Raw genomic sequence first — 55,721 nt, forward strand, 5'->3', positions numbered from 1 at the left:
CGCTCTGCGCCCAGCCGCGGCGGCGGACCTCGGCCAGCGCGCGCTCGCCGAACACCGCCTCGGGCAGGATGGTCCGCTGCGATTCGGGGTCGGCCCAGGCCAGCAGCACTTTCGCGGCCGAGCCGGCGGTGAGCGGCAGCCGCGCGCCGATGGGCACGGTGTCGCGCAGGCCGGCGGCCGGTTCCATGGCGGCCACGCAGACGCGCGCGTTCCCGTCGCGGCGGTAGAGCTGGACGCTCTCGCCGGTGATCTCGCGCAGGCGCGGGAGGATGGAGGAGGCGGCGTCGAGCAGGGGATCGCTGGCGGTGGTCGCCAGTTCCGACAGGGCCGGGCCCGGTCGCCACAGACCCTGGCTGTCGCGGGCCAGCATGCGATGCGTTTCCAGGCCCACGGCCAGGCGATGCGCGGTGGCGCGGGGCAGGCCGGTGCGGGCGCAGAGCTCGTTGAGGCCGCAGGGTTGCTCGGCTACGGCGTGCAGGACGGCCATGGCTTTGTCCAGAACCCCGATACCGCTATGCTGTCTCATAGAACGATATTAGCGTCTCGCATGTTGGGAAATGCAAATTGCCTGCGCGGCAAACCCGCCGCTCCCCGACCGCGGACGCGAGCCACCGTGTCACCAGCCCGGGCACGGGAATGTCTATCGAGAGGTGATGGAGCTATGGCCGACCGGCCACGCACTCTGGCGGAGAAGGTCTGGGACGAGCATGTCGTCGTGCGCGGCGAAGGCGAGGGCGAGCACCGCCAGCCCGATCTCATCTACATCGATCTGCACCTGGTGCACGAGGTCACCAGCCCGCAGGCCTTCGACGGCCTGCGCGCCGCGGGCCGCCCGGTCCGCCGCCCGGATCTGACCATCGCCACCGAGGACCACAACGTCCCCACCGCCGACATCGACAAGCCGATCGCGGACCCGGTCTCGCGCCTGCAGGTCGAGACGCTGCGCAAGAACTGCGAGGAATTCGGTGTCCGCCTGCACCCCATGGGCGATGTCGAGCAGGGCATCGTGCACGTGGTGGGCCCGCAGCTGGGCCTGACCCAGCCGGGAACCACGGTGGTGTGCGGTGATTCGCACACCTCCACCCACGGCGCGTTCGGCGCGCTGGCGATGGGTATCGGCACCTCGGAAGTGGAACACGTGCTGGCGACGCAGACGCTGTCGCTGCGCCCGTTCAAGACCATGGCCATCAATATCGACGGTCAGCTGCCCCACGGCGTCACCTCCAAGGACGTGATCCTGGCGGTCATCGCGCAGATCGGCACCGGCGGCGGTCAGGGCTATGTGCTGGAGTACCGCGGCGAGGCCGTGCGCTCCATGTCCATGGAGGCCCGGATGACCATGTGCAACATGTCGATCGAGGCCGGCGCCCGGGCGGGCATGGTGGCCCCCGACGAGGTCACCTACGAGTACCTGAAGGGCCGTCCGCACGCCCCGCAGGGCGCGGACTGGGATGCCGCCGTGGCGGCCTGGGACGCCCTGAAGACCGACGAGGGCGCGGTTTTCGACGCCGAGGTGCACCTGGACGGGTCCACGCTGACCCCGTTCGTCACCTGGGGCACCAACCCGGGACAGGGTGCGCCGCTGGGCGACTCGGTGCCGGATCCGGAGCGGATCGTCGACGAGAACGAGCGCGCCGCCGCCGAGAAGGCGCTGGAATACATGGACCTGACGCCGGGTACCCCGCTGCGGGACGTCGCCGTGGACACGGTTTTCGTGGGTTCCTGCACCAACGGCCGGATCGAGGATCTGCGCGCGGTGGCCGACATCCTGAAGGGCCGCAAGGTCGCGGGCGGGGTGCGGATGCTGATCGTGCCCGGCTCGATGCGGGTGCGGTTGCAGGCGGAAAAGGAGGGGCTGGGCGAGATTTTCACCGCCGCGGGCGCGGAATGGCGTCAGCCGGGCTGCTCGATGTGCCTGGGCATGAACCCGGATCAGCTTTCCCCCGGTCAGCGCTGTGCCGCCACCTCGAACCGCAACTTCGAAGGGCGCCAGGGCAAGGGCGGCCGGACGCACCTGGTCTCGCCGCTGGTCGCGGCGGCCACCGCGGTGCGCGGAACCCTGTCCTCACCTGCGGATCTGAACTGATCGCCCGCCGGTAGCGGCCCAGATGCCGCTGCCCCCACTGACTCAGGAGAAACAACGATGGAAGCCTTCAAGGTCCACAAGGGGATCGGTGTTCCGTTGCGCCGATCCAATGTCGACACCGACCAGATCATCCCGGCCGTCTATCTGAAGCGCGTAACCCGAACGGGTTTCGAGGACGGTCTGTTCGCGGCATGGCGGACGGATCCGAACTTCATTCTGAACACCGAGCCGTACAACCGGGGTAGTGTCCTGGTCGCCGGTCCGGATTTCGGGACCGGATCCTCACGTGAGCACGCGGTTTGGGCCCTCAAGGACTACGGCTTCCGGGTGGTGATCTCGTCTCGCTTCGCCGACATCTTCCGTGGGAACGCGGGCAAGGACGGGCTTCTGACGGCCCGGATGGCCCAGAGCGATGTGGAATTGCTCTGGAAGTTGCTCGAGGAACAGCCGGGTTTGGAATTGGCGGTGGACCTCGAGGCGCGCACCGTGTCGGCCGGAACCGTCGTGTTGCCGTTCGATATTGACGACTACACGCGGTGGCGTCTGCTGGAAGGCCTGGACGACATCGGTCTCACGCTCCGCCACGGCGACGAGATCAGCCAGTTCGAAAACGCAAGGCCGACTTGGAAACCCGCAACCATTCCGGCCCGTATTTCGCAGACGTAATCATTGATGGGCGTTAGCTGGACGCCCTCAAACCAGGTAGCTGAGCGTGTGCCATGCGTCATGTATTTCCGCGTGGCACATAGACTCTTGCCCCGAAAGGGTTTACCGTGGTACCTAGTCGGTCCGACGACGGGCCAATTAGTCTGCGGAGGATTCAATGAACAAGGCGGAACTGATCGATGTTCTGACCGAGAAGTTGGGTACTGACAGGCGCACCGCTACTGCAGCTGTCGAGCAGATGGTCGACACGATCGTGCGTGCTGTGAACAAAGGTCAGAGCGTCACCATCACGGGATTCGGCGTCTTCGAGCAGCGGAAGCGCGCGGCGCGTGTCGCTCGCAACCCGCGCACCGGCGAAACCGTCAAGGTGAAGCCGACTTCGGTCCCGGCCTTCCGTCCCGGTGCTCAGTTCAAGGCGATCATCGCGGGCAAGCAGAAGATCGCCTCGAGCGGCCCGGCCGTGAAGCGTGGTGTGGCCGCCCCGGTTTCGGGCAAGGCCGGTGCGAAGAAGACCACCGCCAAGAAGACGGTGAAGAAGGCCGCCACCAAGGCTCCGGCCAAGACCACCGCCAAGAAGGCGGCGTCGAAGGCTCCCGCCAAGAAGGCCGCCGTCAAGAAGGCGGTCGCCAAGAAGGCCGCCGTGAAGAAGACGGTCGCCAAGAAGGCTCCGGCCAAGGCCGCGGCTGCCAAGAAGACCACGGCTGCCAAGAAGGTCACCGCCTCGAAGGCCACCACGGCCAAGAAGGCGGCCAAGAAGGCTCCCGCCAAGAAGACCGCCGCCAAGCGCACCGCGCGCCGTTAATCCGGCGACAACCCGTCGCTGACGGGGGTTTTCGAGCAGGACGACACGTGAGACGGCCCGGCATCGCCGGGCCGTTTCGCATGTCCGGGCCATGTTTTCGCGCAGTGGGGGACCGATGGGGGCCGGTAGGGGGCCGGAATCGGCCGTCCGCCGGGTGGATTCGGCCGGACAATGGCCGGTACGGCGGCGTTCCAAGGGTTCTGGGCGGCCGCCGGACGACAGATGACCCGGTCAGCCCTGGGGTCGGTCGACAGGGACGAGAATGCGGTCGAGATGGTCGGCGGCGACCAGGCGGCCGCCGTGGAAGGACAGCACCCACACGCTGCCCTTGCGGTTGCGGGCCGGTGGCAGGCTCACCCCGTCCTCGGCGGCCCACCACTCGAGCAGATCCGGAATCACCTTGCCCTGACTGGAGATCACCCGCACCGCGTCGGCGGAGACCAGGTCGCGGGCGCGTTTGCGGGCGGCATCGGGTGCTGCCGCGTAACCGGATTCGGAGAACAATGGCTCCAGTTCGATATCGGCGCCCAGTTTCTCGGCCAGCGGGGTCACGGTTTGGACACAGCGCAGCGGTGGGGCCGAGATGATTTCGGCGGCGCCGAAGGCGAGCAGGTTGGGCGCCAGGGCGCGAGCCTGTGCGCGACCGGCCTTTTCGAGCGGCCGCAGGTCGTCGTCGCCGGCGTAGCGGTCGCTGCGCCCGGCCTTGGCGTGCCGGACCAGCAGCAGGGTGGCGGTCTCGGCGGGCTGGCGCAGGAAATTGCGGACGATAGTGCGGTCCATGGGATACGACAGGGCGTCCATCACCCGGTCCAGGCGGCACCAGTCGAGGACGTCGACCTCGGTGTTGGACGCGAATTCCCCGTCGAGCACCTCGGCGGCCCAGTAATCCACGCGTTTGAGCTTGCGGTGACCGGTGACCGGATACGTCACGTGGCCCAGATACCGGCCCAGCCGCGCGGCCAGACCGGTTTCCTCGGCGACCTCGCGCACGGCCGTGATCACCGGCGTCTCACCGGGATCCAGCTTGCCCTTGGGCAGCGACCAGTCGTCGTATTTGGGGCGGTGGACGAGCGCGATCTCGATGGCCCCGGCGCCGTGTCCGGGCGCATGACGCCACAGCACGGCCCCCGCCGCGAGGATATTGGCTTTGACCGGGGGGTCGGTGTACTCGTCGGCGGGGTCGTTGTGGAATGGGGTCACTGGCGGTCCGGACGACGCAGCCGCATGAGGTACTCCTGGTGGTCGCGAATCTGGTCGGACGGCACGTCGGGGCCGGGCTGGGCCTGCCAGCTGCCGTCGGGGCGCAGCACCCAGCAGCGGGTGGCCGGGTTGGTGGCGGAGTCGAACACCTGTCCGAGCCGGTCGCACAGGCGCGGATCCTTCACCTGCGCCAGCACTTCCACGCGCCGGTCGAGGTTGCGGTGCATCATGTCGGCCGAGCCGATCCAGTACTCGTTCTGCGCCTGGAAGTGCAGCACCCGCGAATGTTCCAGGTAGCGCCCGAGAATCGAGCGCACCTGGATGTTGTCGCTCATACCGGGCACGCCGGGGCGCAGGCCGCAGATGCCGCGCACCACGATCTCGACGGGCACCCCGGCCTGGGAGGCCCGGTACAGCGCGTCGATGACCTGTTCGTCGACGATGGCGTTGGCCTTCACCCGGATTCGCGCGTCGGCGCCCTCGCGCGCCAGTTCGATCTCGCGTTCGATCCGCTCGATGATCCCGGCGCGGACGCCGATCGGCGCCACCAGCAGGTTGCGGTAGTTGGCCTTTCGCGAATAGCCGGTCAGCGAGTTGAACAGGTCGGTGAGGTCGGCGCCGATCTCCGGTGCGGCGGTGAGCAATCCGACGTCCTCGTACAGGCGCGCGGTCTTGGGGTTGTAATTCCCGGTGCCGATGTGACAGTAGCGACGGATGGTGGCACCTTCGCGGCGGACCACCAGGCAGGTCTTGCAGTGGGTCTTGAGCCCGACCAGGCCGTAGACCACGTGCACGCCCGCCTGCTCCAGCGCCCGCGCCCATTTGATATTGGCCTGCTCGTCGAAGCGGGCCTTGATCTCGACCAGCGCCACCACCTGTTTGCCCGCCTCGGCGGCGTCGATCAGGGCGTTGACGATGGGGGAGTCACCGGAGGTGCGGTACAGGGTCTGCTTGATGGCCAGTACCTGCGGGTCGGCGGCGGCCTGTTCGATGAACCGCTGCACGCTGGTGGAGAAGGAGTCGTAGGGGTGGTGCACCAGCACGTCGCCCTCGCGCAGGGCGGCGAAAACGTTTCGGGGCGTTTCGCGTTCGCCGAAGGCGGGCGGGGTGGCCGGGACGTACGGGGCGTCCTTGAGGTTGGGCCGGTCCACGCCGTAGACCTGCCACAGGCAGGACAGGTCGAGCAGGCCGGGCACCTGGATGACGTCGGCGGGGTCGACGTCGAGTTCGCGCAGCAGCAGATCGAGCATGTGCTCGGTCATGTCGTCGGAGACTTCCAGCCGCACCGGGGAGCCGAAGCGGCGGCGGGCGAGCTCGCGTTCGAGGGCTTGGAGCAGGTCCTCGTCGCGGTCCTCCTCGACCTCCAGGTCGGCATTGCGGGTGATGCGGAACGAATGCTGTTCCACCACTTCCATTCCCGGGAACAGCTGATCCAGGTGGGCGGCGATCAGCTCCTCCATGGGGAGGAAGGCGGCCATGGACGGGCCCTGCGCACTGCCGGAGGGGCCCTGCGCATTACCGGACGGGCCTTGCGCCGCACCGGATTCACGGGCGCCGGAGCGGCGGACCCGCACGAAGCGGTCCACATTGTCGGGCACCTTGACGCGGGCGAAATGCTCGCCGCCGGTCACCGAATCCTTAACCGTCACGGCGAGATTCAGACTCAGGCCGCTGATGTAGGGGAACGGGTGGGCCGGGTCGACCGCCAGCGGGGTCAGCACCGGGAACACCTGGTCCTGGAAATATCCGGACAGACGCTGCTTTTCGCTGTCGTCCAGGTCGGCCCAGCGAATGATGTCGATGCCCTCGGCGGTGAGCGCGGGCAGCACCTGGTCCAGGAAGACGCGGGCGTGCCGCGCGGCGATCTCCTGGGTGCGCACGGCGATCATCTCGAGCTGCTCGGTGGGGGACAGGCCGTCGGCGGACCGCACCGACAGACCGGTCTCGGCGCGGCGCTTGAGCCCGGCGACGCGCACCATGTAGAACTCGTCCAGATTCGACGCGAAAATGGCGAGGAATTTGGCTCGTTCGAGCAGCGGCTGGGACCGGTCCTCGGCGAGCGCGAGCACGCGGGCGTTGAAATCGAGCCAGCTGAGTTCCCGGTTCACGTACCGGTCCGCCGGCAGCGGCGGTATCGCGGTGGGCGGTGGGGTTGCCGCGGGCGGCGCCGCCGGTAGTAGCGGCGATTGCTTGACGGTTTCCGTATCGCTCACTCTCACGATCATTCCTTATGTCGTGGGTGCCGTGTCGTTCTGACACTGTCCAGTGCAGTGCAGATCACGCTGCGTCAGGACAGTGACGATTCGGCCCGGCACCTGTTCCCGGTTTCGTGACACGCTTGCGACACGCCGATTTCTCGGAGTAGCGCGCCGGTGGCTGGCCCGACGCCGAGCGCGGTGGCGCGCTCGAGGTCCGCGGCGGTATCGACGTCCTGGCGTAATCCGGGCCAATCGCCTAGCAATTCCACCGCGCCCCCGGCGATATGACGGCGGGCGGAGTCCGGGCCGAAAAGCGGGTTCAGCGCGGCATGCGTCGGATCGTCGCCGTCGCCGCGCACCAGCAGGGCGACGGTGCCGCTGCCCTCGTGATCGGTGACCACCGACCGCCGATGCCCGGCGCTCGCGAGGAACTCGGCCAGTTCGGCGGGGCGCAGCGCGGGCAGATCCGCTTGCAGGGCAAGCAGATCGACCGGACCGTGCGCCCGCCGCACCGCGTCCGCGCCCGCGGCCAGCGCCGCGTTCAGCCCGGTGATGTGCGCCGGGACCACCTCGGGTTCGGGATGCACCGCCGCGCCGAGTTCACGAACCAGATCCGATACGGCCGGATCGGGCGTCACCACGGTCACCGACGCGATGCCACGCGTCGTCGCCGCGGCGGTCACGGTGTCGGCCAGCATGGCCAGCACCAGCCGCGGCCGGTACTCGGGCGCCAGCCCATCGGCCAGCCGACTCTTGGCGAGCCCCAGGCTCTTGACCGCGATGACCGCGTGCACGGACGGGTGCATGCCCGAATCCTCCCACTCCAAGATGACGGGCGCGTGAGCGGCGTCGAATTTCGGGGAGACGCGACAACGTCGTGGCTCCCGGGTGACAACGCCGTGGCTCCCGGGTGCGCGCGCATATATTTGTGGGATGGCTAGGGCAGCGGTGTTGGGAGCGGGGTCATGGGGGACCGCGTTCGCGAAGGTGTTGGCGGAGGCGGGAACCGAGACCACCATGTGGGCTCGGCGGCCGGAGGTGGCCAAGGCGGTGGCCACCGAGCATCGAAATCCCTGGTATCTGCCGGAGGTGGTGTTGCCGCCGCTGGCCGCGACCGATGACCCGGCCGTCGCGCTGGACGGGGCGGACATCGTGGTGCTGGCGGTGCCGTCGCAGTCGCTGCGCGCCAATCTCGCGGCCTGGAAGGATCTGATTCCGGCCGACGCCACCCTGCTGAGTCTGGCCAAGGGCATCGAGACCGGAACGCTGCTGCGGATGAGCCAGGTGATCGCGGAGGTCTCCGGCGCGGACCCGAGCCGGATCGCGGTGCTGTCGGGCCCGAACCTCTCGCACGAGATCGCGGCCGGGCAGCCCGCCGCGACCGTGATCGCCTGCCCGGACGTGGCGCGCGCGGAGGCGGTGCAGCACGCCTGTGCCACCGGCTATTTCCGGCCGTACACCAATTCCGACGTGATCGGCTGCGAGATCGGCGGGGCGTGCAAGAACGTCATCGCGCTCGCCTGCGGCATCGCCTCGGGCATGGGGTTGGGCGACAACTCGGTCGCCACGCTCATCACGCGCGGGCTGGCCGAGATCATCCGGCTCGGGGTGGCGGTCGGCGCGGAACCGGTGACCTTCGCCGGGCTGGCCGGTGTCGGTGACCTGGTGGCCACCTGCACCTCGCCGCTGTCGCGCAATCGGTCCTTCGGGCACGCGCTGGGCGCGGGCGGCACCATGGAGACCGCGCTGGAGGCGACTCATGGCCAGGTCGTGGAGGGTGTGAAGTCCTGCACATCGGTGCGGGCGCTGGCCGCCGCGCACGGGGTGGAGATGCCGCTGACCAACGCGGTGCATCAGGTGTGCCACGAGGGTCTCTCGGCCGCGGAGGCGGTCGGGCAATTGCAGGGCCGCCGCCTGAAGTCCGAGTGAGCCGCCCCCCGCTCGGGGAGACCGCGTAACACTGCCGCCACAATCGACCGGGTACGGTTCGGGGCATGACCAACAGGACCAGGGTGGCGGTGGTGTTCGGCGGCCGCAGCAACGAGCACGGGGTGTCGTGTGTGTCCGCGCGCACCGTGTTGGCGAGCCTCGATCCCGAACGCTACGAGGCGGTTCCGATCGGCATCACGCGGGACGGCACCTGGGTGCTCGGCGACGCGGATCCGCGGACGCTGTCCGCGCAGGATCGGGCGCTACCCATGGTCGACGACAAGGGCACCGCGCTGGCGCTGACCGCGGATCCCTCGCGCGCGGGCGCGCTGGTGCCGCTGGACGGCGCGCAGACCGTGCTCGGCGCCGTCGACATCGTGTTCCCGGTGCTGCACGGCGCGTTCGGTGAGGACGGCACCCTGCAGGGTCTGCTGGAACTGGCAGAACTGCCCTACGTGGGTCCGGGCGTGCTGGCCAGCGCGGCCGGCATGGACAAGGAATTCACCAAGAAACTGCTTGCGGCCGAGGGGCTTCCGATCGGCGTGCAGATCGTGCTGCGCCCCGGCGTCGCGACCGTCTCCGAGACCGACCGCGATCGCCTGGGCCTGCCGGTGTTCGTGAAGCCCGCCCGCGGCGGCTCCTCCATCGGCATCACCAAGGTGGACAGCTGGGATCGCCTCGACGAGGCCATCACCGAGGCGCGCCGCCACGACCCGAAGGTCATCGTGGAGGCCGGGATCGTCGGCCGTGAGGTCGAGTGCGGCGTGCTGGAATTCCCGGACGGCCGGGTGGAAGCCAGTGTGGTGGCCGAGATCCGGATGCCCGAGGACGACGCGCAGGCCCCCGACTTCTACGACTTCGACACCAAATACCTCGACGACGTCTGCGAGTTCGACGTCCCCGCCAAGCTGGACGACGCTGTGTCCCAGCAGATCCGGGAGCTCGCGGTGCGCGCCTTCCGCGCCCTGGACTGCCAGGGCCTGGCCCGCGTCGACTTCTTCGTGACCGCCGACGGGCCGGTCATCAACGAGATCAACACCATGCCCGGCTTCACCTCGATCTCCATGTACCCGCGCATGTGGGAGGCCGCGGGGATCGACAACCGGACCCTGGTGAGCACCCTCATCGAGACCGCCCGCGCCCGCGGCACCGGCCTGCGCTGACCCCTCACCGCCGACGGCCCGGTTCATCAATTCGGATGATGGACCGGGCCGTTCGCGTGCGACCGCGGGACGACGCCGGGAGCGCGGTGCGCGCGTAGCCTCGACGGTGTGCTCGTCGCCCTCACGATTCCCGGCCTGGCCCTGCTGATCATCGCGGTGGCCTGCGCCGACGTCGCCTATCGCAAGCTGACCGGGCGCACCGCGCTGCCGTGGATGCGCGGCGAGGACGGCCGCGGCGCGGCGGCCATCGGCCTGGAACAGTTCGACGCGGCCTTCAGCTCCGGCAAGCGGCTGGAGATGGAACAGCGGCAGTCGGTGCTCATGCACCGGGAGAATCCGGGCGACGGCGACAAGGGACCCGGGATCGACCTCACCGCCGGGAAGGCCACGCTCCGCAAGCTCTGAGCGACCGGCCTTCTCCCTATATATCTGTCAGTTGGGGATCGGGTTCGGGTCCATCGGCTTGTCCGGCATGGCCTTCTTGATGGCCTCCGAAACCTCCTGCAGCGGAGTCGCTCCGGCATTGTCGGGCATGGTCAGCGCGACATAGGTGCCGCGGTCCACGGCCCACCAGGTGCCGGAGGTGACGCCGCTGGTCTGGTCGCGCAGCTCGAACCAGTTGACCCCGTTCACCACCTGCAACGGCGAGGACTTGGTGAATTCCAGCGGCCGGTCCAGGCCGCAGCGCACCACGATGGCGTCGCCGCCGTCGGGCAGCTGCCAGGCGTGGGTGGCGGGCGGGGCGGGCTGCACCAGTTCGGCGGTGGTGTAGTCGCCGATCTTGTCGGGCAGGGCGGGGAGCAGCGCGGCGCATTCGGGTCCGGCGGCCGCGGGCGCGGGCACCGAACCGAGGGCCAGCGGGTCGCGGCTGTGGTGCCGGTTGGCCAGCACGCCCAGGACGAGCAGTCCGACGACCAGGGCGACGGGCAGCGCGACGGCGGTGGCGATGAGCGCGGGCGAGCGGCGCATCTCGTAGTCGGCGTCGGAGTCCCCGGCGGTCGCGGACTCCGGCGCCGGGTCGGCCTCGGTGGCGGGCGTCTCGGCCGCCGTGCCGTCGAGGGCGTCGGGCGCCGCCGCGTCGCTGTGGTCCGGTTCGGTGCCGCGGGTGTCGTTGCTCATCCGGTCGTCGATCCCCGATCGTGCCGTGCCGGGTGCGCGCGTCCTCGCGGTGTGCTGCCCGGCTGCTGGTCGTCGATTGCGGGTTCGAGGGTACCGTCGAGCGATCGGCCGCCCGCATCACACTCGCTCCGAAGGAGACCGCCATCACCACCGCCAGCGATCCGCAGTCCGTTCCGGCCGCCCGCACCGTGGGCGAGCTCGGCGAGTTCGGGCTCATCGCGCTGGTGAACGCGGGGCGCACCCACACCCCGGGCGTGCTGCTGGGACCCGGCGACGACGCCGCCGTGATCGCGGCGCCCGAGGGCCGCTTCGTGGTGACCACCGACATGCTGGTGCAGGACCGGCATTTCCGGACCGACTGGTCGAGCCCGCACGAGATCGGCCGCAAGGCCATCGCCCAGAACGCCGCGGACGTGGTGGCCATGGGCGCGGTGCCGAGCGCGTTCGTGGTGGGGCTGGGCTGTCCCGCCGAGACGCCGGTGGAATTCGTGCGCGCGCTCGCCGACGGGATGTGGGCCGAGGCCGGGCGCGCGGGGGCGTCCATCGCGGGCGGGGACATGGTGCGCAGCCCGCTGATCATCATCAGCGTCACGGCCTTCGGGGATCCGCGTCGCGCGCCGATCAAGCTGTCGGGTGCGCGGGCGGGCGATGTGGTGGCGGTGGCCGGGCCGCTGGGGCATTCGGGCGCGGGGTTCGCCGTGCTGTCCGCGGGCGCCACCGGGCAACCGGGGTTCGCGGACGCGGCGACGGAGTTCGCGGATGTGGTTGCCGCGCACCGGGTTCCGCGGCCCCCGTACGAGGCGGTGCTGGAGCTGCCCGATACCGCGGAGATCACCGCGCTCACCGACGTGTCGGACGGATTGCTGGCCGACCTCGGGCATATCGCCGAATCCTCGCGGGTGGCCATCGACCTGGATGCCGCCGCCCTGGCCGATCCGGAGCTGGAGGCGGTCGGCAAGGCGCTGGGCGTCAGCCCCCTGGACTGGATTCTGGCGGGTGGCGAGGACCACGCCTTCGCCGCGACTTTCGCCGATTCGGGTGATTTGCCGGAGGGCTGGCGGCGCGTCGGCCGGGTTGTCGCGGGGTCGGGCGTGACCGTCGACGGCTCCGCCCGATCCGGACCTGCCGGTTGGGATTCCTTCGCATAGCCGGGTCCGATACCGCGATGAAACTCGACACGATAAGTTTTCCCGACATGGGCGCGAAACCACTGTCGGAAGTCATCGATACGGGCTGGGCCGAGGCCCTCGAACCGGTGGCCGACCGTATCGCCGCGATGGGCGAATTCCTGCGAACCGAAAACGCCGAGGGGCGTGGCTATCTCCCGAAGGGGGAGAACGTGCTGCGGGCCTTCCAGCGGCCGTTCGACAAGGTGCGCGTCCTCATCGTCGGTCAGGATCCGTATCCGACTCCGGGGCATCCGGTGGGCCTGAGTTTCTCGGTGGCCCCGGATGTTTCGCCGATTCCGCGCAGTCTGACCAATATCTACTCCGAGCTGACCAAGGACCTCGGCCTGCCGATGCCGTCCAACGGCGACCTGTCCCCGTGGTGCGATCAGGGCGTGCTCATGCTCAACCGGGTGCTGACCGTGCAGCCGGGCCAGCCGGCCTCGCATCGCGGCAAGGGCTGGGAAGCGGTGACCGAGCAGGCAATTCGCGCGCTGGTCGCCCGCGATCAGCCGCTGGTGGCGATCCTGTGGGGCCGCGACGCGTCGACGCTGAAGCCGATGCTGGGCAACACTCCCTCCATCGAATCCGCCCATCCGTCACCGCTGTCGGCTTCGCGAGGATTCTTCGGATCCAGGCCTTTCTCCCGAACCAACGAATTGCTGGGTACCCTGGGGGCCGCGCCGGTGGACTGGCGTCTGCCGTAGCGCTGAGCCCGATTATCTGATTCAGGAGCATGTATATGCAGAAGAAGACTGCCCGTGGTGTTTTCGTCGCTTTGGCCGCGGGTGCCGCGTTGGCCTCGGCCCCGGCCATCGCCAATGCCGAGCCGTTGACCCTGGACCCCTACGTCCCCGAGTCCACCACCTCGGTCACACCCGTCGGCAGCCTGCTCGACACCAATAGCGTGAGTGGACTCTCGTCCAACGTCACCTCGCGGACGGCGTGCCTGCTGCAGTCGATCAGCCAGCAGGTGGATTGCCTCAACGGCGCGGCCTGAGCCGCGGCGCCGGGCTCAGTTCGGGGCGGCCCGGCGCACCATCCGCACTTGCATTGCGGGAGAGAAGGCTTCGACTCGGCGTTCGCCGTCGGGTTCGAAGCCGTATTTCGTATAGAAGGCTCGCGCGCGCGGGTTCTCCTCGAACACCCACAGCGCGATATCGCCGGTCTCCGGCAGCACTTCGCGCATGAGGTCGTGGGCCACGCCCGTGCCGTGGTAGGCGGCGCGCACGTACAGGGCACTGAGTTCGTACTCCGCCGTCGGTGCTTCCTCGCGGTTCGCGCCGCTGCCCGCGAAGCCGATCACGGTGCCGTCGTCGAGCACGGCCACCCGGATCCGGCCCGGGTACTCGAACAGGATCTTCCCCCACGCGGCCGCCCGCCGGTCCACATCGAAGGCGTCCAGCACATGCTGGGGCACCAGTCCCCGATACGCCTCCCGCCAGCACGCGATATGGCATTCGGACATGCTGTAGACGTACTTCGGTTCGAGGGGAAGGACCCGCCACTCACCCATGGTTCCCATCCTGTCGCGTCCCTGAAACGGCGAAAGCCCCGGTTCACCCATTCTGGGTGCCGGGGCTTCCGACGAAAAGCGCTTATCAGCCGCGAACGACCTTGCCCGCCTTCAGGCAGGAGGTGCAGACGTTCATGCGGCGGGTGTTGCCGGGGGCAACCTGGGCGCGCACGGTCTGGATGTTCGGGTTCCAGCGACGGTTGGTGCGCCGGTGCGAGTGCGAAACCGACTTACCGAAGCCGGGGCCCTTGGCGCAGACGTCACAGACGGCAGCCATAGTCGCGAGCTCCTTCATGTCATAGAGGGACCCGCTGCACGATGTACAGCGTGTCCGAAAGCCTAATGTCTTGGACCGTACCTACCGGCTGAGAGCCGGTGAACGCATGCCGATGCCTGAGCGAGCAGGACCGTGCCTGCGTGAGGCAACCGCCCAAGAGTAGCCAACCCGTCCCGGGCGTGTCCAATCAGCCCCCGCCGCCGGCCCCCTCCGGGGTGTACGAACGCCAGGTGGCGGCGCGGTGTCGGTTGCCCCGACTAGGCTGGCGACGGGATTTCACGACGTGAGCGGAAGGACGGTGACGGTGCCCGGGGTAGCGGACGCGCTCGACGGAACGGCCCTGTTGAACTGGGGTCGCCTCACCCTCACCGCCCTGGAACGCCACCGGGACGAGATCAACGCCCTCAATGTCTTCCCCGTCGCCGACTCCGACACCGGCACCAACCTGCTCGCCACCATGCGGGCCGCCGTACAGGGGGCGGAGGACGCCGGCCGGGTAGCGGCCACAGATCGGCCATCGGGTGATCGGGGGCTGTCGGCCCGGACGGTGGCGGCGGCCATGGCGCGCGCGGCGACCATCGGGGCGCGCGGGAATTCGGGGATCATCCTGTCGCAGGTTCTGCGGGGGATCGCGGACGCGGTGGCCGCGGGGCCGCTGACCGAGCGGGCGTTGCGGGTGGCGCTGCGGCAGGCGGCGCGGCTGGTGCGGGAGGCGCTGAGTTCGCCGGTCGAGGGGACCATGCTCACCGTCCTGGATCGGGCCGCCGAGCGTGCGGCCGACGCCTCGGAGCGGAATCTGCTGAGCGTGGCGCTGGCGGCGGCGGACGGCGCGGTCAAGGCGCTGGGGGAGACGCCGACCCAATTGGGTGTACTCGGCGAGGCCGGGGTGGTCGACGCGGGGGCGCGCGGACTGCTCGTGCTGCTGGACGAATTGGTGGTGGCGGCCGGCGGGAACGCACCCGCGCGGCCGGTCTATCGGAGGGGCGCGCCCGAAGGGATGCCGGACCGTGAGGCGCGGCGCCGGGAACCCGCGGCCTCGGTCCACGCGAACTGTTCGGCGCCCGCGGTGTCGAATTCGGGCACCCCCGCGCCGCGCTCCGCGGTCGGGGGTGGCGCTCCGCACTACGAGGTGATGTTCCTGGTGCGCGGGACCGAGGAAGCGCGGATCGGCGAGCTGCGGGATCGGCTCGGGGTGTTGGGGGATTCGGTCGTGGTCGTGGGCGATGGGGCCGAAACCTGGTCCGCGCATGTGCATTGCGGGGATGCGGGCGCTGCGGTCGAGGCCGGGCTGGTCGCGGGGGCGGTGAGTGGGATTCGGATCGAGATCCTCGACGATTCCGGGCATGCGCCGGCGGGGAAGGCCGATCGCGCGATTCTCGCGGTGGCGTCCGGGGCCGGGGCGGTGCGCTTGTTCGAGGATGCCGGGGCTGTCGTCTTGGACGGCGCGGTGACGTCGGAGGTACTGCTCGACGCCATCCGGGCGGTGCCGCAGCGGCAGGTGCTGGTGTTGCCGAACGGGGCGTTGCCCGCGCATGAGCTGGTGGCGGTGAGTGTGGCGGCGCGTGATGGGCAGCGGGAGGTGTTGATGTTGCCGTGCGGGTCGATGGTGCAGGGGCTGGCGGCGCTGTCGATGCATGATGTGGGGCGGGTCGCGGCGGATGACGCGTTCGCCATGTCGGAGGCGGCGGCCGGGACCCGGTGGGGGGCGTTGCGGGTGGCGCCGGAGCGGGCGCTGACCATGGTGGGGATGTGCGAGGCGGGGGACGGGCTCGGGTTGGCCGGCCACGATGTGGTGGTCATCGATTCCGATGTGCGGGCGGCGGGTCGTACGCTGCTGGACCGGATGCTGGGCCTGGGTGGGGAATTGGTGACCATGCTCCTGGGCGGCGATGCGCCCGAAGGGCTTTCCGACGACTTGACCGCGCATGTGGCGGCCGGCTTCCCGGGCGTGGAAGTGGTGGTGTACCCGGGCGGTCAGGCCGGTGACCTGGTGCAGATCGGGGTGGAATAGATGGCGACGCTGGCTGATCGGCTCGATCACGTGCTCGGGGTGAAGGCGGCGGAATCGCTGCAGGAGCATTTCGACATGCAGACCGTCGAGGATCTGCTGCGGCACTATCCGCTGCGTTACGCCACCCAGGGGCAGCCGCTCACCGAGGAGCAGCCGGAGGAGGGTCAGCACATCACGGTGATGGGCCGGGTCACCAAAACCGATCTGCGCCCGATGAAGAACCGTCGCGGCAGCCTGCTCAAGGTGAACCTGGACACCGGCGGCCCGCGCCCGGTGGAGATCACCTTCTTCAATGGCGACAAGGTCCGCTATCTGGTGAAAGACGGTGTGCGGGCGATGATGTCGGGCACCGTGCACTGGTGGCGGCCGGACCGCTGGAACCTCTCGCACCCCGACTATCTGATCCTGCCCGAACAGGGCGAGTCGATCGAGAACCTCACCTCGGTGCGCGGCGGCGGCGCGCTGCGCGGCTTGGCGCAGACCGCGAAAGGCGCCGGGGGAGTGGATGTCTCGTTCTTCGAGCGCGAGTTCATCCCGGTCTACCCGTCGACGGCGAAGGTGCAGAGCTGGGATCTGCTGCGCTGCATCCGGCAGGTGCTCGACCAGCTGGACCCGATCGACGACCCGCTCCCGGAATCGCTGCGCACCGAGCACTCCCTGCTGCCGGTGTCGGACGCGCTGCGCCTGATCCACCTACCCGAGCACAAGGCCGATATCGAGGCCGCCCGCGGCCGGCTGCGTTTCGACGAGGCGATGGCATTGCAGCTGGTGCTGGCCGAGCGCCGTCACCAGACCGAGGGCCGCACCGCCAAGCCGTGCCCGCCGCGCACCGACGGCATCGCCGCCGCCTTCGACAAGCGGCTGCCGTTCGAACTGACCGAGGGCCAGCGCGCGGTCATCGACGAGATCTCCGCGGACCTGTCGCGTCCGCATCCCATGCACCGGCTGCTGCAGGGCGAGGTGGGTTCGGGCAAGACCATCGTGGCCCTGCACGCCATGCTGCAGGTGGTGGACAACGGTCAGCAGTGCGCGCTGCTCGCGCCCACGGAAGTCCTTGCCGCCCAGCACTATCGGTCGCTGTCGAAGATGCTCGGCGATCTGGGCACGGCGGGCGAGCTGGGCGCGGACGAGAACGCCACCAAGATCGTGCTGGTGACCGGTTCCATGTCGGCGGGCCAGAAGAAGGCCGCCCTGCTGGACGCGGTCACCGGTGACGCCGGTCTGGTGATCGGCACCCACGCCCTGATCCAGGACAATGTGGAGTTCTTCGACCTGGGCATGGTGGTGGTCGACGAACAGCACCGCTTCGGCGTGGAGCAGCGGGATGCCCTGCGCGCCAAGGCGAAAGGCGCGGCCAGCCCGCATCTGCTGGTCATGACCGCGACCCCGATTCCGCGCACCATCGCCATGACCACCCTGGGTGATCTGGAGACCTCGGTGCTGACCCAGCTGCCGCGGGGCCGGTCCCCGATCACCTCGAAAGTCGTTCCGGCCAAGGTGAAACCGGCGTGGGTGGATCGCGCGTGGGAGCGCATCCACGAGGAGGTGTCGCAGGGGCGGCAGGCGTACGTGGTGTGCTCGCGCATCGGCGATGAGGAGGAGAACGGGAAGGGCAAGGGCCGCAAGGCGAAAGCCGAGGAGGAGAAGGAAGGCCCCACCACCCATTCCGCCGTCGACATGTACGAGATGCTCGCGGCGGGACCGTTCAAGGATCTGCGCGTGGGCCTGCTGCACGGCCGGTTGCCCGCGGACGAGAAGGACCGCGTCATGCGGGATTTCAACGACGCCGAGATCGATGTGCTGGTCTGCACCACGGTGGTCGAGGTCGGTGTCGACGTCCCGAACGCCACCGTCATGGTGATCGTGGACGCGGATCGCTTCGGTGTCAGCCAGCTGCATCAGCTGCGCGGCCGGGTCGGGCGCGGCAAGCACGCGGGCCTGTGCCTGTTGATCACCGAGACCAATCCGATGGGGACGGCCATGGCCCGTCTGGAGGCGGTCGCGGGCACCACCGATGGTTTCGAACTCGCGGTCCTGGATCTGAAGCAGCGCCGCGAGGGCGATGTGCTGGGTTCGGCCCAGTCCGGAACCGCCCGCAGCCTGCGCCTGCTGTCGTTGCTGGACGACCTCGAAGTCATCACCGCCGCACAGGAAGTGGCGCGCGAGATCGTGTCCTCGGATCCGGGCTTGAAGCGCCATCCCGGCCTGGCGAGCATGATGCGCGCGGCCGTGGACGGCGAACGCCTGGAGTATCTGGCGAAGTCCTGACGCGCTGCCCGGCGGTGGCGTCGCTCTACTCGGCGGGGGCGTCGGTCGGGGCCAGCCCGGCGAGTTCGCGCCACCGCGCCATCTCCTCCTCGTGCGAACCGGACAGCGTGGCCTCGGTGACGTCCACCGCGGCGGCGTCGTCACTGTCGCCGTCGCGGGTGAGCAGCATCAGCGGCCAGCTGGGCGCACCGCCGTCGGCCGGGCCGAACGGCTGCCAGTCCCAGGGCCCGCCGAAGCGCCACGCGCGGCCGGAGGAGTCGGCGACCTCGTCGCCGGGCTCGAGGAAAGCGTAGGGGCGGAAACGCAATTCGACGGTCCGGGGGATGCCGTCGTCGGGGTCGAACACCGGTTCCTGATCGGTCGCTCCCGGCTCGCCGGTGAGACCGGCAGGCAGGTAGGCGATCTCGCGGCGCGGCCGGGGCAGCCGGCCGGTCGCCCGCGGCGGTTCGTGCTCGCGCAGACCGGTCACCCGGATCAGGGTCGGTGGAATCCCCACCCGGCAGGGCGCGTCGGCCGCGAGTTCGCCGTCGGCGGGCCGGATTCGGAACAGTTCGTATGCCCATCCGGCGGCGCCGGGTCCGGTCGGCAGCGTGACCACGCCGTTCCAGCCGTCGCCATCGGGATCGTCGGCCCACCAGGGCCATTCGACACGGACCTGGTCCGCCGTCAGCTCGGTGACCCGTGCCGCGGTGAACGGACAGGACAGCTCGAGGATGTCACCGACCCGGTATTCGAACGCCACAGCCACCGAACCTAGCCCGTCCGCGGCGTGGACGTCCCATTCGCCGGGCTAAACGGCGGCGGGGAATTCGTCGGCCTTGACGCCTTCGATGAAGGATTCCCACTCGCGGACGGTGAAGAGCAGTACCGCGCCGTTGCGCCCCTCCTTGCTGTGGGCGACCACGATGCCGCGGCCGGGCCAGTAGCCGACCTGCACGCAGCTGCCGTTGGGGCCGGCGGCGGTGCTGGTCCGCATCAACAGTCCGTCCGGCAGATCTGCCTTGGTAGTCATGGGCGGGTTCCCTTCGTCCTTTCACAGTCGGGTTCGGACGCGAGGCGAAGAAGAGCAGCCGGGGTCCTCGATGCGGGACAACGCCGTCTGGCATCGGCTGACGCCGTTCACCCTACCGGCTCGGTGCTGGAAGTGTGCCCGATATCGGCTGTCAGAACGGTGACCCGTCCTGGGGATTCAGAATGGTGTTCGCCCGTACGGGATTCGGTGCATCCGCCCGTACGGGCGCCCGGGTTCGGCGCGGAACCGATCACACCTCGAGGTCTTCCTCGATGCCCTTGAGCCGGTGGCGGGCCATGGCCAGGTTGGCGCGGCCGCGGTCGAGGGCCAGATACAGGAACAGGCCCTTGGATTTCCGTCCGGTCATCGGCCTGATGATGTGGTACTGGTTGCTCAGGGTGATGAGGACGTCCTCGATCTCCTCCTTGATGCCGAGCTGGTCGATGGTGCGCATCTTGGCCCGCACCACCTCGGTGTTGCCGGCGGCGGCGATCTGCAGGTCCAGCGACTTGGAGCTGCCGAGCATGCCGAGCGCCATGCCGCTGTTGTAGTCGACCACGGCCGCGCCGATCGCGCCGTCGATCACCATCATGTCCTTCAGTGCGATATCCATGTTGGACATGGGGTTTCCTTTCAATCGGTGTTTCACTGGGGGTTCGAAGTCTGTGTTCCGGGCGGCGCCGCGGGGGCGGGATCGGTCTCCCCGGTGACCGCCGCGAGATGGTCGGCGATGGCGCGGGCGGTGGGCCGCGATTCCAGGTGCACGCGGCCGATATTCGCGCCGGGCCCGGCGAGCACGGTGAGCGAGGCGGTCCAGCCGACGGCGTAGATGACGACGTCGCCGCTCTCGCCGTGCACCACCACCTCGTGGAAGCCGCCGCCGTGCGCGGTCGCGGCGAGCCGATGCGAGAGCGACAGCTGTGCGGCGGTGAGCGCCGCCATGCCCGCCGGCTCGATGTGCGCGGGCAGATCGTGTGCGATGAGCAGCCCGTCGGTGGACGCCACCAGCGTGCCGGTCAACTGCGGCACCCGGTCCCGCAGCGCCTTCAACTCCGTGTGTACCTGCGTGTTCGGTTCTGGGCCGGACATCGCCACTTTGGTCAACCTTCCTATCAATTCGCCGAGCCGCCTTCGCCGCGCGGTCACGCGAGCTCCTCCAAGGCCGCCTCCCTATCCGTTCGCGGTCATGCCAGTTCCTCCAGTGCCGCCCGTAGCCGGATGAGCACGTCCCGGTCGGGCGGTTCCCAGCGGTCGGGGACGGCGACCGCCGCGGCCTGCCGCACCCGGCGGCGCAGCGGCGGGGCGGAATTCGTTGCCGCGGCCGGGTTCTCGTCCGGGGCGGCGGATGGTTCGCCCGGTGGCCGGTCCGGTTCGGTGACGGCGCCGATGTGGTCGGCGAGGGCCACCATGACCGGCGCCTCGATCAGCCCCGCCGTGGTGAGTTCGCGCACCGCGAGCAGGCAGCCGTAGGTGGTGCGGCCCAGCTCCTCGGCGAGTCCGGTGATGCTGCGTCGGGCGTCGACCGCGGCGAGCACCTCGGCTTGGCCGCCGGTGAGGACGACTCGCCGCCGCCGTACCCGTTGCACCGGGACCACGGCGACGCGATCCACCAGGTCCGCCGGCCATACGCCCGCGGCCGGGTCGCCGCGGCGCGCGCACTCGTGGATCAGTGCGCCGGGGGTGATCCGGCAGGCGTGCGCCAGCCAGTGCGGCGGCCCCGCGCGGAATTCCACCCGGGCGGGCGCGGCCAGCAGCAGGTACGCGGCGTCGAAGACGGACAGCAGCGCAAGGGTTTCCAGCCGGGGGCCGGCCGGTAACTGGTCGGGGGTTCCGGACCGGGCGCGGCGCCAGCCCTCGGCGTCGGTGAGCCCGGCGGTTATCGCCAGGCGATCGAGTCCGGTGGTGCGGCCACAGTCGGCGGCCACGATCGCGCCCTCGACGAGATGAAATGCGCCATCGCCCACGGTGAGTACGCCGGTGCCGCGTTGCTGTTCCAGCCGCCGCAGTTCGATGACGAGTTCACTGTCCATGATCATCCTCGGCGAATTCGGCGAGAATTATCCGCAGCTGGTATCGGGCCATGGCGAGATTGCCGGTGTCGCCGTCGAAGAGAACGTGCACGAAAAGCCGTCCGTCGAAATCGCCGTCGATCAAATTCAGCAGGTGATATCCGCCGGTTCCGCACACGATGATCTCGGTGATGTCGTCGCCGGGACGACCGGTGGCCAGGGCTGGTGAAGTGAGCACCGAGCGCACGACATCTGTTGCGGCAGCGGCATCTTCGTGTTGATCGACCACGTCGTGGCGACCGGCGGCGGCGATGGCCAGCCCGCTCGCGCCGTCCACGAGGGTGACGCTGCACGCACCGGGAATGTCCATGATGCGTTTGAGGCATCCGTCGATACCGATCACTGCCGCCCACCGCTTGTTCCGAGAATCTTCGAGCGAATCCAGACGCTACACAGGATGTGCGATGGATGGGGAGCAAACGCCGGATTAATCCGGGTAACTCATGATTTTCCAGATGCGCGATCAAGAATACTAGACAGTATTAATACCTTTCGGTATTTGATGCAATCGGGCGAAATGGATATCCAAAATGGATGAGGGCAAGCACGATGCAAGCCTCGCCGCCGGCGCTGCGGCCTCAGCGGGGCATACGGGGATACGGCAGATCCGAACTGGTGTGCTCGTCGATCGCCAGCGGCCGTCCGATCTGCGGGAAGGCGCGCTGGGCGCAGGACGGACGCTCGCACACCTTGCAGCCCGCTCCGATGGGGACGGCCGCGGCGGGATCCTCGAGCTCCAGGCCGCGCGAATAGACCAAGCGGTCCGCGTATTCGATATCGCAGCCCAGTCCGATGGCGAATTCGCCTCCGGCGCCGCCGAATCCGCTCGGCGTGGGCGCGGTGGTGCGGGCCACCCACAGGTAGCGCCGCCCGTCGGGCATGGAGGCGACCTGCGACAGCATCCGGCCGGGCTGGTCGAACGCCTCGTGCACCACCCACAGCGGGCAGCTGCCGCCCACCCGGGAGAAGTGGAAGGCGGTGGCGGACTGGCGTTTCGAGATATTGCCGGCCCGGTCGCTGCGGATCAGGAAGAACGGCACCCCGCGCTGCCCCTGGCGTTGCAGGGTGGCCAGGCGGTGGCAGACGGTCTCGAAGCCGACCTCGAAGCGCAGGCCCAGCAGGTCGATGTCGTAGTGCAGTTCCTCGGCCGAGCGCAGGAACTTGCCGTAGGGCAGGATCAGCGCGCCCGCGAAGTAGTTGGCCAGCCCGATCCGGGCCAGCGTGCGGGATTCGCCGGTGAGGGCGGGGTTCTCGTCGAGCACCTCGTCGAGCAGGGCGCCGTGCAGCAGGAAGGCCAGGGTGGTGGCGATCTGGAAGGCGCGCTGGCCCGGCCGCAGGCGCCGCGCCAGGGTGAGGGTGCGGGTCTCGGGTTCGTAGTGGCGCTTGGGGATGTTCGGGTCGGCCCCGTCGCCGCGGACCAGGACGGTGACGCCCGCGCGCTCCTCGGCCACCCGCGCCAGCTGGCGGTCCAGGGAGCCGATGGTCAGCCCGCTCTCCTCGAACAGCCGCTCGGCGGCCAGGTCCAGCTGGGCGATGTGATTGTGGTGATCGTAGAAGAAGTCGCGCACGTCCTCGTAGGGCATCGCGACGCCGGGCGCGCCGGTGGGGGTGGCTACCTTGGCGGACAACAGATCCAACTGGTCGGTCGCGGCCCGTAGTCGGCGATGCATGGCCACAACGATTTTCGCTACTTCGGGCATGCGGGTGGCCAGATCCTCGACCTCGGCCACCGGCGCGGCATTGCCGCCGGCGGCCTCCACCAGGATCTCGTGCAGGTCCGAGACCAGCCGCGCGTCGGAGTCGGCGGCGAAGAACTGCACGTCCAGGTCGAAGGTGGAATTCAGTTTGAGCAGCACGGGAATCGTGAGCGGTCGCTGATCACGCTCGAGCTGGTTGAGGTAGCTGGGCGACAGATCCAGAGACTTGGCCAAGGCCGCCTGGGTCATCCGCCGTTCCTCGCGCAACCGCCGTAGTCGGGCCCCCGCATACATCTTGCGCACGTGGGGGATGGTACCGATTCGGCTTCGCAAACATCGCAATTTGAGGAGACTCGCGGTGATTTCGCGGATGCTGCGTGGTAGTTCACCATGTCGACCAGCATGCGTAGCATGCGAATTCGAGACTACCGGCGGTTTTACGCGCGAGTGCCCATCGTACGACCAACGCCACGCCGACGGGGTGGAACGGCGGTCGGAATATGCCCCGAAATCGGCGGGCTCACCCCAGAATCAGGTGAACCTGGAGTTCGCCGACCAGGAACCCGAGCACCGCGCCGATCGCGACCAGCTTCCATTCGTCCTGTTTGAAGGCGGGGCGCAGCAGGCCTTCGTACTCGTCGTCGGACAACTGCTTGGTCTTCTCGATGACCAGACTGCGGACATCGAGGGCCTCGATGGCGTGCTGGTCGAAGCCGGAGTGGGCGGCGGCCTTGATGTGGTCGAGGACGAAGGTGACCGCGTCGCGTTCGATGGCGGTGTAGCTGTCGCCCGCGACCATCATCACCAGCGGGCGGGCCGGTCCGGTCTGCAGTTCCAGGAACTCGCTGACGTGGCGGCTCAGCAGGGAGGTCAGCCGGTCGGCGCGTTCGCCGTGCAGGACGGCCTCGAGAATGCGTGCGGGGGTGAGGATCTCGGTGGCGATCAGGTCGCCGTAGTCGGTGCAGACCTGCTCGCGGCGCTTGTGGAACAGGCCCTGCCACTTGAATGGGCCAATACCGACCGGACGGATCGGGCGGAAGATCATCTGCAGCGCCAGCCAGTCGGTGAGCAGACCGGTGAAACCGCCGAACGCGGGCATGAGCAGCGGGTTGTGGGTCAGCGACCAGGTGAACATCTGCACGAAGCCCAGCACGGTGCCGAAGATCAACCCCGAGCGCACGATGAAGCGCAGCTCGTTGTTGCCGACCCGGCGCACCATCTCCACCAGCAGCGCCTTGTCCTCGACCAGGGCGCTGATGGCCATGCCGCGCAGGTCCATCACCTGGTCGAGATTGGTGCGCAGGTCGACGACGATGTCCTCGATCAGTTGCGGCAGATCCCGTTGCGCGCGTTCGATGATGGCGCGCTGTGCGGCCTCGGGCATGTTCACCCACAGCCGCGGCTCGTGCTTCATCATCATGGCGCGCACCATGTGGTCGACGCCCGCGTCGAGGGGTTCGCGCAGGCGCGTGGTGAGTTCGCCGACGTCGATGCGGGCGATGATGTCCTGCGGGTCGATCAGCTTGCCGAACATCAGATCCACCGCGACGGTGGCCATGCGCGGCGCGGAGCGGGGGATCACGCCCTGCCAGCCCAGCCAGGGCGGGATGCCCTTGAACTCGAGCGGCTTCATGAGCATCTGCACGGCGACGATCTTGGTCGCCCAGCCGATGAGCGCCGCGACGAGCGGGATGGAGCAGTACAGCAGCCAGTGGTCGGCGAAATCCGCGATCACGACCCGCTCGGCCCCTGTGCCCTGGTTGCCATGTCCCGCTCCTCGATGCGACTATTCGTACCCAGCCGTACGGCTATTTGTCGCGGCTCAGGCTAGGAGACCGTGGTGCCCACAGGCAAGACCGAGAGTTCGCCCCCCACTCAGCGCGTGGTGGCCATCGTGGAACTGCTCGCCGCCCAACGCGACTCGCTCACCGCCGCCGAGATCGCCGACTCCCTCGGCCTGAACCGCTCCACCGCGGGCTCCATCCTCGCCGCCCTGGCCGAACGGGGCTGGGTCCGCCGGCTCCCGAACCTGAGCTACGAACTGGGCGGACGCCTCGCCGCCATCGGCGCCCGCGCCGCCGCGGGCCGCCACGATCGTGCCTGGTTGGAGCGCGAATTGGAGGAACTGGCGGATCGCGTCAACTGCGGCGCCGCCCTCACCGCCCTGTCCGGCGGCCACCTCAAATTCGTCGCCGTCACCCGCGACCGCCTCACCATCGGCATGGAATCCGGCGTCCGCATCCCGCTGCTGGCCCCCGCCGGCGCGGCGATCATCGCCTACACCGGCAAGGCCCGCCAACGCGATTGGCTCGACACCCGCGGCACCGAACGACGTGACGAATATCGCGCCGTCCTCGACACCCTCCGCACCGCCGGCTACTGCGCCTGGCGCCTGGAACCCGACAGCCTGCCCGGCCTCCGAGTCCTCTCCGACGTAGCCACCCACCTGGCCGAACACCCCGGTGACAAAGACCTCCGCGGCCGAGTCCTGGCCCAGCTGGCCACCTTCGGCGGCAGCGCCTACGACCAGCCCACCTTCGACTCCGAGGCCACCCTCCCGCTCAGCTACATGAGCGCCCCGGTTTTCGACGACAGCGGCCACGCCGTCATGGAACTCCAGATCGGCCCCCTCCGCCCCGACGTCACCCGCTCCGAACGCCGCCACTACCTGGCCGAACTCTCCGCTGCCGCCCGCCGCATCGGCGACGGCCTGGAATCCATCCCCTCCCGAACCCACCGCTTCCCGAACTGACTCCCGCCGCTATTGGAGTTCGCGGGTGGTGGCGATGAGGAAGGTGATGGTGTCGCGGACCTTGGCGTCGGTCATCTTCAGGGGGACCGAGCTGGTGGACGCGACCTTGTCGTCGATCGCGATCATGCCTTCCCAGGTGCCGATTCGGGTGAGGAAGGAGTCGTCGGCGGAGCGCCAGACCTCTTCGTCGAAGCCGTCGAGGCGGTGATAGCGGCCGCCTTCGGGGTCGGTGTGGTCTGGTTTGCGCATATTGCGGAGGGTCAGCCAGGCGACGTAGGGGGCCCGGGGCTTGAGATTGAGGTAGCAGGAGCCGGTCATGCCGATGGTGGCGTTGATGGTGCCCTGGCTGAGTTCGGCGACCTGGGCCTCGGGGACGCCGAGGGTGGTGTGGAAGAAGTCCAGCATGCGGGTGCACACGTCTTTGTTGGTGTGCGCGGAAGGGGTTGAGCCGGGGTCGGATTGGGAGGCGGCGGGCGAACCGCAGGCGGTGAGGAGGAACGCGGCCGCGAGCAGGAGGCATCGGAGGATCCCCCACCGTCTTCCGAACACCACGACCTCCTTTTCGGGCGGAGCGTAACAAGACCGCGGTGGCGCGCCAACCGGAGTGGCACACTTGCGCCACCCCGCCCATGATCACCCGAGACGTGGATCACGCTGGCGCGCAGTAAGTTCCGGAGGCTATATCGGAGGGGCCGCTCACAGCACCTTCGCGATCGCGGGGACGATCTTCTGGATCGCGACCTCCGCGGAGGTCGGGGTCCAGGTCTGGAAGGCCTGTGCGGTGGCCGGGTCGTCGACGATGACCAGGCGGGCATGGGTGAGGTTGGACGACAGGAACGAGCTCGGCAGGCCGCGCAGACCGCCATTGCCCGCCTGCTTGTCGGTGCGCACCACGATGACCAGGTCGACGTCGGGGACCGTCTCACCGGACGCGGACAACGGGCGCGGGGAGGTCTCCTCGGGTTTGGCGCGGAAGTCGGTGGCGTAGCGGAAGCCGATGTCCTGCAGGAACTTCGCCTGCTCGCTGGAGTCCAGGTCGACCGACAGGGAGCTGTCGCCGAGGTTGTAGGCGGCCACCGTCTTGTTGAGGAACGACGGGTGCGCGGCGCGGACCTGGGCCGGGGAATCGGAGGGCGTGGAGGTGGTCTGGGCGACGGTGTCGCCACCGGAATCCCGATGGGCGGCCAGGTAGACCGCGGTGCCGGAAACACCCAGCAGCGCGACGGCCGCCGCCACCGCGAGGGCGCGCCACCGGGCGGTACGGGATCCACGGGCGGACCGACTCGGCGGGTTACCGGAATGGATCGGCTGCGGCCGGGTGATCCGCTCGGTCGGCCGCTCGGCCTCGACGATCGGCGGCGCGGAGGGCATCCGGCCCTGCAGGGCGAGGGCGGCGTCATCGGTGAAGTCGCGGCAGGTGGCGTAGCGGTGGTCGGGATCCTTGGCCAGCACCTTCGCGATCACCGCGTCCAGCGTCGGCGGCAGATCGGCGCGCAGCGTGGCCAGCGCGGGCGGCGGATCCTGGAGATGCCCGAGTGTGGCCTGGGCGATGGAGTTCCCCGGGAACGGCGTGCGCCCGGTGAGCAGTTTCACGAAAGCGCAGCCGAGACTGTAGATATCGCCCCGATGATCCAGCGGCCCGGCGACCAGCCGTTCGGGGGCGGCGTAGGCGAGGGTGGCCATCATGGCGTCGGTGGCGGTGAGTTCCCGGCCGTCGGTCACCGACTTGGCGACACCGAAATCGGTGAGCAGCACCCGTTCCTCACCCGGATGCGCGTCCTCGTCGCGCGAGAGCAGGAAGTTGGCGGGCTTCACATCCCGGTGCAGCAGCCCGCGCCGGTGCGCGTAGTCGAGGGCCTTGCCCACCTCGGTGACGATGCGCAGCGCCCGCAGCGGCGTCATCCCCTCGGGGTGCTGCTTCAACTCCACGGACGCGTCGGTCCCGGGGATGTACTGCATGGCGATCCACAGCCGCCCGTCCTCCTCCCCGCGCGCGTACACCGTGACGATGTTCGGATGATCCAGCTCCGCCGCGAGATTCGCCTCGCGCGCGAATCGCGCCCGGTACACCTCGTCGTGCGACAGATCGTTGCTGAGCACCTTCAGCGCGTCCAGCCGCCCCGGGAACATGGGATCCTGCACCAGATAGACGGTCCCCATCCCGCCACTGCCCAGCACCCGGATGATCCGGTGGCCGCCCACCACGGTGCCGGGCCGCAACGGCATGCTTCTCCGCCTCTCCGAGCCTGCAGCGGCCCGCTGATAGCTCGCTGCCGGTGTCGTATCCGTGCCGGCGGCCGGGTGCCGAACCTCGCGAGATCGGTTGTCGCCCTTGTTCAGGCCCTTGGAATGTAGCAACGATCGCCGGACCCGGCCGAGTATCAGATATGGCCATAGGCGAGCAGCTGATACTGCGCCGAAAGCCGCTGACGCAGATCCTGGGACTGGTCGGCGTACACCTCGGCCACGTAGCGCCGGAAGGGCAGGTAGCACATGAACTTCGCGCCGATGGCGTTCTTCACGTCCTTCAACTGCAGGCAGCGGGCCGTCGCCAGGCCGGGCGGCGGGTCGACGGGCTTGTACCGGTCGAGCAGTTCGTCGGCGAAGGTGGCGATGAAGCGCTGGGCGGCCGCGTCGTCCTTCGTCCGGTAGATATTGCTGAGCGAACTGGCCATCAGATCGATTCCGGCGTCGGCGTAGGCCTTGCGGGAGGCGGCGGGCCGATCGTCGAGGGTGAGGGCGGCGTGCGGGCCGTACAGTCCCTCGGTCGACCGGACCTGGCCCTTGCCCGCGGGCAGTACGCGGCTGAGCAGATCGTCGGGATCGCCGAGCAGGCCCGCCAGCTGGTCGGGCGGGGTGGGGCGATAGTCCCGCACCGACTCGATCGCCTTGTCCAGCATGCGTTTCGCCACGTCGATCAGGAAAGCGGGACCGTCGGGAACGGTCAGGTCGTCCTCGATGTGCAGCCAGTAGAGGAACTCGTCCTTGGGGTAGAGGGCCCGCACTGTTTCGAGGGAGGTGAGCACGGCCCGGGCGGTGGGATAGCCGGGGATCTGCACCGGTCCCTTGTCCGGGTACTCCGGATTCGTCTGCGCCGCCAGGAAATCCGCGGCCGTCGCGGCCTGCGCGGGCTTGCCGAACCGCAGCACGGTGAGATGCACGCTCAGTCCGAGCGAGACGTCGGACCGATGCCGCCCGCCGGTCTGCCAGCCCGCGACCAGTCCCGGCGCGCGATCGTTGAACCCGTCGACCCCCATCGGCGGGTAGTCCGCGGTGATCGCCCGTCCGGCGGACCCGTATCCCAGCCGGTCGTCGATCTCCAGGGGCAGCGGGACATGCTCGGCCAGCCGAATCGCCTCCTGCACCACGTCCCCGACCGAGATATCGGGCTTCATGCTGGTGATCTGCCGCGGCACCACCGGATAGTTCCCCGGATCCAATTGCGACACATCGACGGTCGCGGCGGGGGAGGCGGGCGCGGCCGGGTCGGACGGGCCGGACCCGCAGCCACCGGCCAGCACGGCCGCCGCCGTGAGCGCCAGCAACCGGGTCCTCGATCGTGCGATCCTCATCTCGCTATCCGCTCCTGGCCAGCATCGAATACTGCGCCGACACCCGCTGCTCGAACGAGGCGGGCGCACCGCCGCTGAACCGGGCCTGCGCCCCGATCACCGCCACATACCGGCCGTAGACCACCGCGCACAGATAGGTGGCGTCGCGGATCGGCTCGGGTTCGTCGAGCCGCACGCAGTGCGCGTCGGTGATGCCCGCCGGGTTCGGGACCTCGTCGTCGTCGCGGCCCAGCCGGGTCAGCGCGGCCTGTAGACCGAAGGCCGCTCGCAGATCCCGGGTGCGGTACACGGTGGCCCCGTTGCGCGCGACCAGATCCACCCCGGCCGCCTCGAACGCGGGCCGCGCCACCGCGGTGTCGCGCTCGAAATGCAGTGCGCCCGCGGGCGTGTAGATCCCGCCCTGCCCGCGGCCCCCCGACTGGTCGGCGTCGGAGATGTCGTATTGATTCGGCAGGGTGAGATCCAAGATCTTGTCCGGATTGGTGGGGAGGTCCGGAAGATCCTCGAGCGGGGTGGGTTTCAGCTCGGCCATCGCGGTGAGCTGGGCGCGCAACATCTCCCGCAGGCGGGTGCCGAGCGCCGCCGGATCGTTCTGCGGGATCACGGCGTGGCCGATGATCACGTACACGCCGCGCGCCGCGACCAGCTCGCCCTTCTCGTCGGTGCGGGAGGAAGCGCGCACGCTGTCGTGGGTGTCGGCCGGCAGATCGGCGGTGTCGATCGGAATCTGATGCCGCCCGGGGGCGTTCAAGGCCTCCCAGTACCCGTCGACGGCCGCGCGGGCGGCCTGTTCGGTCGGGAAGCGCTGGATCGCCAGGATGATGTGCTTGCGCGCCCGCACACTGTCGTTGTTGCGGGAGACGTAGGCCCCCGCGATGAGCCGGTGACGTTCCGCGACCGGCTGCCAGTTCTTCGGGAACGGCCCGTTGTCGTCGTCGAAGTCGCCGCCGGAGCTGCTCAGCAGCCGGGCCCCGCCCAGATAGCGGACGTCGGGATCGATGCGGTCGGGCCCGGCCAGATACGTCATCATGCGCCGCGATTCGATCGCGTAGGCGTCGGCGGCGGTGCCGTAGAACGGCGTGAACTCCGCCGGGGCGGACGGGTAGGGCCCGACCTTCAGTGTCGGCAGATCGGCCGCGGTCATACCGGGCACCGCGTGCCCCGCGACCGGCCACGACCCCACCGCGTACCCCGCGCCGAGGACCGCCACGGCCGCCGCCGCCAGCGCCACTGTCCGCAGTCGTCTCATCCGGTCACCCGCTCGTCAACAGCACGTACTGTGCGGCCGTCTTCTGATACAGCTCGGCCAGGTTGGACGCGCCGACCTGCACGTTGTACTTGTCCACGTGGAAGGTGCACTGGTGGAACATGACCCGCCCGTTCTCCAGATCCGCGAAGCAGCCGACCTCCCCGGGGAAACGCGGCGGCGGATCGACGGCCCGATGCTTGTCGGAGGGTTCCTTGGCCGGATTCCACTTGTCCCACAGCGCACGTGCGGCCGCGCCGGTGCGGCTGTGGAACACCAGCGCGTCGCCGTAGCCGACCAGGTCGACATCGCCGATGGTGAGGAACTCCAGGTCCGCGCTGTCGAGGCTCTGCAGCGAGCCGCGACCGGTGTACACCCCGTCCGGGTCCGGGCGCAGCGGCAGTTCGGGATTCGTCGGCAGGGTGCGGCCGAGAATGCCGTCGGGGTCGAGTGGAATGTGCTCGAACTGCTCGACCGGCGTCGGCTGGAACTTGTCGAGCAGCGGCAATGCCACGTCGAGCATGCGTTCGGTGCGGGCGGTCAGATCCGCCAGATCCGGCGCGGCGGCCAGCTCGTCCACCAGCTTGAGGTACACGACGTAGCGGTCGTGCACCGTCCACGAACCCAGCGACGCCACAGTCGGCCGCCAATGCGCCTTGCTCGCAGCGTATTTGGTCAGCGTCACCGGCTGATTGCCGTTGTTGTAGGTGAAGTCGTCGTGCTCGAGCACCGGCCCCACCGCCGCCGCGCGCCCGGCGTCCGGCAGCTCCAGCACCGCGATGCTGAGCCGGCGGTGCTTCTCCTCGGTGGCCGCGCCGGTGCACCAGGTGGTCACCCAGCCGCCGCGCAGATCGTGCGCGACCTCGTCGAAGGTGTCGTTGATGACGATGTCGCCCAGACCCTTGTGGTTGGTGACCAGGTGCGGGCGGATGTTGTTGGAACACTCGTAGGCGTAGTCGTGGTCGGCCTCGAACGGCAGCGCCACATAGTCCGACAGCCGCTGCGACTCCCGGATCCGGGATTGCTTGCCGGTCTTGGCATTTCCCACTGTGCGCGGCGTGGTCTGGTAGTTGCCGACCTCCAGGCTCGCCGGATCGGTGGGCTGGCGCACCGGGTGGCCGGGAACGCTGGTCGCGCAGCCGGTTCCGGCCGCGAGCACGATCGTGAGGCCCATCAACGCCGCGAACAGTCTCACCGTCCCCTCCTCCCGAGGCGGATTTTACCGTCGCTCAAGACTTCTCGCGCACCTTCGGGCGCGCCGGGTGTGGTCTCGGACACGATCGCGCGGCGATCCGGGCACCGCGACGTCTCGGTCCGCGCGCCCGGCCCGGCCGCTTCCGGAGCGGTCTCCGTTAGCACGGCGGCGAATTCCGTGGTCGGAGGCGCGTAACCCTCACCGGCAGGCATGTATCGCGGTGATTAACACAAATTCGCAACCGGGCGGTCCCGTCTGTGAAGATTGCACCGAACGGGACTTCGATGCCCGATCCGTATCCCGGGGCAGGTACCTTCTACCCATGTTCTCCAAAGTCCTGGTCGCCAACCGCGGCGAGATCGCCATTCGCGCCTTCCGCGCGGCCTACGAACTCGGCATCGGTACCGTCGCGGTCTTTCCGTACGAGGACCGCAACTCCGTGCACCGGCTCAAGGCCGATGAGGCGTACCAGATCGGTGAGCCCGGCCACCCCGTGCGCGCGTACCTGTCGGTCGAGGGCATCATCGAGGCCGCCAAGAGCGCGGGCGCGGACGCCATCTACCCCGGCTACGGCTTCCTGTCGGAGAACCCGGACCTGGCCGCCGCCTGCGCCCGCGAAGGCATCACCTTCATCGGCCCGGCCGCCTCGGTGCTGGAGCTGACCGGCAACAAGGCCCGCGCCATCGCCGCGGCCAAGGCCGCCGGACTGCCGGTGCTGTCCTCCAGCGAGCCGTCCGCCGATGTGGAAGCGCTGATGACGGCCGCGGAGTCGATGGAGTTCCCGCTGTTCGTGAAGGCCGTCGCCGGTGGCGGCGGGCGCGGGATGCGCCGCGTCGCCGACCCGGCCCAGCTGCGCGAGTCCATCGAGGCCGCCGCGCGCGAGGCCGAATCCGCCTTCGGCGACGCCACCGTGTTCCTCGAGCAGGCGGTGGTCAATCCCCGCCACATCGAGGTGCAGATCCTCGCCGACCAGCACGGCAATGTCATCCACCTCTACGAGCGCGACTGCTCGCTGCAGCGCCGCCACCAGAAGGTGATCGAGCTCGCGCCCGCCCCGAATCTGGATCCCGCACTGCGCGACCGCATTTGCGCCGACGCCGTGGCCTTCGCCGAGCAGATCGGCTACTCCTGCGCGGGCACCGTGGAGTTCCTGCTCGACGAGCGCGGCAACCACGTGTTCATCGAGATGAACCCGCGCATCCAGGTCGAGCACACGGTGACCGAGGAGATCACCGACGTCGACCTGGTGCAGTCGCAGCTGCGCATCGCGGCGGGGGAGAGCCTCGCCGATCTGGGCCTGAGCCAGGACTCGATCCAGATCCGCGGCGCGGCCCTGCAATGCCGCATCACCACCGAGGACCCGGCCAACGGTTTCCGCCCCGACACCGGCCGCATCACCGGCTACCGTTCCCCGGGCGGCGCGGGCGTGCGCCTCGACGGCGGCGCGAACGTCGGCGCGGAGGTCGGAGCCTACTTCGACTCCATGCTGGTCAAGCTCACCTGCCGCGGCCGCGACTTCGGCGCCGCGGTGGCCCGGGCGCGGCGCGCGGTCGCCGAGTTCCGCATCCGCGGCGTGACGACCAATATCCCGTTCCTGATGGCGGTGCTCGACGACCCGGACTTCCGGGCGGGCAAGGTCACCACCTCGTTCATCGACGAGCGGCCGCAGCTGCTCACCCTGAAGAGCTCGGCCGACCGCGGCACCAAGATCCTCAACTACCTGGCCGACATCACCGTGAACAAGCCGCACGGCTCACGGCCGACCAAGGTGTACCCGCACGACAAGCTGCCCGCCCTCGACCTGACCGTGCCGCCGCCCGCCGGCTCGCGGCAGCGGCTGCTCGAGCTCGGCCCCGAGGGCTTCTCGCAGTGGCTGCGCAACCGGGAAGGCGTGGCCGTCACCGACACCACCTTCCGTGACGCGCACCAGTCGCTGCTCGCCACCCGGGTGCGCACCAACGGCCTGCTCGACGTCGCCGGGCACGTGGCGCGCATGACGCCGGAACTGCTGTCCATCGAATGCTGGGGCGGCGCGACCTACGATGTGGCGCTGCGCTTCCTCTACGAGGACCCGTGGGAGCGCCTCGCCGCGCTGCGCGAGGCCGTGCCGAACATCAACCTGCAGATGCTGCTGCGCGGCCGCAACACCGTCGGCTACACGCCGTACCCCGAAAAGGTCACGCGCGCTTTCGTTTCCGAGGCCACCGCCACCGGCATCGACATCTTCCGCATCTTCGACGCGCTCAACAATGTCGACCAGATGCGCCCGGCCATCGACGCCGTCCGCGAAACCGGCACGGCCCTGGCCGAAGTCGCGCTGTCCTACACCGGCGACCTGTCCAACCCGAACGAGGACCTCTACACCCTCGACTACTACCTCAAGCTCGCCGAGCAGATCGTCGAGGCCGGGGCGCACGTCATCGGCATCAAGGACATGGCCGGCCTGCTGCGCGCGCCCGCCGCGTCCACCCTGGTCACCGCGCTGCGGCGGGAGTTCGACCTGCCGGTGCACGTGCACACCCACGACACCCCCGGCGGCCAGCTGGCCACCTACCTCGCCGCCTGGCAGGCCGGGGCCGACGCCGTGGACGGCGCGTCCGCGCCCATGGCGGGCACCACCTCGCAGCCCGCGCTCTCGGCCATCGTCGCCGCGGCCGCCAACTCGCCGTACGACACCGGGCTGAACCTGCAGAACGTGTGCGACCTCGAGCCGTACTGGGAAGCGCTGCGAAAGGTGTACGCGCCCTTCGAGTCCGGGCTGCCGGGCCCGACCGGCCGCGTCTACCACCACGAGATCCCCGGCGGCCAGCTGTCGAACCTGCGCCAGCAGGCCATCGCGCTGGGCCTGGGCGACCAGTTCGAGGAGGTCGAGGCGAAATACGCCGCGGCGGACCGGATGCTGGGCCGGCTGGTCAAGGTCACCCCGTCCTCCAAGGTGGTCGGCGACCTGGCGCTGGCGCTGGTCGGCAGCGGCGTCGACGTCGACGACTTCGCCGCAGACCCCGCCCGCTACGACATCCCGGACTCCGTGATCGGTTTCCTGCGTGGCGAACTCGGCACCCCCGCGGGCGGCTGGCCCGAGCCGTTCCGCAGCCGCGCCCTCGAGGGCCGCGGTCCCGCCAAGCCGGAAACCCAGCTCACCGCCGCCGACGAGGCCGGGCTGGCCGGCACCTCAGCCGAACGTCGCGCCACCCTCAACCGGCTGCTGTTCCCCGGACCCACCGCCGAATTCATCGCCCACCGCGAGAAGTACGGCGACACCACCGGGCTCTCGGCCAACCAGTTCTTCTACGGCCTGCGCCACGACGAGGAACACCACGTCCAGCTGGACAAGGGCGTCACCCTGCTCATCGGCCTGGAAGCCATCTCCGAGCCCGACGAGCGCGGCATGCGCTCGGTCATGTGCATCTTGAACGGGCAGCTGCGCCCCATCCAGGTGCGCGACCGCTCCATCGCCAGCGAGGTCCCGGCGGCGGAGAAGGCCGACCGGAACAATGCCGGTCACATCGCCGCCCCGTTCGCCGGTGTGGTGACACTGGCTGTCTCCGAAGGCGATTCGGTGTCCGCGGGCGACACCATCGGCACCATCGAGGCCATGAAGATGGAAGCCGCCATCACCGCCCCGCGCGGCGGCGTGGTGCGCCGCGTCGCCATCGCCAAGGTCCAGCAGGTGGAGGGCGGCGACCTGCTCGTCGACGTGAACCTCAACGAGACCGCCGCCGAATGACCCGCATCGTGGCCGGTACCGCCGGGGGCCGACGCCTGCGCGTCCCCCCGGCGGGCACCCGCCCCACCTCCGACCGCGTGCGCGAAGCACTGTTCAGCTTCCTGCACGCCCGCATGGATTTCGACGGCCTGCACGTCCTCGACCTCTACGCGGGCTCGGGCGCGCTGGCCCTGGAAGCCCTGTCCCGCGGCGCCTCCCACGCCCTGCTGATCGAAGCGGACCGCAAAGCCGCCACCATCATCCGCGGCAATATCGGCGACCTCGGCCTCCCCGGCGCCGACCTCCGCCAGCACAGCGTCGCCTCCGTCCTCTCCGGCCCCGCCCCCGAACGCTACGACCTGGTCTTCTCCGACCCGCCCTACGACCTCGACGTCGCCGACGTGCAATCCGACCTGCGCGCCCTGGCCTCGAACGGGTGGTTACACGACGACGCCCTCATCGTCGTCGAACGCTCCACCCGCTCACCGGAAGTCGTCTGGCCCGACGGCTTCGCACCCCTGAAGTCCCGCACCTACGGCGAGACCCGCCTCGACTTCGCCGAATACACCGAAACCAACTGACACAAGGGGTTTCGCTGTTTTCGCGGGCGCGCCGCGGCCGTGGTCGATAGAATCGCCTCGGGGTGAGCGATCGCGATCAGGGGGTTCGTGTGGTGCACAAAGGACGCGTAGCCGTCATCGGACTGGGCGCCGCGGGTCTGTCCGCCTGCCTGGCGGCGGCCGAATTCGGATGGTCGGTCATCGGATTCGACCGGTTCACCATCGGCGCGGACTCGGCGGCCTCCGCGGGACGGTCGAAGATCATCAGGTTCGGATACACGGACCCCTTCTACGCCGAGCTGATGCGCGACACTCGGCCACGCTGGGAGCGGCTCGAACAGGACACCGGAACGTCGCTGATCAACCTGTGCGGCATGCTGCATTTCGGGATCGGCGGGGGAACGGGGACCGACGCGGTCATCGCATCACTCGAACGAGCGGGTCAGGACTGTGAAATCCTCACCGGCGGTGATTCGGCCGCGCGAACCGGCCTACATCTGCGGGCCGGGGAGATCGGGGTCTACGAACGCAATGCTGGGATGATGACCCCGGCATCGGTGCTGCACGCGCTCGCGGCCCGAGTCAGTGCGCTCGGTGCGACCCTTCGAGAGAACACCGCCGTCTCGGCGATCGACGATACGGGCGGCTCCGTCACGGTGGTGACATCGGACGGGCCGGTGCGCGTGGATCGCGTAATTATCGCCGCCGGTGGGCAATTCGGGCGATTCGCACCGGCCGCGGTCGAGCATCTCACCATCACCCGCCAGTACCAGATCGTTTGCGACTCGACCGAGCCCGTCGCGGGCGGGCGTGGCTGCAGCTGGATGGACGTCACGGCGGACGAGTGGTACGGGATGGTCAACGCGGGCGACGGCTTACAGATCATGGGCGTTCACGAACCCGCGACCATCGTGGATGCCGACCAGCCGATCGAGGACGCGGAACTGAAGACGTCGGCCGAGGAGCAACTCGAGTATCTGCGGGAACGGCTGGCCCGGAACGCCCGGCAACTCACTCTGCGCGAAGTCCGCACCTGCCACTACACGAACACCGCGGCAAAGGATTTCGTGATCGACCGCCTGCCGGGTGCGTCGGCGGTACTGCTGAGCGCCTGCTCCGGGCACGGCTTCAAATTCGCCATCACCAGCGGCCATCTGGCCGCACAGCTCGCCTGCACCGACGTGGCGCCGGTACCCCGATTCCAACTGCCCGCCATCTCCACCGAGGCGCAGCCATGACCACCCCGCCGCCGCCGACGCCGCCGACGCCGCCGGAGCTGCCGGTGAGCAGCAACACCGCCGCCAAAGTCACGCTGATCATCGGAATCCTGGTCACCGTCCTGGGTTCGATGTGGGGCATCATCTCGAGTTCGGGCGGCAGGACCCTCGCGCCGGTCGACACCATCATCGCCGGGGCGCTGACCGCCGTGGGTGGCGGCATCGTCGGCTCGTCGATGCAGGATCTGTTCTCCCGCACCAACGTCAACCGAGGCCTCAGCGCGGTGTCTCGCATCATGTCCGATGTGGTCGCCGAGAACTCGCGGGTCATGGCGGCCGCGATCATGCGGCTGACCGATATCGGCGATGGGATCGGCGACACCCTCGCCGGATCCCTCTCGGCGAGGCTGGTTTCCGATGAACTACAGCTCGCTCCGCTCCGAAAGACCTGGCACCACTATCACGTGACCCAGGCCGGGCGGGAGCTGCGCTGGCTGTATTCGATCTTCCCGCTGGACGCGTGCACGAGCCCCGCGACGATCACGACGCCGATCGTCCTCGTCGATCTCGCACGTGTCGGGCACGTCTACAATGCCGAGGTCGGTATGCGCACCAACCGTATGCTCATCAACTTCACCCGCGCCGACGGCACCGAGCCGAGCTGCTCGGAGATCTTCCCGCACATGCAGACCTTCCGCGATATCCACGCCGGCTTCGGCATCCGCCAGACCTGGGACGGCTCCCACCTGCTCGGCCGCGCCATCATGAGCGAACGTCCCGTCATCCCCGACACCGAACCCGGAATGATCGACGCCGAGCACAACCCCACCCTCGACGACGTCTGGCTCACCGGCTTCCTCCAGAACCGCATCCACCTCGACGACCTCCCGCTCCGCGGCTCCTGAACCTGGTGGCGGCCTACCGGAACTGGGCCGCCGACCGCGTGCACCCGACTGTGCTTTCCACACCGGAAGAGGGAGGCGCTGCCGGAGAAGGGGCTGGAAGCCGGCGAGGTGCGGGGCGCGTAATCGGCCGACTTCTGGCTGATGATCGTGCCGTTCGTACCCGTCTGAGTGGCGACGACATGGAACGGCAGGTCGATGCAGTCGAGTCTGATCCCGAGGGAATAGCCGCCCGCGGGGACCTTGTACGCCGGAAATGCGGCCCGGCGTGTGGGCTTCCTGTTCACGTCGGTGCAGGTCATCCTGATTGAATGCACATGGCGATCGTGTTCTGCATAGGTCTGGCCATCGTGGGGCTCATCGCGATCCTGGCCGTGAATTCCGAATCCCGGCGCCGCCGAGCGCGCGAGAGCACTCCGGACTACGAAGCGTCGAGCGCGGGACGCACCGAATCCTCAGACCCCAGACCCGCGATAACCAATCCCGCGCACCGCCCCGACGACCTCCCCGCGCGTCAGTCCTGACCGTCGGCCGACCTCGCCGAATTTCGGCCGCACCCGACGGATTCTTCGCCTCCCGCTGGTCTGAATACCTGACAGGACCAGACCGAGTTGGGAGTGTGTGATGACGGATTCGAGGAAGACGGCGGTGGTCACGGGTGCGAGCCGGGGGTTCGGGCGGGGGATCGCCGCCGTGCTCGTCGGTTCGGGGATGAGGGTTGTCGGGGTGGCTCGTGACGGGCGGGCGTTGGGGGAGGTGGCGGCCGAGCTCGGGGAGGCGTTCGTGCCCGTCAGCGCCGATGCCACCGAGGAAGCGGTGGCGCGGCGGGTGATTCACGAGTTCCGCCCGGAGGTGCTGGTGCTCAATGCGGGGGCCACCCCGCCGCTGGCGCCCATACACGAGCAGAGCTGGGAGGACTTCACCCGGAACTGGGCGACCGATACCAAGCACGCGTTCGAGTGGACCGGGGCCGCGCTGCGGGAACCCCTGGAGCCGGGCAGCGTGGTGATCGCCATGTCGAGTGGGGCCGCGTTGAACGGGTCGCCGTTGAGCGGTGGATACGCGGGGGCCAAGGCGGCGATTCGGTTCATCCGGGCGTATGCCGCGGAGGAGTCGGAGCGGGCCGGGCTGCGGATTCGGTTCGTGGGTCTGCTGCCCCGGTTGACCCCGGCCACCGGGCTCGGCGCGGCGGCGGTCGCGGGGTATGCCGCTCGGCAGGGGCTCGATGTCGAAAGCTATCTCGCGGAGCTGGGGCCCGCTCTCACCCCCGAACAGGTCGGGAAGGCGGTGCTCGAACTTGCCGGAGATCCGGGGAGCGCGGAGGAATACTTGGTGAGCGGTGCCGGGCTACGGCGGATCGGCTGAGGCGGCGCGACCATGACCATCAGCGCACCGCCAGGAGTCGCGGACATGCCCGCCGAGACCGAACGACCAGCCCGGACCGAACGCCCTACCGAACGTGAATTCGGCTCTCTCACCGAGAGATTCCGCCCCGAGCTGCTCGCGCACTGCTACCGCATGCTCGGGTCGGTGCAGGACGCCGAGGACCTGGTGCAGGAGACCTACCTGCGCGCCTGGCGCGGCTACGGCGGGTTCGAAGGCCGGTCCTCGGTGCGGCACTGGCTGTACAAGATCGCCACCATGGCGTGCCTGACCGCCTTGGAAGGCCGGGCACGCCGGCCGCTGCCGTCGGGGCTGGGCGCGCCCGAGGACGATCACCGGGTGGCGATCGCCGCCCGCGAGCCCACGGTGCCGTGGCTGCAACCCGCGCCGGACGCCGTATTCGGGTTCGACGATCCGGCCGCCATCGTGGCCGGGCGTGCGGGCATCCGCCTGGCCGTCATCGCGGCCCTGCAACTGCTGCCCGCCCGCCAGCGCGCCGTGCTCACCCTGCGCGACGTCCTCGCCTTCCGATCCGCGGAAGTCGCCGCCATCCTCGACACCACCCCGACCGCGGTCGACAGCGCCCTGCGCCGCGCCAGATCCCGCCTGGCCCAAGCGGGCCCGGTGGCCACCGACCTGGCCGAGCCGGACGAACTCGTGCGACGCCGCCTGCTCGACGACTACGTCACCGCGTTCACCGGTGCCGACCACGCCGCTCTGGTCGCCCTGCTGCGCGCGGACGTCGAAATGGAAATGCCGCCCACCCCGACCTGGTTCACCGGCCGCGACGCGGTGGCGGGCTTCCTCACCGCCCGCATCCTGAGCCCGGGCCTGTGGCGCATGCTCCCGATCCGCGCGAACGGGCAGCCCGCGTTCGTCGTGTACAAGCGCGCCGACGCCGGGCGTTATGAGGCGTACGGCATCCAGGTGCTGACGCTGATCGGCTCCCGCGTCGCCCGCATCACCGCGTTCAACGACCCGAGCCTGGTCCCGGCCTTCGGCTTCGCGGTCGCGGCCGAAACCTGAATCGGGACAGTGGTTCTCGAGCCACGGTGATCGAACGACGACTGCCCGCCGGGGAAACCGGCGGGCAGTCGTCAACGGCTCACGGCCGTCGGGGGTCGAAAAGGTCAGGCCGCGAACATGTCTCGCAGCGATCCAGAGGTCTTCGGGGAGCAGGTGTTGGCCAGGCAGCCCAGGTGCCACATCTGCTCGATGGTGGCCAGGACCGAGTAGTGGTCGATCACGTCGGCCGACGAGTGGTGCGGGCCCTCCTTGGAGTTGATGACCAGCAGCGGGGCGTCGCCGCCGCCGAGCACCACGCCGTTCTTGCCGACCGGGCTGCCCGGGCCGCCGGAGTAGCCGGAGTAGTCGTTCTCGTCCCACGCGATCACGATGGAGGAGTTGGAGGTCTTCCAGGTGTTCGAGTTCATGATCTTGGTGACGGTCGCCTTCAGGTAGTCGTCACCGAGGTGGATCGGGCCGTGCGACACACCGGAATCCGGGTAGGCACAGGTCGGCTTGTTGATGATCGCGGCGGCCGCCGGGGACAGGCCGTGCATGTCATCGCACTGGTCGGGGCTGATCCAGGTGAAGTTCGGCACCTTGCCGCTTGCGAGATCGGCGTCGAAGTTGTTCTCGAACGGCACCACCTTCTGCAGGCGGGCGTTGCCGGGGGAGTTGATGCCCGAGAAGTACATGAACGGGTTGTGCTTCTCGGCGTACAGCTTCACCGTGGTGCCGTTGACGTCGCCGGGCGCGAACTCGCCCTGGAAACCGGCCTGCGGCATGGCGCCCATGTAGGCCTTCCAGGACAGGCCCTTGTCCTCGAGCTCGTCGACCAGGGTGCGGCCGCCGAACAGGTGCGGCTTGGCGCTCGCACTGGCGATCTGCTCCGGGGTCAGGGCGGCGCCGGAGGTGCCGTCGCCCGAGTCGGACACGAATTCCTCAGGGGCGCATTTGACGTCGGCGCCGGCCTTGCAGTCGTCCCAGATGCCCTGGAAGTCGCCCGACAACATGGACAGGTAGTTCGGCAGCGAGGGGTGGGTGACGCCGTGGAAACCGGTGGACACGTTGTAGCGGGCCGCCAGCTGGTTGATATACGGAGCGTCGGCGGTATTGCCGAGAATCTGGGCGTCGCCCTCGTTCTCCATCATGATGTAAAAAATATGGTCCGGCTTGGCGCCCGGATCAGCCGATGCGGTCGCTCCGATCACGCCGCTCACGGCCGTCACCGCGCTCACCGCCGCAGCCATGGTGACTGCGATCTTCCGACCCAACGATGCCCTTGACATTGTGCTGCTTTCTGTAACGAACGAGATTGCCGATGCAGCTTCGCAATTGGTTTCGCAAACGATCAACGCGAGCAAACCGAACAGTTTCCGAACGGGAAGCGAGCAGTTCCTGGGTTGCAAAACCATAGCTGACCAGGCATGTCCGTTTTGTGAAGTTTGGGGCGGACGTGGATGCTACCCCGGAATGCGGTAGCGTGCGGCCATGGCTGGAGCACTGTGCCCCGGGTCCTTCGACCCGGTGACCAACGGACATCTCGACGTGATCGCCCGCGCCGCCGAGCAATTCGACGAGGTGGTCGTGACCGTGGTGGTGAACCCCAACAAGCAGGGAATGTTCACCGTCGAGGAGCGCATGGAGCTGATCCGCGAGGTGACCGCCCACCTGCCCAATGTGCGCGTGGAATCCTGGCGCGGGCTGCTGGTGGACTTCGCCAAGCAGCAGGGCATCACCGCGATCGTCAAGGGCCTGCGTGACGCCACCGACTACGGCTACGAAGTCCAGATGGCGCAGATGAACCGCAAGCTCACCGGCGTCGACACCTACTTCATCGCCACCAACCCCGCCTACAGCTTCGTCTCCAGCTCGTTGGTCAAGGAGGTCGCGACGCTCGGCGGCGACATCGCCGACCTGCTGCCCCCGGCCGTCCACAAGCGCCTCATGGCCCGTATCGCCGAACGCCAGGCCAACTCCTGACCGACCGGAACCCGCTGGGCCGCAACCCCATACGGCCCAGCGAGTACGCGGGTTCGATCCTGTCAACCGCGTTGTGTCACAGCGCCCTGATCAGGACCGGCTGGGCGGGTAAGGCGGGTGCGGGCTCGATCCGGCCGTCGGGGCGCGGGCGGGAACGTGACAGCGCGGCGCGCAGACGGCGGGCCGCGCGGTCGCGGATCAGGTCGTCCCAGGTCCAGCGAACCACCTCGAAACCGAGGGCGCGCAGATAGGTTTCGCGGATCCGCTCGCGGTGGACGGTGGCGGCGAAGTCCTGGCCCGGGCGCAGGAGGCGGCCGTACTCGGTGGGGCCGTCGAACTCGCACAGCACACCCGCGGACTCGTAATAGAAGTCGACCCGAGCCACGAAACGGCCGTCCGGGGTCAGCACATTGCCCTGCGAACCGGGCCGCGGCAGCGCGTGCCGCTCGATCATGGTGCGGCTGAGCGATTCCCCGATGCTCTGGCTGCGGCCGTCGAGCAGGGCGATCACCTCCTTCGCCTGGCCGATGCCGTAGCGGCCCTTGGCCTTCGCGATCTCCTCGCCGAGTTCGGCCGCCGTCAGCCCGAACCTGCCGGCCAGCGCGTCACCGGCGACGACCGCCGCCTCGAACGGCAGCGTCAGCGCCAGATCCACCACCGTCCGCGCCGGGGCGGTGACCGGCAGCCCGTCGACCTCGACCGCGCGATCCACCGGCGAGCCGTGGACTTTCGCGAACGGCCGGGTCCGCCCGCCGCCCTTGCGATTGCGGGTCACGCACACCCGATCCAGCGGCGTCCGCCACAGGGGCGTCCCATACAACACAGCCGCCGACTGATGGCTCACCACACTGCCCGCCGCCATCTCCGGCAGCAGGGCCCCGATCAGTTGCCGATGCTGTTCCCGCCGGTCCACCGCGGTCGGGACCGTTTCGTGTACCCGCGCTCCGGATCTGCCCCGCGACCCGGCGACCGGGCGTCGCCCCGGCCCCCGCTGCGCGCCACACCCCGCGAGCAGCGCCTTGCGCGATTCCGGTACCCCGCACTGTCGTCCACCGTTCGCGGCCCGCACCTGCGCCCGACTGGTCATCGCGGGCTCGGTCGAACCGGTCGGCGGGGTGTCGTCGGTGGTCGCATCGGTGGCGGTGGTCATAGCGATGGCGGTCATTCGCTCTCCTGCCGGGGCGGGCGCGGGCGGCGGGGGCGCACGCATGTTCCGCAGCCCCGCCCCGGGGGTCGCTGGGGCCGTGGTCCGTTCGTATCGCGCCGTCCCCCAAGGCATCCGCGCCCACGGTCCATGTCGAACCCCTTTCGTCGTCGGTACTGGCTTGGACGCCGACGCGTCGACAGGGGTTCCCGTATTCGCGGAGAACTTGTGGGGGAGTGGGGGTCAGAACACCCAGAGTCGCAGGGTGAGGAAGCGCATGGTGCCGACCACGGCGGTAATGCCCAGCACCGCAACGGCTTCGGCGATATCGCCCATGCCGGGGGCGGTGACCTCGAGAATCGCCAGACCCGCCGAGGTGATGGCGAGGCCGGCCAGTGCCAGCGCCCCGCCCTCGATCTGGGCGGTGTACCAGCGCACCCGGTCCGCGGCCTGGAAGGTGAGCCGGCGGTGCATCTCGTTGGCGAGCGCGGTGCTCACGATGGATCCGGCCAGATTGGCCACCTGCGCGCCGCCGCCGTAGAGGGCGAGGAACAGCAGGATGTAGCCGACATTGCTGAGACCGCCGACGAGGGCGAAGCGAATCAATTGCGCGAGGGCGGCGTCGCCGCGCAGCCAGGCCCCGATCCGAGCCGACCAGCGCACGCCGGTCGCGCGCAGGGCGTCGGTGCTCCGGTCGAACGCCTCGGAGCCGTAGGCGAAGGCCTCCGATCCGAGGGTATAGGTGTGCACCAGACCGGGCACGGGCATCGTCGCCCGCTCCGGAATCTCGTGGACAGCCATCGCCTACCCCATCCGAACACACCGCTACTTGTCTTGCTCATCAACGGTAAACCAAGTGGAGCTATTTCCTCCACTTGTTTTCCGGTCACGATCTGTGAACTAGGCCATGTTGCGGAAAACCCGCGACACGCCGTGTCGGACCTTGTTGACAGCGCGGAGATTGGCAGACTGGCGGAAGCGGAGAGTCTCGCCGTGAGTCCTGGCAGGAGAGTGGGGTAGCACATGTACCGGGTATTCGAAGCGCTCGACGAACTGGTGGCCATCATCGAAGAGGCCCGCGGCATCCCGCCGACCCGAAACTGCATCGTGCCGCGCGGCGAGGTGCTGGAGCTACTCGATGACGTCCGCGAGGCGCTGCCCGGCGAGCTCGACGACGCCCAGGACGTGCTCGATCACCGCGACAAGATCGTCACCGACGCCCGCACCGGCGCCGAGACCACCGTCAAGACCGCCAACGACCAGGCTCACCACACCGTGTCCTCCGCCCGCGAGGAGGCCGACCGCATCCTCGCCGACGCCAAAGCCCACGCCGACCGCATGGTCGCCGAGGCCCGCGCCCACGCCGATCACCTGGTCACCTCGGCCGAGGAGGAGGCCGAGCGCACGGTGGCCGACGGTCAGAAGGAATACGACTCCCTCACCGGCCGCGCCCGCGCCGAGGCCGACCGCCTCGCCGCCGCCGGCCAGGCCTCCTACGACCGCTCGGTCGCCGAGGGCAAGGCCGAACAGGATCGCCTGGTCTCCCAGACCGAGGTGGTCCGCGCCGCCCACACCGAATCCGCCCGGCTCATCGACACCGCCCAGGCCGACTCCGACCGCCTGCGCTCGGAATGCGACGACTATGTCGACGGCAAGCTCGCCGACTTCGAGGAGACCCTGCACAGCACCCTGCGCATCGTCGGCCGCGGCCGCCACCAGGTCCGCTCGGGCTCGTCGGTGCCGGACTACGCCTCCGAGTTCCGCGCCGAATCACCCGGCTTCCGCCGCTGATAGACAACCGGATTGCCCCGCTCGGCCCATTTGGGTCACGAGCGGGGCTTTCGGTATTGTGGGGTGGTTGCCCATTCCCAGCCACACGTGAAGGTGAGTGTCCAGATGTCCGCCGATTCCGGTAATGGCTCGCGTCATCGTCAGAAGATGACCGATGCGGGCTTCGTGCTGGATGTACGCAGCCTCGGACGCGCCCCCGGTTCCATGCGCGAGCTGCACCGCACCGTGACGATCGCGGAGAAGATCGGCCTCGATCTCGTCGCGATCCCGGCCGGTGCGCAGGTCGAACTGGATCTCACGCTGCAGTCGGTGTCCGAGGGCGTCCTCGTCACCGGCACGGTCACCGCTCCCATCGAGGGCGAATGCTCGCGCTGCCTGGACTCGTTCACCGACGAGCTCGAGTTGCGGTTGACCGAGCTGTTCGCCTACCCGGACAGCGCCACCGAGCAGACCACCGAGGAAGACGAGATCCCGCGTCTGGTGGACGATTTCATCGACCTCGAGCCGGTGATCATCGACTCGGTCGGCATGGAGCTGCCGCTGCAGCCGCTGTGCGAGCCGGACTGCGCGGGATTGTGCCCGGAATGCGGCGTCAAGATGGCGATTGCGGGTTCCGGCCACGGTCATGAGATACTTGACCCTCGCTGGGCCGGGCTCGCGAATTTCGCCGCTGAGTCCACCGACGCAGACACTGCGTCGGACCCATCAACCGATTCCACCCTTGCGGGACACAACGGTGCCGCAAGTAAGACAGAGGAGAGCTAGTCGTGGCCGTTCCGAAGCGCCGGATGTCCCGTGCCAACACCCACGCGCGTCGCAGCCAGTGGAAGGCCACCGCGCCGACCCTGATCACCTGCCCGAACCGCGCCTGCGGTCAGCAGACCCTGCCGCACATCGCGTGCCCGAGCTGCGGCACCTACAAGGGCCGTCAGGTCACCTCCGCGATCTGATTCGCGTATAGCCCACCGTGACCGCCAGCAAGGACGCGGCGGATATTCCCGCCGTAGGTGATGCCGCCGACCATGCCAGCCTGCTCGAGGCGCTCGGCGTAGACGTACAGCCGGAGCTGTTGCGCCTCGCGCTCACGCACCGGTCGTACGCCTACGAGAACGGTGGCCTGCCGACCAACGAGCGCCTGGAGTTCCTGGGCGATTCGGTGCTCGGTTTGAGCATTACCGAGCGCCTGTATCTGGAGCACCCGGACAAGTCCGAGGGCGAACTGGCGAAGCTGCGTGCGAGCGTTGTCAACATGCACGCGCTCGCCGAGGTCGCTCGCGGACTCGGCGCCGGCGGTCTCGGCCGCCACCTGCTGCTCGGTAAGGGCGAGGAGCTCACCGGCGGCCGGGACAAGCCCAGCATTCTCGCCGATGGCATGGAGTCGTTGCTGGGTGCGGTGCACCTGCAGCACGGCATCGATGTCGCGCGGGAAGTGGTGCTGCGCCTGTTCGCCGCTCTGCTCGAGCGCGGTCCCCGCATGGGGGCCGGGCTCGACTGGAAGACGAGCCTGCAGGAGCTGACCGCCGAGCGTGGCATCGGCGTACCCAGTTACGAGATCACCTCCACCGGACCCGACCACGACAAGGAGTTCACCGCCACCGCGGTGATCGGCGGGAAGGGTTACGGCCAGGGGGTGGGCCGCTCCAAGAAGGAAGCGGAACAGAAGGCCGCGGGCGCGGCCTACAAGGCGTTGAACGCCGAGAACGCGCCCGAGGGTTCGGACGACGGCTCGCTGAGCTAGATGCCCGAACTTCCCGAGGTCGAAGTCGTCCGGCGCGGACTCACCGAGCATGTGGTGGGCCGCGTCCTGGACAGCGTCACCGTCAAACACCCGCGTTCGGTGCGACGGCACGCGTTCGGCGGGGACGACCTCGCCGCCCGGCTGACCGGTCTGCGCGTGGACGCCGCGCACCGGCGGGGCAAATTCCTGTGGCTCACCTTCGACGAGCCCGACACCTCCTTGGTCGTGCATCTCGGCATGTCCGGGCAGATGCTGGTCCAGCCCGCCTCGGCGCCGCTCGAGAAGCACGCGCACATCATCGCCACCCTCGACGACGGCAATGAACTCCGTTTCGTCGATCAGCGCACCTTCGGCGGCTGGCAGCTCTCCGATCTGGTCGAGGTGGACGGCACCTGGGTGCCCGAATCCGCGGCCCACATCGCCCGCGATCCGCTCGACGAGCGTTTCGACGCCGATTCCGTGGTGAAGACCTTGCGCGGCAAGCAGTCCGAGATCAAGCGCCTGCTGCTGGACCAGACCGTGGTCTCCGGCGTCGGCAACATCTACGCCGACGAGGCGTTGTGGCGAGCCAAGATCCACGGCGAGCGCCCCGCCGCCAAGCTGACCGGCCCCGCCCTGCACACCCTGCTCGCCGAGACCCGCATCGTCATGGACGAGGCCCTGCGCGCGGGCGGCACCTCCTTCGACGCCCTCTATGTCAACGTGAACGGCCAGTCCGGCTACTTCGAACGCTCCCTCAACGCCTACGGCCGCGAGGACGAGCCCTGCCGCCGCTGCGGGGCCCTCATGCGCCGCGAGAAGTTCATGAACCGCTCCTCCTTCTCCTGCCCGCGCTGCCAGCCCCGCCCGCGCGGCTGAGGGTTCTGGAGCGATCGAGCCGAGGGGTCGTGGAGCGATCGAACGGAGAAGTTCATGAAGCGTTCGATTGGCCCGAGATGCCGCCGTCAATGCCACTTTCGCGCCTGAGACCAGCAGGTTTTCTTCGGAGTCGGGCAATCCGACTATCTCAGACCCGGCCTGTCGTTCAGGTTCAGGCGCTACCTTTTCAGTAGCGGCACGCGTGGTGCCGGCTGGAGGAACACATGCGCAAACTGACTTACTACGTCGCGGCCACCATCGACGGGTTCATCGCCACCGATGACGGTTCGGTCGACTTCTTCCCGGTCGGGGGTGATCATGGGCCCGCGATCATGGCGCAGTATCCCGAGACGCTGCCCACCAAGGTTCGTCAGGTGCTCGGCGTCGACAAACCGTGCCAGAACTTCGACACCGTGATCATGGGGCGCAAGACCCATGACTTCGGCGTGCGGACCGGCACCTCCAGCCCGTACTCGCATCTGCGGCAGTTCGTGGTGTCCACGACACTGCCGGAGAGCCCCGCGGCCGGGGTGGAACTGATCTCGGCGGATCCCGTCGAGCGGGTGCGGGAGCTCAAGCGGGAGAAGGGGCTCGGCATCTGGCTGTGCGGCGGCGGTGAGCTCGCCCAGACGCTGCTGCCGGAGATCGATCAGGTGTTCCTGAAGCTGTATCCGATCGTGCTGGGGCACGGTCGGCCGCTGTTCGGCGCGGCCGGGCGGCTGCCCGAGCCGGCCAAGTTCCGGGTGCTCACCAGCCGGATCTTCGAGGACGGCGTCGCCTTCATCAAATACAGCCGGGTGCGCTGAGCACCGGCCCGCGCGTCAGAGGATCGCGACGGCCACCACCAGGCCGATCGCGATGTGCGCGGCCGCGACGACCAGGGACTCGGTGCTGAACTCCGGCTTCTTCAGCAGTTCGCCGATATCGATGCCGATCACGAATTCGAGCACCCGCACCGAGATCACCTGGGCCACAATGCCGACCAGGCCGTACACGGTGGCGGCCAGCAGCCCCTCGGACAGCTTGCCCGCCTGCGCGTAGATGGCCAGCACCACGATCAGCGCCATGCTGATCATGGCGGCCGCGCTGATCACGACGGCGTTGGGCAGCCCGCGCGACACCATGGCGCGCAGCGGGCCCGGAGTGGTCGCGTCCACGGCCTGGAAGCCGACGAGCATGAGCACCAGGCCGAGCAGGGCGTAGGCCAGGATGGCGCCTACGCCGCGGCCGAGCGAGTGCCAATACCCGGCTTCGAGGGCGAGAGCGGTGGTCATCGGTGATCCTCCGAGGTGTGGTTACTGCGGGATGCGGTGCGGGACGAAGGTGGAGCTGTCATCGGTGATGAGGCCGACGGTCTCCCGGATGCCGAGGCCCGCGGATGTGTCGCCCACGATCCAAGCACCGAGAACCGGTCGCATACCGTCGAATTCGGGCAGCGGGTCCAGCAATTGGTAGACGTAGCCCTCGTCGCCGTAGACGCCGCCGGTGGCGGTTTCCAGGCCCGCGCCGACGATGGTCATGTTCGCGCCCTCGCGGCCCAGTTTGGGTTTGCGGATGTATTCGGTGAGCTCGTGCGGGTCGTCGAGGTAGGTGGGCAGCAGATTGGGGTGGCCGGGGTACATCTCCCACAGCACCGCCAGGATCGCCTTGTTCGACAGCAGCGTCTTCCACAGCGGTTCGATCCACATGGTTTCCGGCAGCGACTCCACCACGCGGCGGCCGAAGTCGTCGTCCAGCGCCCATTCCCACGGGTACAGCTTGAAGATGGCCTCGATGGGGGCCTCGGCCAGATCCACGAAACGGTCCAGCTCCGTGTCGAATCCGACTTCCTCGATGGGCAGGGCGATGGTGTCGAACCCGGCCTCGGCGGCGGTCTCCTGCATGTAGGCGGTGGTGACATTGTCCTCGCCGGACGCGTCCGAACCCGACCAGGTGAAGTGCAGCTGCCGGCCGGGCAGTGTCTCGCGCAGTTCACCCCAGCGCTCGACCAGCTTCTCGTGCAGGGAATTCCACTGGTCGTCGTCGGGGTGGGTGTCGGTCAGCCAGTGCCACTGCACGATTGCCGCCTCCAGCAGGGAGGTGGGCGTATCGGCGTTGTACTCCAGCAGTTTCGCCGGGCCGCGGCCGTCGTAGCGCAGGTCGAAGCGGCCGTAGACGTGCGGGTCGGAGCGGTGCCAGGACTTGGTGATGTGCTCCCAGCTCCATTGCGGCAGACCGAAATCGGCGAAACGCTCGGTGAGGACCACCTGTTCGACGGCGTGCAGGCACATCGAGTGCAGCACTTCGACCTGCGCCTCCATGGCGAGGATCTCGTCCATGTCGAACTCGTAGTGCACCGATTCGTCCCAGTAGGGCCGCGGCCGGCCGTCGGGGTACTGCCCGGGGGAGCCGTAGACCAGACCCTGACCTTCGATGATCCGCTGCCAGCCTGGCCGCGGAGTGCTGCGAACCCGCCGCACTAGGAACCTCCACCGATCTTCGCTCCGAGGCCGCCGCGCTGAATCGTGCTGCCGCTCTTGGTCTTCACTGTCGCGCCCTTGGGGGCCACCGTGGTGCCACCGGTGGGCGCGTGCCCGATGGTGGTGTTGCCGCCGTAGTAGTAGCGGTAGGAGTGGCCCAGGTAGATGAAGGTGCTCGTGTGCGTTCCGGGGTGCCCGCCGGACGTGGCGCTCGAACAGTAGTTGTCCGGGACGACGATCTCCTGATTGTCGCGGTCGGCGGTGACGGTCTGCCCGTTGCCGATCGGGACGATCTCGCCCTTGTCGGCCACCACCGTGCAGGACGCGGTCACGTCGGGTCCGCTCCAGGCCGAGGCCACCAGGTAGCCGCCGCCGACCAGCGCCGCGATCCCCGCCACGGCCGCGCCGCCGATCAGGATCCGCTTCTTCTTGCGCTGCTTGGCTTCCGCGGCCTCCGCCTCGGCCTGCTGCTGCTCCTCGGCCCGTTTGCGCGCCTTCTCCCGGGCTCGCACCTCGGCCACCGTCGGCGGGCGCGGCTGGGTGATCCCCGCTTGCTGGGTGATGATGCTGCCGCGCCGCGGCGGTTCGGGGACCGCGGGCACCGGCGGGGCGTCGGGTTCCAGCGACGGCATCGGCAGGGTGAACGGCGGCTCGACGCCGGGCGGCGGGGTGACCGCGCCGACCGGCGCGACGCCAGCGGGCCCGAAAGCGCCCGCCCCGCTGCGGGATTCATCGGCCGGGGGATGCTCGCCCGCGCTCGGCGGGGTCGCGGCGGCCCCGGGCAGCGGCAGCGTCGGCTGGTTCCCGCCATGCAGCTCCTCGGCGGGCAGCCGGAGCGTCGGCGTGGGACCGGAGGCCGCGGAACCGGACTCATCGGGTGATTCGGGCGTGGCTGCGGGCTCGGTCGGTTCGGCCGGGTGGCCGGATTCGCCCGAAGCGGCGGATTCGCTTGGGGGAGTGGGCGGCTCGGAGGGGCGCGCGGGGTCGGGGGTGGGACGGTCCGGGTTGTCCGGACCGCCGGGACGGTCAGTGGCCATTCGTCGACTCCGTGGGCTCGCCGCGCGTTAGCGTTCTTCGAATCCTGTCATTCCGCCCGCGGCGGGACCCCAGTCTTCCACCACCAGATTTACCCGACCTGGTGTCGTACCGGAACGTAGCAGCTCGAGCAGCGATTCGCAGGCATCGCGGGGTCCTTCGGCGATGACGTGCACGCGGCCGTCGCGGTGATTGCGGGCGTAACCGGTCAGGCCGAGCTCCAGGGCGCGGGCGCGGGTCCACCAGCGGAAGCCGACGCCCTGGACCAGACCGTGCACCCAGGCGCTGAGCCGGACCGGGTCTGCGCTCATTCGTCGACGCGGAAGGTGAGGTTGACCGTGGTGCCCGCCTTCAGCGTGCGGCCGACGGTGCACACCTTGTCGATGGCGCGCTGCGCGGCGACCAGCAGCCGCTGCCGCGACTCCTCGTCGAGTTCGCTCAGATCCAGTTCGACTTCCTCGGTGAGCTCGGGGTAGAGCTCGTTCTCGCGGTCGGCGTCGCCGGAGACGTGCACGGTGGCGTCGAAGCTGTCGCCCAGGCGGCGCGCGAGGGTGAAGTCCGCGCTCAGGCCGGTGCAGCCGGCGAGCGCGATCTTCAGCAGCTCGCCCGGGGTGAACGCGCCGGGCACGCCCGCGGACGCGATGAGCACCTCGCCGCCGCGGTTGTTGCGGCCGGTGTAAGCGCGGGTGCCGGTGCGTTCGGCCCACAGCTTGACCGGCTCGGCCGCCGGGTCGATGGCGGTGGTCTGCGGTGCGGCGGTCTGTTCGGACATAGGTCAAATCCTCCCATTGGGTCACCCGGGACGACCATCTGGTCGCCGATCGTTCGAAACACCGAGGTGATCAGCGGAATTCCGCTATCCGCTCCGGTGTGACCTGCGTCAGGTCGCCGGCGACGAAGGCGGCCGTCGCGAGGGCGTCGGCGGCGGGCGGGTATGTGGGGTGCGGGACGGCGATCACCGTCATCCCGGCGGCGTGCGCGGCGCGCAGCCCGTTGCTGGAATCCTCGATCGCCACGCAGACGCCCGGGTCCAGGCCGAGGCGGGCGGCGGCCTCGAGGTAGCCGTCGGGGGCGGGCTTGCCGCGCTCGACCTCCTCGGTGGAGACCGTGGCGGCGAACAGATCGGTGACGCCCATGTGGTCGAGCACCACGTCGATGAGCCGGCGCGGGGAGGAGCTGGCCAGGCCGAGGGTGTAGCTCGCGGCCAGGCGGCGCACGCTGGCGGCGGCGTCGGGCATCAGCGGGAGGTGGTCGGCGTAGCGGGCGGCCATGCGGGAGATGACGTCCTCGGCGACCTCGTCGGGGGTGCGGCGGCCGTCGAGCAGGTCCTCGCTGAGGTACCGCGACCATTCCGCGGTGCTCATCCCCATGAACCGGTCCTGGGTGTCGGGCAGCCAGCGGCCGCGCATCTCGTCGATGTACTCGCGCCGCACCTCCTCCCAGATGGGTTCGGTGTCGATGAGCACACCGTCCATGTCGAACACGATCGCGGCAACAGGCATGGCGTCCATGGTGGTTCATGGCGGTCCACTGACTGGGACCGGCCTCCGGAACCGTGCCACCGGATCCCGTCCGGGGCTAGCGTCCGAAGCGGAACAGGCATACCCGCAAGTGAATACCGAGGTGGACCGTGGGCACGGTCAGTGACATCTATGACCCCGAGCTGTATGTGTCGGGACCGATCCACGAGATCTTCGCCGAACTGCGGCGCACCGATCCCGTGCACTGGCAGGAGATGCCGGGCGAGCCCGGGTACTGGGCGGTCCTCAAGCACGCGGACGTGGCGCATGTGGCCCGCCATCCGGAGTTGTTCTCCGCCGAGGTCGAGGGGGTGATCCTGGAGAACCAGCCGCCCGAACGGCTCGAACAGACCCGCAACATGCTGCTCATGATGGATCCGCCGCGGCACACCGAATACCGCAAGCCGCTGGCCGAGCACTTCAAGGCGCGGGTGATCGGCGAGATGGAGGATCGCGTCCGCGAACTCACCGTCGCTCTGCTCGACAGTGTCGACGGCGACGTGGAATTCGTGCACGACGTGGCGGGCGTGCTGCCCAGCCAGGTGGTCGGCGGGCTGTTCGGGATTCCGGCCGCGGACTGGCCGAGCCTGCGCCGCTGGGCCGAACAGTCGGTCAGCCAACAGGATCCGGACCTGGTCGGCGATTTCGATGTCACCGCCGAGCTCACCAATATGGCCATCTACGCCATCCAGTTTTCCATGGCGCGGCGCACCGAGCCGCCGAAGGAGGACCTGACCTCGCTGATCCTGGGCGGCTCCTTCGGCGGAAACGCCATGTCGGACCTGGAGTTCGGCAGCTTCTTCACCCAATTGGTGACCGCGGGCAACGACACCACCAAGACCATGCTCTCCTCGGGTCTGCAACTGCTGATGCGCCATCCCGAGCAGCTGGCCGCGCTGCGCGCGGACCCGTCGCTGATTCCCGGTGCGGTGGAGGAGATCCTGCGTTTCGCCAACCCGCTGCATTACTTCCGCCGCACCGCCACCGCCGACACCGAGATCCGCGGCGTTCCGATCAAGGCGGGCGACAAGGTGGCCATGTGGTACACCTCCGCCAACCGTGACGAGGACGTGTTCGCCGATTCCGGCCGCTTCGACATCCGCCGTAACCCCAACCCGCACTTGTCCTTCGGCCTGGCCCAGCACTTCTGCCTGGGCGTGCACCTGGCGCGACTGGAGGGCCGGGTGTTCTTCGAGGAGCTGCTGGCCCGCTTCCCGACGCTGGAGCAGACCGGCGACGCCCGCCGCATCCGCTCGAACCTCAACAATGGCCTGAAATCATTGCCGGTGCGCATGACCCGCTGAGCGCCACGCCGCCGACGCGCTGAACACGCGGCATTCGTCGCGAATGCCCGGCCACTGTTCGCGCGCCCATCACCGGGCCGACGCCGTGCCGTCACCCGCCCCGGCGAACCTGGCCCCACCCCGGGGAATTCGCCGTCGTGACCCGAACCCACGCCGGCCCTGCCGAGCCTCGGGGCGGGAACAGGATCGGGGAGCTCTCGGCGTGGAATCCTGCCCGATTCCACGTGCGGGGAGCTCCCTGATCTTCGCTACGGCTGGAAGCGGTAGCCCATGCCCGCCTCGGTGAGGAGGTGTTTGGGCTGGGACGGGTCGTCCTCGAGTTTGCGGCGGAGCTGGGCGAGATAGACGCGCAGGTAATGGGTTTCGGTGGCGTAGGACGGGCCCCAGACCTCGCGCAGGAGTTCGCGGCGGCCGACTAGTTTGCCCTGGTGGCGGACCAGCATTTCCAGCACGCCCCATTCGGTCGGGGTCAGATGCACGTCGCGGCCGTGGCGGGTGACCTTCTTCGCGGCGAGATCGACGGTGAAGGAAGCGGTTTCGATGACCGGCTCCGGGGTGTCGGCCGTGGTCGCGGAGCGGCGGACGGCGGCGCGCAGGCGGGCCAGCAGTTCGTCCATGCCGAAGGGTTTGGTGACGTAGTCGTCGGCGCCGGCGTCGAGGGCCTCCACCTTGTCGGAGGAGTCGGTGCGGGCCGAGAGCACGATGACCGGGGTGGTGGTCCAGCCGCGCAGGCCGCCCAGCACCTCGATGCCGTCCATATCGGGCAGGCCGAGGTCGAGGATGATGACCTCGGGGTGCTTCTCGGCGGCCGCGCGCAGGGCGGCGGCGCCGGTGGAGGCGGTCGTCACCTCGTAGCCGCGGACCGACAGATTGATGCGCAGGGCGCGCAGGATCTGTGGCTCGTCGTCGACCACCAGCACTTTGATCGGCGCTGCCGCCGCGTTGGTCACCTGTTCTCCTCGGTCGGGTCCCCGGGCTCGTCGCCCCCGGGCAGGTCGATCACCATGGTCAGTCCGCCACCGGGGGTGGGCTCCGCGTGCACGGCGCCTCCCATGGCGTCGACGAAGCCGCGCACCACCGACAGGCCCAGGCCGACACCGGTGGAGGTGTCGCGGTCGCCGAGGCGCTGGAAGGGTTCGAACAGCTGATCCTCCAGGCCGGTCGGTACGCCA

At 69.2% G+C, this 55,721-nt stretch carries 57 protein-coding genes (1 of these 57 running past the window's edge); 26 read left to right on the top strand and 31 right to left on the bottom strand.

Annotated elements, in window-relative coordinates:
• Positions 1-526, bottom strand: a 526-nt coding sequence (locus tag ACWELJ_RS05580) for an IclR family transcriptional regulator (RefSeq protein WP_452364985.1), incomplete at its 3' end; no start/stop codon positions are given.
• Between the two features lie 135 nt (positions 527-661).
• Between ACWELJ_RS05580 and leuC the strand changes: the two genes are divergently transcribed.
• The 3 genes from leuC to ACWELJ_RS05595 all read left to right on the top strand — a co-directional run bounded on the left by leuC (position 662) and on the right by ACWELJ_RS05595 (position 3,554).
• Positions 662-2,086: a 3-isopropylmalate dehydratase large subunit gene (leuC, locus tag ACWELJ_RS05585; RefSeq protein WP_452364986.1), complete on the top strand. Its 1,425-nt coding sequence runs from the start codon at positions 662-664 to the stop codon at positions 2,084-2,086.
• Between the two features lie 57 nt (positions 2,087-2,143).
• A complete protein-coding gene (gene leuD, locus ACWELJ_RS05590; protein ID WP_452364987.1) occupies positions 2,144-2,752 on the top strand; it encodes a 3-isopropylmalate dehydratase small subunit in 609 nt (202 codons plus the stop codon).
• Between the two features lie 157 nt (positions 2,753-2,909).
• Positions 2,910-3,554: an HU family DNA-binding protein gene (locus tag ACWELJ_RS05595; protein ID WP_452364988.1), complete on the top strand. Its 645-nt coding sequence runs from the start codon at positions 2,910-2,912 to the stop codon at positions 3,552-3,554.
• A gap of 231 nt (positions 3,555-3,785) precedes the next feature.
• On the opposite strand, the gene ACWELJ_RS05600 is transcribed toward ACWELJ_RS05595, so the two are convergent.
• The 3 genes from ACWELJ_RS05600 to cofC all read right to left on the bottom strand — a co-directional run bounded on the left by ACWELJ_RS05600 (position 3,786) and on the right by cofC (position 7,758).
• Positions 3,786-4,754 (bottom strand): NUDIX hydrolase, encoded by a 969-nt coding sequence (locus tag ACWELJ_RS05600; protein WP_452364989.1) that lies wholly within the window; start codon positions 4,752-4,754, stop codon positions 3,786-3,788.
• Positions 4,751-6,979 (bottom strand): RNA degradosome polyphosphate kinase, encoded by a 2,229-nt coding sequence (locus ACWELJ_RS05605; protein WP_452364990.1) that lies wholly within the window; start codon positions 6,977-6,979, stop codon positions 4,751-4,753. Before ACWELJ_RS05605 ends, ACWELJ_RS05600 begins: the two co-directional genes overlap by 4 nt.
• A gap of 62 nt (positions 6,980-7,041) precedes the next feature.
• Complete coding sequence (cofC, locus tag ACWELJ_RS05610) at positions 7,042-7,758, bottom strand: 2-phospho-L-lactate guanylyltransferase (RefSeq protein ID WP_452364991.1); 717 nt, start codon at positions 7,756-7,758, stop codon at positions 7,042-7,044.
• A 127-nt stretch (positions 7,759-7,885) separates the two neighbouring features.
• Between cofC and ACWELJ_RS05615 the strand changes: the two genes are divergently transcribed.
• The 3 genes from ACWELJ_RS05615 (at position 7,886) to ACWELJ_RS05625 (ending at position 10,449) form a co-directional block, all read left to right on the top strand.
• Entirely contained in the window at positions 7,886-8,881 is a 996-nt protein-coding gene (locus ACWELJ_RS05615) for an NAD(P)H-dependent glycerol-3-phosphate dehydrogenase (protein WP_452364992.1), read from the top strand.
• Between the two features lie 65 nt (positions 8,882-8,946).
• A complete protein-coding gene (locus ACWELJ_RS05620) occupies positions 8,947-10,044 on the top strand; it encodes a D-alanine--D-alanine ligase family protein (protein WP_452364993.1) in 1,098 nt (365 codons plus the stop codon).
• A gap of 108 nt (positions 10,045-10,152) precedes the next feature.
• A complete protein-coding gene (locus ACWELJ_RS05625) occupies positions 10,153-10,449 on the top strand; it encodes a DUF6191 domain-containing protein (protein ID WP_452364994.1) in 297 nt (98 codons plus the stop codon).
• 27 nt (positions 10,450-10,476) lie between these two features.
• On the opposite strand, the gene ACWELJ_RS05630 is transcribed toward ACWELJ_RS05625, so the two are convergent.
• Positions 10,477-11,163: a DUF3515 family protein gene (locus ACWELJ_RS05630; RefSeq protein ID WP_452364995.1), complete on the bottom strand. Its 687-nt coding sequence runs from the start codon at positions 11,161-11,163 to the stop codon at positions 10,477-10,479.
• Positions 11,164-11,351: 188 nt separating this feature from the next.
• Between ACWELJ_RS05630 and ACWELJ_RS05635 the strand changes: the two genes are divergently transcribed.
• Genes ACWELJ_RS05635 through ACWELJ_RS05645 form a run of 3 tightly spaced genes read left to right on the top strand, consistent with a single transcriptional unit; the run spans position 11,352 to position 13,329 of the window.
• Complete coding sequence (locus ACWELJ_RS05635; protein WP_452365056.1) at positions 11,352-12,311, top strand: thiamine-phosphate kinase; 960 nt, start codon at positions 11,352-11,354, stop codon at positions 12,309-12,311.
• Between the two features lie 47 nt (positions 12,312-12,358).
• Positions 12,359-13,036 carry a uracil-DNA glycosylase gene (locus ACWELJ_RS05640; RefSeq protein ID WP_452365057.1) on the top strand — a complete coding sequence of 226 codons (678 nt, stop codon included), beginning with the start codon at positions 12,359-12,361 and terminating at the stop codon, positions 13,034-13,036.
• A 35-nt stretch (positions 13,037-13,071) separates the two neighbouring features.
• Positions 13,072-13,329 (top strand): hypothetical protein, encoded by a 258-nt coding sequence (locus ACWELJ_RS05645; protein ID WP_379101722.1) that lies wholly within the window; start codon positions 13,072-13,074, stop codon positions 13,327-13,329.
• 15 nt (positions 13,330-13,344) lie between these two features.
• On the opposite strand, the gene ACWELJ_RS05650 is transcribed toward ACWELJ_RS05645, so the two are convergent.
• Positions 13,345-13,845, bottom strand: coding sequence for an N-acetyltransferase family protein (locus ACWELJ_RS05650; protein ID WP_452364996.1), 501 nt, complete (start codon positions 13,843-13,845; stop codon positions 13,345-13,347).
• 85 nt (positions 13,846-13,930) lie between these two features.
• Positions 13,931-14,122 carry a 50S ribosomal protein L28 gene (gene rpmB / locus ACWELJ_RS05655; protein WP_011210730.1) on the bottom strand — a complete coding sequence of 64 codons (192 nt, stop codon included), beginning with the start codon at positions 14,120-14,122 and terminating at the stop codon, positions 13,931-13,933.
• A gap of 283 nt (positions 14,123-14,405) precedes the next feature.
• Here rpmB and ACWELJ_RS05660 point away from each other — a divergent pair, with 283 nt between their 5' ends.
• A complete protein-coding gene (locus ACWELJ_RS05660) occupies positions 14,406-16,133 on the top strand; it encodes a DAK2 domain-containing protein (protein WP_452364997.1) in 1,728 nt (575 codons plus the stop codon).
• Positions 16,134-18,401, top strand: a complete 2,268-nt coding sequence (gene recG, locus ACWELJ_RS05665; RefSeq protein ID WP_452364998.1) for an ATP-dependent DNA helicase RecG — start codon at positions 16,134-16,136, stop codon at positions 18,399-18,401.
• A 25-nt stretch (positions 18,402-18,426) separates the two neighbouring features.
• Here the strand turns inward: recG and ACWELJ_RS05670 are convergent, their stop codons facing one another.
• The 8 genes from ACWELJ_RS05670 to ACWELJ_RS05705 form a co-directional block, all read right to left on the bottom strand.
• The gene (locus ACWELJ_RS05670; protein WP_452364999.1) at positions 18,427-19,143 is read right to left on the bottom strand and encodes a hypothetical protein; all 717 of its coding nucleotides are present in this window, start codon (positions 19,141-19,143) and stop codon (positions 18,427-18,429) included.
• A gap of 48 nt (positions 19,144-19,191) precedes the next feature.
• The gene (locus ACWELJ_RS05675) at positions 19,192-19,413 is read right to left on the bottom strand and encodes a DUF397 domain-containing protein (protein WP_452365000.1); all 222 of its coding nucleotides are present in this window, start codon (positions 19,411-19,413) and stop codon (positions 19,192-19,194) included.
• A 250-nt stretch (positions 19,414-19,663) separates the two neighbouring features.
• Complete coding sequence (locus ACWELJ_RS05680) at positions 19,664-20,035, bottom strand: hypothetical protein (RefSeq protein ID WP_452365001.1); 372 nt, start codon at positions 20,033-20,035, stop codon at positions 19,664-19,666.
• Positions 20,036-20,058: 23 nt separating this feature from the next.
• Positions 20,059-20,502 (bottom strand): roadblock/LC7 domain-containing protein, encoded by a 444-nt coding sequence (locus ACWELJ_RS05685; protein ID WP_452365002.1) that lies wholly within the window; start codon positions 20,500-20,502, stop codon positions 20,059-20,061.
• 95 nt (positions 20,503-20,597) lie between these two features.
• Positions 20,598-21,443, bottom strand: a complete 846-nt coding sequence (locus tag ACWELJ_RS05690; protein WP_452365003.1) for a hypothetical protein — start codon at positions 21,441-21,443, stop codon at positions 20,598-20,600.
• On the bottom strand, positions 21,433-21,825 hold the full coding sequence (locus ACWELJ_RS05695; protein ID WP_452365004.1) for a hypothetical protein: 393 nt from the start codon (positions 21,823-21,825) through the stop codon (positions 21,433-21,435). Before ACWELJ_RS05695 ends, ACWELJ_RS05690 begins: the two co-directional genes overlap by 11 nt.
• 235 nt (positions 21,826-22,060) lie before the next feature.
• Positions 22,061-23,482 (bottom strand): short-chain fatty acyl-CoA regulator family protein, encoded by a 1,422-nt coding sequence (locus ACWELJ_RS05700; protein WP_452365005.1) that lies wholly within the window; start codon positions 23,480-23,482, stop codon positions 22,061-22,063.
• A gap of 217 nt (positions 23,483-23,699) precedes the next feature.
• A complete protein-coding gene (locus ACWELJ_RS05705) occupies positions 23,700-24,914 on the bottom strand; it encodes a DUF445 domain-containing protein (protein WP_452365006.1) in 1,215 nt (404 codons plus the stop codon).
• A 105-nt stretch (positions 24,915-25,019) separates the two neighbouring features.
• On the opposite strand from ACWELJ_RS05705, the gene ACWELJ_RS05710 reads away from it, so the two are divergent.
• Positions 25,020-25,931 (top strand): helix-turn-helix domain-containing protein, encoded by a 912-nt coding sequence (locus ACWELJ_RS05710; RefSeq protein WP_452365007.1) that lies wholly within the window; start codon positions 25,020-25,022, stop codon positions 25,929-25,931.
• 9 nt (positions 25,932-25,940) lie between these two features.
• Here ACWELJ_RS05710 and ACWELJ_RS05715 read toward each other — a convergent pair whose 3' ends face one another.
• The 5 genes from ACWELJ_RS05715 to ACWELJ_RS05735 all read right to left on the bottom strand — a co-directional run bounded on the left by ACWELJ_RS05715 (position 25,941) and on the right by ACWELJ_RS05735 (position 31,944).
• Complete coding sequence (locus tag ACWELJ_RS05715; protein WP_452365008.1) at positions 25,941-26,480, bottom strand: hypothetical protein; 540 nt, start codon at positions 26,478-26,480, stop codon at positions 25,941-25,943.
• A gap of 147 nt (positions 26,481-26,627) precedes the next feature.
• Positions 26,628-28,157, bottom strand: coding sequence for a serine/threonine-protein kinase (locus ACWELJ_RS05720; protein WP_452365009.1), 1,530 nt, complete (start codon positions 28,155-28,157; stop codon positions 26,628-26,630).
• 155 nt (positions 28,158-28,312) lie between these two features.
• Positions 28,313-29,503 (bottom strand): DUF7373 family lipoprotein, encoded by a 1,191-nt coding sequence (locus tag ACWELJ_RS05725; protein WP_452365010.1) that lies wholly within the window; start codon positions 29,501-29,503, stop codon positions 28,313-28,315.
• 4 nt (positions 29,504-29,507) lie between these two features.
• Positions 29,508-30,752, bottom strand: a complete 1,245-nt coding sequence (locus tag ACWELJ_RS05730; protein ID WP_452365011.1) for a DUF7373 family lipoprotein — start codon at positions 30,750-30,752, stop codon at positions 29,508-29,510.
• A 4-nt stretch (positions 30,753-30,756) separates the two neighbouring features.
• A complete protein-coding gene (locus tag ACWELJ_RS05735) occupies positions 30,757-31,944 on the bottom strand; it encodes a DUF7373 family lipoprotein (protein WP_452365012.1) in 1,188 nt (395 codons plus the stop codon).
• A 322-nt stretch (positions 31,945-32,266) separates the two neighbouring features.
• Here ACWELJ_RS05735 and ACWELJ_RS05740 point away from each other — a divergent pair, with 322 nt between their 5' ends.
• From ACWELJ_RS05740 to ACWELJ_RS05765, 6 genes are all read left to right on the top strand, one after another.
• On the top strand, positions 32,267-35,671 hold the full coding sequence (locus tag ACWELJ_RS05740; protein ID WP_452365013.1) for a pyruvate carboxylase: 3,405 nt from the start codon (positions 32,267-32,269) through the stop codon (positions 35,669-35,671).
• Positions 35,668-36,231, top strand: coding sequence for a 16S rRNA (guanine(966)-N(2))-methyltransferase RsmD (gene rsmD, locus ACWELJ_RS05745; protein ID WP_452365014.1), 564 nt, complete (start codon positions 35,668-35,670; stop codon positions 36,229-36,231). The genes ACWELJ_RS05740 and rsmD overlap by 4 nt, the downstream gene beginning before the upstream one ends.
• 92 nt (positions 36,232-36,323) lie before the next feature.
• A complete protein-coding gene (locus ACWELJ_RS05750) occupies positions 36,324-37,448 on the top strand; it encodes an FAD-dependent oxidoreductase (protein WP_452365015.1) in 1,125 nt (374 codons plus the stop codon).
• A complete protein-coding gene (locus ACWELJ_RS05755) occupies positions 37,445-38,332 on the top strand; it encodes a hypothetical protein (RefSeq protein ID WP_452365016.1) in 888 nt (295 codons plus the stop codon). The genes ACWELJ_RS05750 and ACWELJ_RS05755 overlap by 4 nt, the downstream gene beginning before the upstream one ends.
• A 621-nt stretch (positions 38,333-38,953) precedes the next feature.
• On the top strand, positions 38,954-39,694 hold the full coding sequence (locus tag ACWELJ_RS05760; protein WP_452365017.1) for an SDR family oxidoreductase: 741 nt from the start codon (positions 38,954-38,956) through the stop codon (positions 39,692-39,694).
• Between the two features lie 12 nt (positions 39,695-39,706).
• On the top strand, positions 39,707-40,738 hold the full coding sequence (locus ACWELJ_RS05765; RefSeq protein WP_452365018.1) for a sigma-70 family RNA polymerase sigma factor: 1,032 nt from the start codon (positions 39,707-39,709) through the stop codon (positions 40,736-40,738).
• 104 nt (positions 40,739-40,842) lie between these two features.
• Here the strand turns inward: ACWELJ_RS05765 and ACWELJ_RS05770 are convergent, their stop codons facing one another.
• Positions 40,843-41,967, bottom strand: a complete 1,125-nt coding sequence (locus ACWELJ_RS05770) for an alkaline phosphatase family protein (RefSeq protein WP_452365019.1) — start codon at positions 41,965-41,967, stop codon at positions 40,843-40,845.
• A 241-nt stretch (positions 41,968-42,208) separates the two neighbouring features.
• Between ACWELJ_RS05770 and coaD the strand changes: the two genes are divergently transcribed.
• Positions 42,209-42,700, top strand: a complete 492-nt coding sequence (coaD, locus tag ACWELJ_RS05775) for a pantetheine-phosphate adenylyltransferase (RefSeq protein ID WP_452365020.1) — start codon at positions 42,209-42,211, stop codon at positions 42,698-42,700.
• Positions 42,701-42,776: 76 nt separating this feature from the next.
• Here the strand turns inward: coaD and ACWELJ_RS05780 are convergent, their stop codons facing one another.
• Both ACWELJ_RS05780 and ACWELJ_RS05785 read right to left on the bottom strand, forming a co-directional pair.
• A complete protein-coding gene (locus tag ACWELJ_RS05780; RefSeq protein WP_452365021.1) occupies positions 42,777-43,865 on the bottom strand; it encodes a hypothetical protein in 1,089 nt (362 codons plus the stop codon).
• A 222-nt stretch (positions 43,866-44,087) separates the two neighbouring features.
• Positions 44,088-44,645 carry a GtrA family protein gene (locus ACWELJ_RS05785; RefSeq protein ID WP_357279117.1) on the bottom strand — a complete coding sequence of 186 codons (558 nt, stop codon included), beginning with the start codon at positions 44,643-44,645 and terminating at the stop codon, positions 44,088-44,090.
• A gap of 222 nt (positions 44,646-44,867) precedes the next feature.
• On the opposite strand from ACWELJ_RS05785, the gene ACWELJ_RS05790 reads away from it, so the two are divergent.
• From ACWELJ_RS05790 to ACWELJ_RS05815, 6 genes are all read left to right on the top strand, one after another.
• The gene (locus tag ACWELJ_RS05790; RefSeq protein WP_452365022.1) at positions 44,868-45,635 is read left to right on the top strand and encodes a DivIVA domain-containing protein; all 768 of its coding nucleotides are present in this window, start codon (positions 44,868-44,870) and stop codon (positions 45,633-45,635) included.
• A gap of 105 nt (positions 45,636-45,740) precedes the next feature.
• Positions 45,741-46,400, top strand: coding sequence for a YceD family protein (locus ACWELJ_RS05795; protein WP_452365023.1), 660 nt, complete (start codon positions 45,741-45,743; stop codon positions 46,398-46,400).
• Positions 46,401-46,402: 2 nt separating this feature from the next.
• On the top strand, positions 46,403-46,585 hold the full coding sequence (gene rpmF / locus ACWELJ_RS05800) for a 50S ribosomal protein L32 (protein ID WP_033088742.1): 183 nt from the start codon (positions 46,403-46,405) through the stop codon (positions 46,583-46,585).
• Positions 46,586-46,602: 17 nt separating this feature from the next.
• On the top strand, positions 46,603-47,373 hold the full coding sequence (rnc, locus tag ACWELJ_RS05805; protein WP_452365024.1) for a ribonuclease III: 771 nt from the start codon (positions 46,603-46,605) through the stop codon (positions 47,371-47,373).
• Positions 47,374-48,231 carry a bifunctional DNA-formamidopyrimidine glycosylase/DNA-(apurinic or apyrimidinic site) lyase gene (gene mutM, locus ACWELJ_RS05810; RefSeq protein WP_452365025.1) on the top strand — a complete coding sequence of 286 codons (858 nt, stop codon included), beginning with the start codon at positions 47,374-47,376 and terminating at the stop codon, positions 48,229-48,231.
• A gap of 224 nt (positions 48,232-48,455) precedes the next feature.
• On the top strand, positions 48,456-49,037 hold the full coding sequence (locus ACWELJ_RS05815; protein ID WP_452365026.1) for a dihydrofolate reductase family protein: 582 nt from the start codon (positions 48,456-48,458) through the stop codon (positions 49,035-49,037).
• A gap of 15 nt (positions 49,038-49,052) precedes the next feature.
• Here the strand turns inward: ACWELJ_RS05815 and ACWELJ_RS05820 are convergent, their stop codons facing one another.
• From ACWELJ_RS05820 to ACWELJ_RS05845, 6 genes are all read right to left on the bottom strand, one after another.
• Positions 49,053-49,505 (bottom strand): DUF350 domain-containing protein, encoded by a 453-nt coding sequence (locus ACWELJ_RS05820; protein ID WP_452365027.1) that lies wholly within the window; start codon positions 49,503-49,505, stop codon positions 49,053-49,055.
• A gap of 21 nt (positions 49,506-49,526) precedes the next feature.
• Complete coding sequence (locus ACWELJ_RS05825) at positions 49,527-50,690, bottom strand: glutathionylspermidine synthase family protein (protein WP_452365028.1); 1,164 nt, start codon at positions 50,688-50,690, stop codon at positions 49,527-49,529.
• Positions 50,690-51,727, bottom strand: coding sequence for a hypothetical protein (locus tag ACWELJ_RS05830; RefSeq protein WP_452365029.1), 1,038 nt, complete (start codon positions 51,725-51,727; stop codon positions 50,690-50,692). The genes ACWELJ_RS05825 and ACWELJ_RS05830 overlap by 1 nt, the downstream gene beginning before the upstream one ends.
• A gap of 27 nt (positions 51,728-51,754) precedes the next feature.
• A complete protein-coding gene (locus ACWELJ_RS05835; protein ID WP_452365030.1) occupies positions 51,755-52,036 on the bottom strand; it encodes an acylphosphatase in 282 nt (93 codons plus the stop codon).
• The gene (locus ACWELJ_RS05840; protein WP_452365031.1) at positions 52,033-52,497 is read right to left on the bottom strand and encodes an OsmC family protein; all 465 of its coding nucleotides are present in this window, start codon (positions 52,495-52,497) and stop codon (positions 52,033-52,035) included. Before ACWELJ_RS05840 ends, ACWELJ_RS05835 begins: the two co-directional genes overlap by 4 nt.
• Before the next feature lie 70 nt (positions 52,498-52,567).
• Positions 52,568-53,227, bottom strand: coding sequence for an HAD family hydrolase (locus tag ACWELJ_RS05845; RefSeq protein WP_452365032.1), 660 nt, complete (start codon positions 53,225-53,227; stop codon positions 52,568-52,570).
• 128 nt (positions 53,228-53,355) lie between these two features.
• Here ACWELJ_RS05845 and ACWELJ_RS05850 point away from each other — a divergent pair, with 128 nt between their 5' ends.
• Entirely contained in the window at positions 53,356-54,549 is a 1,194-nt protein-coding gene (locus tag ACWELJ_RS05850; protein ID WP_452365033.1) for a cytochrome P450, read from the top strand.
• 248 nt (positions 54,550-54,797) lie between these two features.
• On the opposite strand, the gene ACWELJ_RS05855 is transcribed toward ACWELJ_RS05850, so the two are convergent.
• Together ACWELJ_RS05855 and ACWELJ_RS05860 are read right to left on the bottom strand one after the other, a co-directional pair.
• The gene (locus tag ACWELJ_RS05855) at positions 54,798-55,499 is read right to left on the bottom strand and encodes a response regulator (protein ID WP_452365034.1); all 702 of its coding nucleotides are present in this window, start codon (positions 55,497-55,499) and stop codon (positions 54,798-54,800) included.
• Positions 55,496-55,721 carry the end of an ATP-binding protein gene (locus tag ACWELJ_RS05860; protein ID WP_452365035.1) on the bottom strand. The gene runs 2,291 nt beyond the window's last position, so the window shows 226 of its 2,517 coding nt (coding positions 2,292-2,517); its start codon lies beyond the right edge, outside the window; it ends in the stop codon at positions 55,496-55,498. Before ACWELJ_RS05860 ends, ACWELJ_RS05855 begins: the two co-directional genes overlap by 4 nt.

The organism is Nocardia sp. NPDC004582 (assembly GCF_053602115.1).

What these genes read in the sequence shown, in the direction of transcription:
- ACWELJ_RS05725 (WP_452365010.1), bottom strand. Translation starts at nt 29,503, where the DNA reads ATGAGGATCGCACGATCGAGGACCCGGTTGCTGGCGCTCACGGCGGCG.
- leuD (WP_452364987.1), top strand. Translation starts at nt 2,144, where the DNA reads ATGGAAGCCTTCAAGGTCCACAAGGGGATCGGTGTTCCGTTGCGCCGA.
- ACWELJ_RS05755 (WP_452365016.1), top strand. Translation starts at nt 37,445, where the DNA reads ATGACCACCCCGCCGCCGCCGACGCCGCCGACGCCGCCGGAGCTGCCG.
- ACWELJ_RS05620 (WP_452364993.1), top strand. Translation starts at nt 8,947, where the DNA reads ATGACCAACAGGACCAGGGTGGCGGTGGTGTTCGGCGGCCGCAGCAAC.
- ACWELJ_RS05690 (WP_452365003.1), bottom strand. Translation starts at nt 21,443, where the DNA reads ATGGACAGTGAACTCGTCATCGAACTGCGGCGGCTGGAACAGCAACGC.
- ACWELJ_RS05685 (WP_452365002.1), bottom strand. Translation starts at nt 20,502, where the DNA reads ATGTCCGGCCCAGAACCGAACACGCAGGTACACACGGAGTTGAAGGCG.
- coaD (WP_452365020.1), top strand. Translation starts at nt 42,209, where the DNA reads ATGGCTGGAGCACTGTGCCCCGGGTCCTTCGACCCGGTGACCAACGGA.
- ACWELJ_RS05630 (WP_452364995.1), bottom strand. Translation starts at nt 11,163, where the DNA reads ATGAGCAACGACACCCGCGGCACCGAACCGGACCACAGCGACGCGGCG.
- rpmB (WP_011210730.1), bottom strand. Translation starts at nt 14,122, where the DNA reads ATGGCTGCCGTCTGTGACGTCTGCGCCAAGGGCCCCGGCTTCGGTAAG.
- ACWELJ_RS05645 (WP_379101722.1), top strand. Translation starts at nt 13,072, where the DNA reads ATGCAGAAGAAGACTGCCCGTGGTGTTTTCGTCGCTTTGGCCGCGGGT.
- ACWELJ_RS05720 (WP_452365009.1), bottom strand. Translation starts at nt 28,157, where the DNA reads ATGCCGTTGCGGCCCGGCACCGTGGTGGGCGGCCACCGGATCATCCGG.
- ACWELJ_RS05615 (WP_452364992.1), top strand. Translation starts at nt 7,886, where the DNA reads ATGGCTAGGGCAGCGGTGTTGGGAGCGGGGTCATGGGGGACCGCGTTC.
- ACWELJ_RS05815 (WP_452365026.1), top strand. Translation starts at nt 48,456, where the DNA reads ATGCGCAAACTGACTTACTACGTCGCGGCCACCATCGACGGGTTCATC.
- ACWELJ_RS05675 (WP_452365000.1), bottom strand. Translation starts at nt 19,413, where the DNA reads ATGACTACCAAGGCAGATCTGCCGGACGGACTGTTGATGCGGACCAGC.
- ACWELJ_RS05785 (WP_357279117.1), bottom strand. Translation starts at nt 44,645, where the DNA reads ATGGCTGTCCACGAGATTCCGGAGCGGGCGACGATGCCCGTGCCCGGT.
- ACWELJ_RS05820 (WP_452365027.1), bottom strand. Translation starts at nt 49,505, where the DNA reads ATGACCACCGCTCTCGCCCTCGAAGCCGGGTATTGGCACTCGCTCGGC.
- ACWELJ_RS05730 (WP_452365011.1), bottom strand. Translation starts at nt 30,752, where the DNA reads ATGAGACGACTGCGGACAGTGGCGCTGGCGGCGGCGGCCGTGGCGGTC.
- ACWELJ_RS05740 (WP_452365013.1), top strand. Translation starts at nt 32,267, where the DNA reads ATGTTCTCCAAAGTCCTGGTCGCCAACCGCGGCGAGATCGCCATTCGC.
- ACWELJ_RS05795 (WP_452365023.1), top strand. Translation starts at nt 45,741, where the DNA reads ATGTCCGCCGATTCCGGTAATGGCTCGCGTCATCGTCAGAAGATGACC.
- ACWELJ_RS05595 (WP_452364988.1), top strand. Translation starts at nt 2,910, where the DNA reads ATGAACAAGGCGGAACTGATCGATGTTCTGACCGAGAAGTTGGGTACT.
- ACWELJ_RS05760 (WP_452365017.1), top strand. Translation starts at nt 38,954, where the DNA reads ATGACGGATTCGAGGAAGACGGCGGTGGTCACGGGTGCGAGCCGGGGG.
- ACWELJ_RS05830 (WP_452365029.1), bottom strand. Translation starts at nt 51,727, where the DNA reads ATGGCCACTGACCGTCCCGGCGGTCCGGACAACCCGGACCGTCCCACC.
- ACWELJ_RS05605 (WP_452364990.1), bottom strand. Translation starts at nt 6,979, where the DNA reads ATGATCGTGAGAGTGAGCGATACGGAAACCGTCAAGCAATCGCCGCTA.
- ACWELJ_RS05640 (WP_452365057.1), top strand. Translation starts at nt 12,359, where the DNA reads ATGGGCGCGAAACCACTGTCGGAAGTCATCGATACGGGCTGGGCCGAG.
- ACWELJ_RS05835 (WP_452365030.1), bottom strand. Translation starts at nt 52,036, where the DNA reads ATGAGCGCAGACCCGGTCCGGCTCAGCGCCTGGGTGCACGGTCTGGTC.
- recG (WP_452364998.1), top strand. Translation starts at nt 16,134, where the DNA reads ATGGCGACGCTGGCTGATCGGCTCGATCACGTGCTCGGGGTGAAGGCG.
- ACWELJ_RS05790 (WP_452365022.1), top strand. Translation starts at nt 44,868, where the DNA reads ATGTACCGGGTATTCGAAGCGCTCGACGAACTGGTGGCCATCATCGAA.
- cofC (WP_452364991.1), bottom strand. Translation starts at nt 7,758, where the DNA reads ATGCACCCGTCCGTGCACGCGGTCATCGCGGTCAAGAGCCTGGGGCTC.
- ACWELJ_RS05650 (WP_452364996.1), bottom strand. Translation starts at nt 13,845, where the DNA reads ATGGGTGAGTGGCGGGTCCTTCCCCTCGAACCGAAGTACGTCTACAGC.
- leuC (WP_452364986.1), top strand. Translation starts at nt 662, where the DNA reads ATGGCCGACCGGCCACGCACTCTGGCGGAGAAGGTCTGGGACGAGCAT.
- mutM (WP_452365025.1), top strand. Translation starts at nt 47,374, where the DNA reads ATGCCCGAACTTCCCGAGGTCGAAGTCGTCCGGCGCGGACTCACCGAG.
- ACWELJ_RS05780 (WP_452365021.1), bottom strand. Translation starts at nt 43,865, where the DNA reads ATGACCGCCATCGCTATGACCACCGCCACCGATGCGACCACCGACGAC.
- ACWELJ_RS05840 (WP_452365031.1), bottom strand. Translation starts at nt 52,497, where the DNA reads ATGTCCGAACAGACCGCCGCACCGCAGACCACCGCCATCGACCCGGCG.
- ACWELJ_RS05845 (WP_452365032.1), bottom strand. Translation starts at nt 53,227, where the DNA reads ATGCCTGTTGCCGCGATCGTGTTCGACATGGACGGTGTGCTCATCGAC.
- rsmD (WP_452365014.1), top strand. Translation starts at nt 35,668, where the DNA reads ATGACCCGCATCGTGGCCGGTACCGCCGGGGGCCGACGCCTGCGCGTC.
- ACWELJ_RS05680 (WP_452365001.1), bottom strand. Translation starts at nt 20,035, where the DNA reads ATGTCCAACATGGATATCGCACTGAAGGACATGATGGTGATCGACGGC.
- ACWELJ_RS05765 (WP_452365018.1), top strand. Translation starts at nt 39,707, where the DNA reads ATGACCATCAGCGCACCGCCAGGAGTCGCGGACATGCCCGCCGAGACC.
- ACWELJ_RS05770 (WP_452365019.1), bottom strand. Translation starts at nt 41,967, where the DNA reads ATGGCTGCGGCGGTGAGCGCGGTGACGGCCGTGAGCGGCGTGATCGGA.